This is a genomic window from Streptomyces sp. NPDC057428 (assembly GCF_042803195.1).
GTDB lineage: Bacteria > Actinomycetota > Actinomycetes > Streptomycetales > Streptomycetaceae > Streptomyces.
In genome coordinates this window covers 1-50,354 of the sequence record NZ_JBHVCT010000048.1, presented here as the reverse complement: position 1 = coordinate 50,354, position 50,354 = coordinate 1, and the positions used below count along the sequence as shown (strand labels likewise).

44 protein-coding genes and 2 tRNA genes are annotated in these 50,354 nt (G+C 67.5%); 25 read left to right on the top strand and 21 right to left on the bottom strand.

What is annotated here, in order from left to right; genetic code table 11:
- The 6 genes from istA to rpsF all read right to left on the bottom strand — a co-directional run.
- The coding region (istA, locus tag ACFU5K_RS19525; protein ID WP_384063093.1) for an IS21 family transposase at positions 1-1,433 on the bottom strand (1,433 nt) is incomplete at its 3' end.
- A 78-nt stretch (positions 1,434-1,511) separates the two neighbouring features.
- Positions 1,512-1,829: a hypothetical protein gene (locus tag ACFU5K_RS19520; protein WP_384063090.1), complete on the bottom strand. Its 318-nt coding sequence runs from the start codon at positions 1,827-1,829 to the stop codon at positions 1,512-1,514.
- 555 nt (positions 1,830-2,384) lie between these two features.
- On the bottom strand, positions 2,385-2,831 hold the full coding sequence (gene rplI, locus ACFU5K_RS19515) for a 50S ribosomal protein L9 (RefSeq protein WP_014155197.1): 447 nt from the start codon (positions 2,829-2,831) through the stop codon (positions 2,385-2,387).
- Between the two features lie 18 nt (positions 2,832-2,849).
- Positions 2,850-3,086, bottom strand: coding sequence for a 30S ribosomal protein S18 (gene rpsR, locus ACFU5K_RS19510; protein ID WP_003967857.1), 237 nt, complete (start codon positions 3,084-3,086; stop codon positions 2,850-2,852).
- Positions 3,087-3,129: 43 nt separating this feature from the next.
- Positions 3,130-3,756: a single-stranded DNA-binding protein gene (locus ACFU5K_RS19505; RefSeq protein ID WP_384063087.1), complete on the bottom strand. Its 627-nt coding sequence runs from the start codon at positions 3,754-3,756 to the stop codon at positions 3,130-3,132.
- 71 nt (positions 3,757-3,827) lie between these two features.
- A complete protein-coding gene (gene rpsF, locus ACFU5K_RS19500) occupies positions 3,828-4,118 on the bottom strand; it encodes a 30S ribosomal protein S6 (RefSeq protein WP_280887590.1) in 291 nt (96 codons plus the stop codon).
- A gap of 285 nt (positions 4,119-4,403) precedes the next feature.
- Between rpsF and ACFU5K_RS19495 the strand changes: the two genes are divergently transcribed.
- The 3 genes from ACFU5K_RS19495 (at position 4,404) to ACFU5K_RS19485 (ending at position 7,179) form a co-directional block, all read left to right on the top strand.
- Entirely contained in the window at positions 4,404-4,760 is a 357-nt protein-coding gene (locus ACFU5K_RS19495; protein ID WP_384063084.1) for a hypothetical protein, read from the top strand.
- Between the two features lie 186 nt (positions 4,761-4,946).
- Positions 4,947-6,065 carry a lipid II:glycine glycyltransferase FemX gene (locus ACFU5K_RS19490; protein ID WP_384063082.1) on the top strand — a complete coding sequence of 373 codons (1,119 nt, stop codon included), beginning with the start codon at positions 4,947-4,949 and terminating at the stop codon, positions 6,063-6,065.
- A gap of 82 nt (positions 6,066-6,147) precedes the next feature.
- Entirely contained in the window at positions 6,148-7,179 is a 1,032-nt protein-coding gene (locus ACFU5K_RS19485) for an alanine racemase (RefSeq protein ID WP_384063079.1), read from the top strand.
- A gap of 18 nt (positions 7,180-7,197) precedes the next feature.
- Here ACFU5K_RS19485 and ACFU5K_RS19480 read toward each other — a convergent pair whose 3' ends face one another.
- Both ACFU5K_RS19480 and ACFU5K_RS19475 read right to left on the bottom strand, forming a co-directional pair.
- Positions 7,198-8,715, bottom strand: a complete 1,518-nt coding sequence (locus tag ACFU5K_RS19480; RefSeq protein WP_384063104.1) for a glycosyltransferase family 87 protein — start codon at positions 8,713-8,715, stop codon at positions 7,198-7,200.
- A gap of 155 nt (positions 8,716-8,870) precedes the next feature.
- A complete protein-coding gene (locus ACFU5K_RS19475; protein ID WP_384063076.1) occupies positions 8,871-11,579 on the bottom strand; it encodes a transglycosylase domain-containing protein in 2,709 nt (902 codons plus the stop codon).
- A 387-nt stretch (positions 11,580-11,966) separates the two neighbouring features.
- Between ACFU5K_RS19475 and ACFU5K_RS19470 the strand changes: the two genes are divergently transcribed.
- The 3 genes from ACFU5K_RS19470 to ACFU5K_RS19460 all read left to right on the top strand — a co-directional run bounded on the left by ACFU5K_RS19470 (position 11,967) and on the right by ACFU5K_RS19460 (position 15,191).
- Positions 11,967-12,668: a helix-turn-helix transcriptional regulator gene (locus ACFU5K_RS19470; protein ID WP_384063073.1), complete on the top strand. Its 702-nt coding sequence runs from the start codon at positions 11,967-11,969 to the stop codon at positions 12,666-12,668.
- 61 nt (positions 12,669-12,729) lie between these two features.
- Entirely contained in the window at positions 12,730-13,812 is a 1,083-nt protein-coding gene (locus ACFU5K_RS19465) for an inositol-3-phosphate synthase (protein WP_384063070.1), read from the top strand.
- A gap of 86 nt (positions 13,813-13,898) precedes the next feature.
- Positions 13,899-15,191: an MFS transporter gene (locus ACFU5K_RS19460; protein ID WP_384063067.1), complete on the top strand. Its 1,293-nt coding sequence runs from the start codon at positions 13,899-13,901 to the stop codon at positions 15,189-15,191.
- A gap of 128 nt (positions 15,192-15,319) precedes the next feature.
- Here the strand turns inward: ACFU5K_RS19460 and ACFU5K_RS19455 are convergent, their stop codons facing one another.
- A complete protein-coding gene (locus ACFU5K_RS19455; RefSeq protein WP_384063064.1) occupies positions 15,320-16,762 on the bottom strand; it encodes a CCA tRNA nucleotidyltransferase in 1,443 nt (480 codons plus the stop codon).
- 177 nt (positions 16,763-16,939) lie between these two features.
- On the opposite strand from ACFU5K_RS19455, the gene ACFU5K_RS19450 reads away from it, so the two are divergent.
- The 7 genes from ACFU5K_RS19450 (at position 16,940) to trxA (ending at position 26,389) form a co-directional block, all read left to right on the top strand.
- Complete coding sequence (locus ACFU5K_RS19450) at positions 16,940-19,237, top strand: DUF6049 family protein (RefSeq protein WP_384063101.1); 2,298 nt, start codon at positions 16,940-16,942, stop codon at positions 19,235-19,237.
- A gap of 49 nt (positions 19,238-19,286) precedes the next feature.
- Positions 19,287-21,446 carry a murein biosynthesis integral membrane protein MurJ gene (murJ, locus tag ACFU5K_RS19445; RefSeq protein WP_384063061.1) on the top strand — a complete coding sequence of 720 codons (2,160 nt, stop codon included), beginning with the start codon at positions 19,287-19,289 and terminating at the stop codon, positions 21,444-21,446.
- 126 nt (positions 21,447-21,572) lie between these two features.
- The gene (locus ACFU5K_RS19440; protein ID WP_384063059.1) at positions 21,573-23,270 is read left to right on the top strand and encodes a protein kinase family protein; all 1,698 of its coding nucleotides are present in this window, start codon (positions 21,573-21,575) and stop codon (positions 23,268-23,270) included.
- 25 nt (positions 23,271-23,295) lie between these two features.
- The gene (gene sigM / locus ACFU5K_RS19435) at positions 23,296-23,997 is read left to right on the top strand and encodes an RNA polymerase sigma factor SigM (protein ID WP_384063056.1); all 702 of its coding nucleotides are present in this window, start codon (positions 23,296-23,298) and stop codon (positions 23,995-23,997) included.
- On the top strand, positions 23,994-24,914 hold the full coding sequence (locus ACFU5K_RS19430) for a hypothetical protein (RefSeq protein ID WP_384063053.1): 921 nt from the start codon (positions 23,994-23,996) through the stop codon (positions 24,912-24,914). Before sigM ends, ACFU5K_RS19430 begins: the two co-directional genes overlap by 4 nt.
- Positions 24,915-25,040: 126 nt before the next feature.
- Positions 25,041-26,012, top strand: a complete 972-nt coding sequence (gene trxB, locus ACFU5K_RS19425; protein ID WP_384063051.1) for a thioredoxin-disulfide reductase — start codon at positions 25,041-25,043, stop codon at positions 26,010-26,012.
- 44 nt (positions 26,013-26,056) lie between these two features.
- Complete coding sequence (gene trxA / locus ACFU5K_RS19420) at positions 26,057-26,389, top strand: thioredoxin (RefSeq protein WP_327116789.1); 333 nt, start codon at positions 26,057-26,059, stop codon at positions 26,387-26,389.
- 81 nt (positions 26,390-26,470) lie between these two features.
- Here the strand turns inward: trxA and ACFU5K_RS19415 are convergent, their stop codons facing one another.
- The 9 genes from ACFU5K_RS19415 to rpmH form a co-directional block, all read right to left on the bottom strand.
- Positions 26,471-27,088 (bottom strand): GNAT family N-acetyltransferase, encoded by a 618-nt coding sequence (locus ACFU5K_RS19415; RefSeq protein ID WP_384063049.1) that lies wholly within the window; start codon positions 27,086-27,088, stop codon positions 26,471-26,473.
- A gap of 304 nt (positions 27,089-27,392) precedes the next feature.
- Positions 27,393-28,481, bottom strand: coding sequence for a ParB/RepB/Spo0J family partition protein (locus ACFU5K_RS19410; RefSeq protein WP_384063048.1), 1,089 nt, complete (start codon positions 28,479-28,481; stop codon positions 27,393-27,395).
- Entirely contained in the window at positions 28,478-29,572 is a 1,095-nt protein-coding gene (locus ACFU5K_RS19405; protein ID WP_384063098.1) for a ParA family protein, read from the bottom strand. Before ACFU5K_RS19405 ends, ACFU5K_RS19410 begins: the two co-directional genes overlap by 4 nt.
- Before the next feature lie 303 nt (positions 29,573-29,875).
- The gene (gene rsmG / locus ACFU5K_RS19400; RefSeq protein ID WP_384063096.1) at positions 29,876-30,592 is read right to left on the bottom strand and encodes a 16S rRNA (guanine(527)-N(7))-methyltransferase RsmG; all 717 of its coding nucleotides are present in this window, start codon (positions 30,590-30,592) and stop codon (positions 29,876-29,878) included.
- A gap of 190 nt (positions 30,593-30,782) precedes the next feature.
- Positions 30,783-31,292, bottom strand: a complete 510-nt coding sequence (locus ACFU5K_RS19395; protein WP_384063045.1) for a protein jag — start codon at positions 31,290-31,292, stop codon at positions 30,783-30,785.
- 14 nt (positions 31,293-31,306) lie between these two features.
- On the bottom strand, positions 31,307-32,572 hold the full coding sequence (gene yidC / locus ACFU5K_RS19390) for a membrane protein insertase YidC (protein ID WP_384063042.1): 1,266 nt from the start codon (positions 32,570-32,572) through the stop codon (positions 31,307-31,309).
- A 3-nt stretch (positions 32,573-32,575) separates the two neighbouring features.
- The gene (gene yidD / locus ACFU5K_RS19385; RefSeq protein ID WP_384063039.1) at positions 32,576-32,935 is read right to left on the bottom strand and encodes a membrane protein insertion efficiency factor YidD; all 360 of its coding nucleotides are present in this window, start codon (positions 32,933-32,935) and stop codon (positions 32,576-32,578) included.
- Positions 32,932-33,303 (bottom strand): ribonuclease P protein component, encoded by a 372-nt coding sequence (gene rnpA, locus ACFU5K_RS19380; RefSeq protein ID WP_384063036.1) that lies wholly within the window; start codon positions 33,301-33,303, stop codon positions 32,932-32,934. The genes yidD and rnpA overlap by 4 nt, the downstream gene beginning before the upstream one ends.
- A gap of 19 nt (positions 33,304-33,322) precedes the next feature.
- Entirely contained in the window at positions 33,323-33,460 is a 138-nt protein-coding gene (gene rpmH / locus ACFU5K_RS19375; RefSeq protein ID WP_003967884.1) for a 50S ribosomal protein L34, read from the bottom strand.
- Between the two features lie 381 nt (positions 33,461-33,841).
- On the opposite strand from rpmH, the gene dnaA reads away from it, so the two are divergent.
- The 9 genes from dnaA to ACFU5K_RS19330 all read left to right on the top strand — a co-directional run bounded on the left by dnaA (position 33,842) and on the right by ACFU5K_RS19330 (position 46,510).
- Positions 33,842-35,617 carry a chromosomal replication initiator protein DnaA gene (gene dnaA, locus ACFU5K_RS19370; RefSeq protein WP_384063033.1) on the top strand — a complete coding sequence of 592 codons (1,776 nt, stop codon included), beginning with the start codon at positions 33,842-33,844 and terminating at the stop codon, positions 35,615-35,617.
- A gap of 990 nt (positions 35,618-36,607) precedes the next feature.
- Positions 36,608-37,738: a DNA polymerase III subunit beta gene (gene dnaN, locus ACFU5K_RS19365; protein WP_031090399.1), complete on the top strand. Its 1,131-nt coding sequence runs from the start codon at positions 36,608-36,610 to the stop codon at positions 37,736-37,738.
- A 145-nt stretch (positions 37,739-37,883) separates the two neighbouring features.
- On the top strand, positions 37,884-38,762 hold the full coding sequence (gnd, locus tag ACFU5K_RS19360) for a phosphogluconate dehydrogenase (NAD(+)-dependent, decarboxylating) (RefSeq protein ID WP_384063031.1): 879 nt from the start codon (positions 37,884-37,886) through the stop codon (positions 38,760-38,762).
- A gap of 64 nt (positions 38,763-38,826) precedes the next feature.
- Positions 38,827-39,957, top strand: a complete 1,131-nt coding sequence (gene recF, locus ACFU5K_RS19355) for a DNA replication/repair protein RecF (RefSeq protein ID WP_384063028.1) — start codon at positions 38,827-38,829, stop codon at positions 39,955-39,957.
- Complete coding sequence (locus ACFU5K_RS19350) at positions 39,954-40,514, top strand: DUF721 domain-containing protein (protein WP_384063027.1); 561 nt, start codon at positions 39,954-39,956, stop codon at positions 40,512-40,514. The genes recF and ACFU5K_RS19350 overlap by 4 nt, the downstream gene beginning before the upstream one ends.
- Before the next feature lie 414 nt (positions 40,515-40,928).
- On the top strand, positions 40,929-42,998 hold the full coding sequence (gyrB, locus tag ACFU5K_RS19345; RefSeq protein WP_384063024.1) for a DNA topoisomerase (ATP-hydrolyzing) subunit B: 2,070 nt from the start codon (positions 40,929-40,931) through the stop codon (positions 42,996-42,998).
- A 46-nt stretch (positions 42,999-43,044) separates the two neighbouring features.
- Positions 43,045-45,672: a DNA gyrase subunit A gene (gyrA, locus tag ACFU5K_RS19340; RefSeq protein ID WP_384063022.1), complete on the top strand. Its 2,628-nt coding sequence runs from the start codon at positions 43,045-43,047 to the stop codon at positions 45,670-45,672.
- Between the two features lie 93 nt (positions 45,673-45,765).
- Complete coding sequence (locus ACFU5K_RS19335) at positions 45,766-46,362, top strand: DUF3566 domain-containing protein (protein WP_384063019.1); 597 nt, start codon at positions 45,766-45,768, stop codon at positions 46,360-46,362.
- 71 nt (positions 46,363-46,433) lie between these two features.
- Positions 46,434-46,510, top strand: a tRNA-Ile gene (locus tag ACFU5K_RS19330).
- A gap of 355 nt (positions 46,511-46,865) precedes the next feature.
- Here the strand turns inward: ACFU5K_RS19330 and ACFU5K_RS19325 are convergent.
- Complete coding sequence (locus tag ACFU5K_RS19325; RefSeq protein WP_384063016.1) at positions 46,866-47,225, bottom strand: DUF6344 domain-containing protein; 360 nt, start codon at positions 47,223-47,225, stop codon at positions 46,866-46,868.
- A gap of 272 nt (positions 47,226-47,497) precedes the next feature.
- Between ACFU5K_RS19325 and ACFU5K_RS19320 the strand changes: the two genes are divergently transcribed.
- Complete coding sequence (locus tag ACFU5K_RS19320) at positions 47,498-47,632, top strand: DLW-39 family protein (protein WP_219818897.1); 135 nt, start codon at positions 47,498-47,500, stop codon at positions 47,630-47,632.
- A 211-nt stretch (positions 47,633-47,843) separates the two neighbouring features.
- On the top strand, positions 47,844-48,020 hold the full coding sequence (locus ACFU5K_RS19315; protein ID WP_384063013.1) for a hypothetical protein: 177 nt from the start codon (positions 47,844-47,846) through the stop codon (positions 48,018-48,020).
- Between the two features lie 32 nt (positions 48,021-48,052).
- Here the strand turns inward: ACFU5K_RS19315 and ACFU5K_RS19310 are convergent, their stop codons facing one another.
- Both ACFU5K_RS19310 and ACFU5K_RS19305 read right to left on the bottom strand, forming a co-directional pair.
- Positions 48,053-49,402, bottom strand: a complete 1,350-nt coding sequence (locus ACFU5K_RS19310; RefSeq protein ID WP_384063010.1) for a serine/threonine protein kinase — start codon at positions 49,400-49,402, stop codon at positions 48,053-48,055.
- Between the two features lie 116 nt (positions 49,403-49,518).
- Positions 49,519-50,067 carry a helix-turn-helix domain-containing protein gene (locus ACFU5K_RS19305; RefSeq protein ID WP_384063007.1) on the bottom strand — a complete coding sequence of 183 codons (549 nt, stop codon included), beginning with the start codon at positions 50,065-50,067 and terminating at the stop codon, positions 49,519-49,521.
- Between the two features lie 171 nt (positions 50,068-50,238).
- Between ACFU5K_RS19305 and ACFU5K_RS19300 the strand changes: the two genes are divergently transcribed.
- Positions 50,239-50,311 (top strand) — tRNA-Ala (locus ACFU5K_RS19300).
- Positions 50,312-50,354 lie beyond the last annotated feature (43 nt).

Genomic DNA, 50,354 nt, shown 5'->3' with positions numbered 1-50,354 from the left:
CTCGCCCGGGTCGGCTCGGCCGAGACGTGGGCGGCCTGGTAGTGGAGGATGGAAAGCAGATCCTTCTCCGCGAAGCGGCCGGTGACCGCCGCCGTGCCGAGCGCCCGGTCGACCTCAGCGGTGGAGTAGAGCTTGGCCAGAGCGACAGCCTCGGCCATCTTGGCCTTGACCCGGCGAGTGCCGGCCGCGGCGGCCTCGACGAGCCAGCTGGCCGCCCCGGGGCCCAGCATGAGGAAGGCGGCCTCGTCGGAGTTGGTGGCCTTGGGGGTGCGGTCGCCGTCCTTGTTCTCGCGCGGCGGATAGTGGGCATCGTCGATCACTGGGCTGCCCGGAGTGCCGCGCGGGTGGCGGGCGACCTCACGGGCCGTGCCGTCCGCGGCGACCGCAGTGACGATCAGCTCGTCGCCGTGGAAACGGGCCCAGACCCGAGTGTCGATCAGCTCGTGCGGGACGGAGTAACGCACGGACTCCACCGACACCGTCGAGTTCCACGTCACCCGCCGTGTCGTGCCGAACGCCGCGCTGAAGGGTTCCTTGGGCAACGGGTGCAGCCGGCTCGCTTCCTCGGCGAGCATCTCGACGGGCTTGCGCCGCGTCTCGCGGTGGACCCGGTTGTTGACCTCGTCACAGAACTCCCGGCAGGCCCGCTCCAATTGAGCGAAACTCCCGTAGGAATCCAGGAGGTTGACATCCTTGGGGACGAGGTCTGCCTTCGCGATGCGGACGGTCGACTCGCTGCCGCCCTTGGTCTCCGGGTCGGCCGGGACACAGGTGCGGATCGTCATGCCGTAGTGCCGACCAACCTCGACGATGTCGGGGTTACGGACCGCGATCCCCGCGATGTGGTCGGTGGTGACGGTCTTCTCGTTGTCGGTCAGCGCGAAGGAGGGAGCCCCGCCGATCCGCCGCAGCGTGGCGTCCAGACAGGCCACGACCGTCGGCAGCGTCTTGTCCAGCACCGGGATCACCACCCGGAAACGGGACCAGGCCAGCCAGACGCACCACAGCGTGGTCTGCCGTCCCGCGATTACCGGGCCGTCGCCCCAGTCCCACTGCAGCCAGAGCCCCGGCTCGGTGATCCACGGCCGGTAGATCCGCCGCTGTCCGGCCCGGTACTGGGCCTTCGCCTCGGCGACCGTGCGGCGGGTCGTGCGCTCACCGCCGTCGAAACCCATCGCGGTGAGCCGCCGGTGGACCACGTCCGCGCGGATCTTGCCGTGCGAGCGGACGACCAGTTCCTCGATCTTGGGCAGGTAGTCGTCGATCGCGCGGGCCCGGTGCCGGCGCTGGTCGGGGTGCTGCCCGGCGGCCCGCATCTTCACATATCGGGCCACCGTGTGGTGGTCGCACCCGGCCAGCTCGGCCGCCGCGCGGTAACTGCCCGTGAGGTCGTATGCCTCAAGGATTTCCATGATCTCCCTGCTCTTCTTCACCCGCTCGAGCATCGCCGAGCAGGACCTGTCGGGGCGAGCGGGGAGATATCTGGCCGTACGCGGGGAATCCCGAGGCCGTCACTGGGGCCGTAAATGGCCGCCTATGGGGAGCTTGCCATGGCCGCTGTCACGGACCGGCGCCAGCCGGTAGATGCCCGCGTCGAGTTCGGCCCGGACCTCGGGCCAGTGAACTGCGATCCACGGCCGCAACTCAGCCGTGGACATGCCGTCCACCCCGGGAGCACCCCGGTTCATTTCAACGCGGTTGAGCGCCGCGAGCAGGTTCTCCCTGGAGAGCATCCGCTCCCACAGCGAGGACTCCCGCTCCCGGTGAACGTCCTCCGTGGAGTGCGCCGACCGGCCACTACGCTCCGCCAGGACACTCCCGGAATGCACCGGTCCCTCCCCGGTCGGCACCGCCGAAGCGGACTTGCTGCGGTCCACGTGACCAGCACGAGCAACCACCACATCACCCGTTCCACTCGATGTTCGGCCCTTCCCAGCCGCCCTGCTCATCCCGGCTGGTACTACGACCTCTGCTGACTTCTGCCCGGTCAGAACCGACCTTCCAGCCCGCTCCGTCGGCGCGGCGACGTGTCCAGCACAACCGACACCCGGACAGATCTCCCCAGGTAAGAACGATCACTGTCCCTGGATCCCCGCCGCGTTTACGCACTGGCCTTCTTGGTGGAGACGGGCATCACCTTCCGTTGCAGGCTCACCCGACCAGCACGCCTCATACACGGTTCGTGTTCCTCGGTACCCAGGTCTCGCCTCGGGCTTCCTCCAGACCCCACCTCACGATGACGCCCTTGCCTCCGGCTCGGGGTTAGCACCACCTCTTCCCCCAGGGGACTTCCACCCCCAAGCAATCGCCCATGCTGGGCGCACAACGACGAAGGGCCGCACCCAAGGGTGCGGCCCTTCACCTAGCTCTACTGAGCTGTGCCCTTAGGCAGCAACGACCTCGATGCCGAGCTTCGCGGCAACCTCGGGGTGCAGCCGGACGGACACCTGGTGCCCGCCGAGCGTCTTGATCGGCGAGCCGAGCTCGACGCGACGCTTGTCGACGTCCGGGCCACCGGCAGACTTGATCGCCGAAGCGATGTCAGCCGGGGTGACGGAGCCGAAGAGGCGGCCGGCGTCGCCGGAGCGAACAGCCAGCCGGACCTTGACGGCTTCGAGCTTGGCCTTGATCTCGTTGGCCTGCTCGATCGTCGCGATCTCGTGGATCTTGCGGGCGCGGCGGATCTGCGCCACGTCCTTCTCGCCACCCTTGGTCCAGCGAATGGCAAAGCCACGCGGAACCAGGTAGTTACGGGCGTACCCGTCCTTGACGTCCACGACGTCACCTGCGGCGCCGAGGCCAGTGACCTCGTGAGTGAGGATGATCTTCATTATTCGGTCACCCTTCCCTTATCGCGCGGTGGACGTGTAGGGCAGCAGCGCCATCTCACGGCTGTTCTTGACTGCCGTGGCGACGTCACGCTGGTGCTGCGTGCAGTTGCCGGTGACGCGGCGGGCACGGATCTTGCCACGGTCGGAAATGAACTTCCGCAGCATGTTCGTGTCCTTGTAGTCCACGTACTGGGTCTTGTCCTTGCAGAACGCGCAGACCTTCTTCTTAGGCTTGCGCACAGGCGGCTTCGCCATTGTGTCTCTCCTGTGTGATCAAGAAGTGGGGGTACGAGCAGCCCTAGAAGGGAGGCTCGTCCGAGTAGCCGCCGCCAGAACCACCAGATCCGCCGGAACCGCCGGAGCTTCCGCCCCAACCGCCTCCGCCGCCCTGCTGTGCCCCGCCTTGCTGACCGCCGGCCGGCGCGCTGGTGGCCCACGGGTCGTCGGCGGGAGCACCGCCGCCGCCCTGCTGGCCGCCACCACCGGGACCGCCGCCCCAGTTGCCGCCGCCCTGCTGGCCACCGCCGTATCCACCCTGGCCGCCGCCCTGGCCACCGCGACCCGTGGTCTTGGTGACCTTGGCCGTGGCGCTCTTCAGGCTGGGACCGACTTCCTCGACGTCCAGTTCGTAGACCGTGCGCTTGACGCCCTCACGGTCCTCGTAGGACCGCTGCTTCAACCGGCCCTGCACGACGACGCGCATGCCTCGCTGAAGCGACTCCGCGACGTTCTCCGCCGCCTGACGCCAGACCGAGCAGGTGAGGAACAGGCCTTCGCCGTCCTTCCACTCATTGGTCTGCCGGTCGAAGATGCGGGGAGTGGACGCGACACGGAACTTCGCGACCGCCGCACCGGACGGGGTGAAGCGCAGCTCGGGGTCGTCGACGAGATTGCCGACGACCGTGATGACGGTCTCGCCTGCCATGGGTGAACCTCTCGGCGGGGATTGCTTCTGGCTGCTTGCTACTCGAACCCGAAAACCGCTGAGCTAGATGCTCAGTGGGTCTCGGGACGGAGGACCTTGGTCCGGAGGACCGACTCGTTCAGGTTCATCTGTCGGTCGAGCTCCTTGACGACCGCAGGCTCGGCCTGCAGGTCGATGACCGAGTAGATGCCCTCAGGCTTCTTCTTGATCTCGTAAGAGAGACGACGACGGCCCCAGGTGTCGACCTTCTCGACCTTTCCGCTGCCCTCACGGACGACGGAGAGGAAGTTCTCGATCAGCGGGGAGACAGCTCGCTCCTCGAGATCGGGGTCGAGGATGACCATCACTTCGTAGTGACGCATGTGGAACCCACCTCCTTTGGACTCAGCGGCCACGGTCGTTCCGTGGCAGGAGGGTCGTGATGCGTAAGCAACAGTGTCTCCGAGTAAAACAGCCGCCACTGACAGCGCCCGTCTTCGATGATCGAGGGGAGCTGCTGTGCTGGCTCAGGGCAGACACGGGTGCAGACCGTACAGAGTACCCGCAGACGGGCTTCCGGTTGAAATCCGGTGTTCAGGGCGCACAATCGAAACAGTCACGGTGTGATCGGCACAACATCGCACCGCTCTTCTGCCAGGAGGTGCTCCATGGCGCAGACAATGCGGTCGCCCGGTGGCCGAACCGCTCCCAGCCACGTGGCCAACGCCCGCCCCGCCAACGGTTCGCTGTTCGCCACGGACGGCAGGCCCCACCCGCTCCAGGAAGCGCTGATGGCGGTCACAGGGGTGCTGGGCGTCCTCGCCTTCGTGGCGGCGCAGTTCCACAGCCTGCACCTGCTCAGTTCGTGGGCGGGCCTGATCGGCCTGCTCGTGGGCGCCTACGGGCAGTACCACTCCAGGACCACCTGGCAGCGATTCGGCTTCATCATGGGCATGGGCTCCTCCGCCGTCGGTTTCTACCTCGGGATGGCGCACGGAGGCCTCTTCGGCGGCGTCATCACCTGACCGGCAGAACCTCGGCCGACTCCGGTCGGCCACCCCTCGCAGCGCTCCAGCAGGCCATGCGGCGAGGCGGCAGCCCGGTTCGGTCCCGACGGGGCCGGGCCGGGTGCCCGTCGGCCACAGTAGGCTTCGGCGCGAGAGCCGGAGCCCCTGACCGATGGGGACACACCTGCCGAGGAGCGCCCCAGCATGAGCCTGACCCTGAGGACCATCAGCCGAGAACAGCATCTGGCCTACATCCAGAGCCTCCCCTCGGCCAGTCACTGCCAGGTCCCGGCGTGGGCTGATGTGAAGACCGAGTGGCGTTCGGAGAACCTCGGATGGTTCGACAAGAGCGGCGAGATGGTCGGCGCCGGCCTGGTGCTCTACCGTCAGCTGCCCAAGATCAAGCGCTATCTGGCCTACCTTCCCGAGGGCCCGGTCATCAACTGGTACGCCCCGAACCTGGACGAGTGGCTCCAGCCGATGCTCGCCCACCTGAAGCAGCAGGGCGCCTTCTCGGTGAAGATGGGTCCGCCCGTGGTCATCCGGCGCTGGGACTCTGCCGCCATCAAGTCGGGCATCCAGGATCCCGACGTGAAGCGCCTCCGTGACGTCGAGGCGAGCCACATCGAGCCCCGCGCCTTCGAGGTCTCCGACCGGCTGCGGAAAATGGGCTGGCAGCAGGGCGAGGACGGCGGTGCCGGGTTCGGTGACGTGCAGCCCCGATACGTCTTCCAGGTGCCGCTGGCCAACCGCTCCCTCGAGGACGTGCTGAAGGGCTTCAACCAGCTCTGGCGACGCAACATCAAGAAGGCCGACAAGGCCGGCGTCGAGGTCGTCCAAGCCGGCTACGAAGACCTCGCCGAGTGGCAGCGGCTGTACGAGATCACCGCCGTGCGCGACCACTTCAGGCCGCGCCCGCTCTCGTACTTCCAGCAGATGTGGACGGTGCTCAACTCCGAGGACCCCAACCGCATGCGGCTGTACTTCGCCCGGCACAACGGAGTGAACCTGTCGGCCGCCACCATGCTCGTCGTCGGTGGGCACGTCTGGTACTCCTACGGCGCCTCCGACAACATCGGGCGCGAAGTCCGCCCCTCCAACGCCATGCAGTGGCGGATGCTCCGCGACTCGTATGCCATGGGCGCGACCGTCTACGACCTGCGCGGCATCAGCGACTCGCTGGACGAGACCGACCACCTCTTCGGACTGATCCAGTTCAAGGTGGGCACCGGCGGCGAAGCCGTCGAGTACATCGGCGAATGGGACTTCCCCCTCAACAAGCTGCTGCACAAGGCGCTCGATATGTACATGTCGCGCCGCTAGGCACACCCCGCTCACGATCACCACCAGCTCCTCTCCCTCATCTCACTTACACCGCAGCCACCAGAAAGGTTCCGGGCCGGCCATGGCGCTCTCCCTCTACGTCGACACCGCGCGCTGGCGGGCGCACCAGAAGTCCGTGCTGGACCAGTTCCAGGGGCTCGTCCCCGTCTGCAAGGGCAACGGGTACGGCTTCGGACACGAGCGGCTCGCCGACGAGGCGATCCGCTTCGGGTCCGACACCCTGGCCGTCGGCACCACGTACGAGGCCGCCCGCATCAAGGACTGGTTCAGCGGCGATCTGCTGGTGCTCACCCCCTTCCGCAGGGGTGAGGAGCCGGTGCCGCTGCCCGACCGTGCCATCCGCTCCGTCTCCTCCGTGGACGGCGTACACGCCCTGGTGGGTGCGCGGGTGGTCATCGAGTGCATGAGTTCGATGAAGCGCCACGGGGTGAAGGAGGAGGAGCTCGGCCAGCTGCACGCGGCGATCGAGGACGTGCGTCTGGAGGGTTTCGCCCTGCACCTCCCGCTCGACCGCACGGACGGCTCGGACGCGGTCGAGGAGGTCATCACCTGGATGGACCGCCTCCGCGCCGCCCGGCTGCCCCTGCACACGATGTTCGTCAGCCACCTGCGCGCCGAGGAGCTGGCCCGCCTGCAGCAGCAGTTCCCGCAGACCCGCTTCCGCGCGCGCATAGGCACGCGGCTGTGGCTCGGCGACCACGAGGCGACCGAGTACCGCGGCGCCGTGCTCGACGTCACGCGCGTCGTGAAGGGCGACCGGTTCGGCTACCGCCAGCAGAAGGCCGCTTCCGACGGGTGGCTCGTCGTCGTCGCCGGCGGAACTTCCCACGGCGTCGGCCTGGAGGCGCCGAAGGCCCTGCACGGCGTGATGCCGCGCGCCAAGGGCGTCGCACGTGCGGGGCTGGCCACCGTCAACCGCAACCTGTCGCCCTTCGTCTGGGCGGGTAAGCAGCGCTGGTTCGCCGAGCCGCCGCACATGCAGGTGTCGATCCTCTTCGTGCCCTCGGACGCTCAGGAGCCGAGGGTCGGCGACGAACTGGTGGCCCATCTGCGCCACACGACCACCCAGTTCGACCGCCTCGTGGACCGGTAGACCGGCAGCAGGTCTCCCTCAGTCGGAGGCCGCCCTGCCCGCAGTGCCCCACTCCACCCGCGGTCCCTCGACCGCGGGTGCGGTGTTTCCGGCCGGACGGCTGTCCGCCGGACCCGCGAGGGCGACCTTGTCGGGTGCGCCGTCGAGCACACCGCCCGACGGGTCGTCGGCCCCGTCGCGCCGCACAGGGTCCCTCTCCGGCCTCAGGACGTCCCTGACCACCAGGGCGCACAGGTAGAGCGTTCCCACCAGGTGCAGGAGGATCGCGACCTGGTAACCCTCCTGCGGCAGCCCTTGGTGCTTGTCCCCGCTCGTCGTGTACGCGAGGTAGAACCAGATGCCCAGGAAGTACGCGACCTCGCAGGCCTGCCAGACGAGGAAGTCGCGCCAGCGTGGCCTCGCCAGTGCGGCCAGCGGGATCAGCCAGAGGACGTACTGCGGCGAGTAGACCTTGTTCGTCAGGATGAACGCGGCCACCACGAGGAACGCGAGCTGCGCGAACCGCGGCCTGCGCCGGGCTCCCAGTGCCAGCCCGGCGATCCCCGCACACAGCACGATCATCAACGCCACGGAGGCGGTGTTGACCGTGTCCACGTCGATGGGCCGGCCGGTGCGCTGGGTGATGATCAGCCAGAAGGAGCCGTAGTCGATCTGCCGCTCCTGGCTGAAGGTGTAGAACTTCTTCCAGCCCTCGGGGGCGTACAGCATGACCGGCAGGTTCACCACGAGCCAGGCCGCGGCCGCCCCGAAGAACGCCGCACCGCACTCCCGCCACTTCCCGGCCCGCCAGCACAGCACCAGCAGAGGCCCCAGGAGCAGCACCGGATACAGCTTGGCGGCGGTCGCAAGGCCGATCAGGACGCCGAACGCGAGGGGCCTGCCACGGGACCACATGAGCATCGCCGCGGCAGTCAGGGCGACGGCGAGCAGGTCCCAGTTGATGGTCGCGGTGAGCGCGAGGGCCGGAGCGAGGGCGACGAGCAGACCGTCCCATGGGCGGCGCCTGTGCGTACGGGCGACACACACCGCGATGATCACGGCGCAGATCATCAGCATGCCCGCGTTGACCATCCAGTAGATCTGCTCGCGCTGCTGGATCGGGTCGGAGGACGGCGTCAGCGTCAGCCAGGACGCGATCTGCATGAACAGGCCGGTCAGGACCGGGTACTCGAGGTACGCCATGTCACCGCTGAGCCGGTCGAAGTACGGCACGAGGCCGTCGGCGAAACCGCGCCCGAGGTACAGGTGCGGGATGTCCGAGTAGCACGCGTGCGTGTACTGCGAGCTGGTGCCGCGGAACCACGCCCAGTCGTAGCACGGGATCTTCTGCACCATGCCGAGCGCGAACATCCCGATCGCCAGGAGCGCGATGACGCGCACCGGGGTGAGCGCCCCCGACCCGAACCGCGCCCAGCGGCCCGCGGGCCCGCCGATCAGTTCGCTCCCCGCGGCGGCGATCTCGTCCTGTCGCGTGGGCGGTACGACGGACGGCTCCTGGTCCACGCTCGTGGCTTCTGCGCTTGGCATGCCCCACATCCTGCCGTACGACGCTGTGCGCGGGCGTGGGATGCCCGCCGGACGCACGAGGGCCGCCGGCACCTGGCAGGTGCGGCGGCCCTCCTCATGCGCGTCGGGCGGGCCCTGAAGGGCTTCCCGGAGGGCGGTGGTGGTGTCCACCGCCCTCGGCGGCGCTATCCACCGCCTCCGAAGAGCCCGCCGTTGCTGTTCGAGCCGTTGGTCGTGCCTTGGGTCGTGCCTTGGGTCGTGCCTTGCGTCGTACCTTGGGTCGTGCCATCGGTCGTACCGGTGTTGGTACCGCCGTTCGTGGTCCCGGCGTCGGTCCCTGCGTTCGTCGTACCGCTGGTGGTGCCGCCGTTGTTCTGGCCCGCAGTCGCTCCGCCGTTGTTCTTGCAGTCCCAGTCGAGCGGCGCACACGTGTCGCTCGGACTGGGGGACGGAGTGGTCGGGGTGGGCGACGGCGTCTCGGGCGCCTTCGTGGACTCCGAGGGCGAAGGCGTCGGGCTCGGCGTCGGGCTGGGACTGGCGCCGCCGCCGTACAGAGTCTCACCCCACGGCTCGGGCTTCGGGAAGTTGACGACCTTCATGCCCTGCATGGCCTCGGCCATGTAGTCGTGCCAGATCTGTGCCGGGAACGAGGCACCGTGGATCGACTTCTCGCCGCCGGTGCCGTACATCTCCAGGAACTTGCGGTCCTTCTTCGTCTCGTCGTCGTCCAGCCGGAACATGCTGACGGCGGTGGACAACTGCGTGGTGTAGCCGACGAACCAGGCCGACTTGTTGCCGTCGGTGGTACCCGTCTTGCCCGCGACGTCGCGTCCCGGCAGCTTGGCGGGGGTGCCCGTCCCGTGCTCGACGACGTTCTTCAGCACGTCGGTGACGTTGTCCGCGATGGCGCTCTTGAACGCGGTCTTGGTCACCGTGTCGTGCTGGTAGATGACCTCGCCCCTGTGCTTCACCTCGGTGACCGAGAAGGGCTCCCGCCGCTTGCCGCTCGTGGCGAAGGTGGCGTAGGCGCCGGCCATCCGGATGGCGCTCGGCGAGGACGTGCCGATGGAGAACGAGGGAACGATCGAGCTCGCCATGAACTCATCATCACGCAGCCCCGCGTCCATGGCCGCCTGCTTGACCTTGTCGGTGCCGACATCCATGCCGAGCTGGACGTACGGGGAGTTGGCGGACCTCTGCATGGCCTCACGCAAGGTGATGGGGCCGAAGCTTTCGTCCCCATCGTTCGTCTGGAGCCACTGCTCGCCGTCCTCGTTCTGCCAGACGTTGCCGTTGTAATCCTTGATCTTCAGCTTGTTGTCGCCGTTGTAGATGCTCTTCTGCGACACGAGCTCGCGGTCCGAAAGGCCCTGGTCGGCCGGAAGCTTCGGATTGCGCTTTCCGTACTCCATCGCGGCTGCCAGCACGAACGGCTTCCACGTCGAGCCGACCTGGGCACCGGTCGCGTCCGCGTTGTTGGTGTAGTGCTTCGTCGCGTCCTGGCCGCCGTACGTGGCGACGATCGCGCCCGTCTCAGTGTCCACCGAAGCGCCGCCGAACTCGACGTGCGTGTCCTTGTCCGGACGCTTCTTCGGGTCGATCTTGGCCTTGTACACCTTGTTGATCGACTTCTCGAGCTGCTCGACCTTCTTCTTCTCGAAGGTCGTGTGGATCTCGTAGCCGCCCAGGGCGAGTTCCTTGCCGGTGACGTTCTTCTTGTTGTGCGCAAGGAAGTACTTCGTGGCGAGGTCGACGAGGTAACCGGTCTGGCCGCCCAGCTTGGCGTCCTTCTTCGGCTCGTCTGGCATGGGGAAGGTCGTGTACTTGGCACGCTCGGCCGCCGGCATCCGGCCGTCCTTGACCTCCTCGTCGAGGATCCACTTCCAGCGGTCCTTGGCCCGCCGGGTGTTCTCCTTCCTCGTGGCCTTCACCGGGTCGACCTCAGGGGCGCCTGCGGGGTCGAAGTAGCTCGCGCCCTTGAGCAGCGTCGCCAGGAAGGCGCACTGACTGGGGTTCAGGTCCTGGGCGTCAATGTTGTAGTACGCACGGGCCGCCGCCTGAAGTCCTGAGGCACCGCGTCCGTAGTAGGAGACGTTGAGGTACCCCTTCATGACCTTCTCTTTGGTCTGCGTCTTGCCGACCTTGAGCGTGATGAAGAGTTCCTTGAACTTCCGGCTCAGGGTCTGGTCCTGGGTGAGCATGGAGTTCTTCACGTACTGCTGGGTGATCGTCGAACCGCCCTGTGTGTCACCTCCCTTCGCCATGTTGTAGAAGGCGCGGGCGATGCCCATGGGGTCGATGCCCCTGTCCGTTTCGAACGACTTGTTCTCGGCGGAGATGACGGCGTTCCGCATCGCCTCCGGAATCTGGGCGTACTCGATCTCCTGGCGGTTGACGGAACCGCCCGTGGCGACCATAGGCGTGTCGTCGGCCCAGTAGTAGACGTTGTTCTGGGCGGTGGCGAGTTCCTTGGGCTCCGGTGGCACCACCAGGGCGTAGGCGATGCCGGCGGCGCCCATCATGACGCCGAGGAAGCCCAGGGTCAGGCCGGAGGACAGCTTCCACGACGGCACCCAGCGGCGTGCGCCGTACTTGCCGGCCCGCGGGTAGTCGATCAGGCGCTTCTTGCCGGAGTCGGCGCGCCCTCTGCCGCGGCCTTCCTGACCGCTGTTGTCGCCACCTCCCCGTCGCCTGCTCCCGCCCCGCTGGGCGGCACGGCGCGCCTCGGCGCGGCCGCCGTGCGGCGACTCCTCACCGTAGGCGTCGGAGGGTGACTCTGAAGTTGCTCTGCGTGACGCATCGGTGCGACGTCCAGCAGGCTGTTGGGCGGCTCGTCTGGCCGCTGCGCGCCCGCCACCTTGCGGTTGCGACGCTTTGCGACGGTGCTCGCTCATCGAACGACTACTCCTCGGGCAGGCAAGAGTGCCTGGAAGCGGCAGTTGAGATCCGGTCCCCCCGAACTACGGACAAGCCCTGCGGAAGGCTCACCCGCGATACATCCGGCAGTCCGCGATAACGGACGCGCCGGGCCCTCTCGCGGTTCCCGGTGGTCTGCATGCCGCACAGACTACGCACGGTCAAAAACCTCCGGAGACCGAACTTCACCCCAAATTACGCAAGTCGCTCGCTATGAATCCCTGATGTGACGCCGCTCACGAACCGCGCTCTTGTCGAACATCGCAGACCGATCTATCGTGCTGATGTATCGAGTCGATACATCAGCACGGCATAAGGTGGGCCCACGGGCCGCGCGGACGCAGGGCGAAGAAGGGACGGCGAGGGTGAGCAGACGCTCAGGCATCCTCGAATTCGCCGTACTCGGCCTGCTCCGCGAGTCGCCGATGCACGGGTACGAGCTGCGGAAACGCCTCAACACGTCGCTGGGAATCTTCCGCGCCTTCAGTTACGGCACCCTCTACCCCTGCCTCAAGACGCTGGTCGCTAGCGGCTGGTTGATCGAGGAGCCGGTGAGCGTCCCGGCGTTGCCGCCCGCCACGGGCCGCGGGGTCGCTCCCGCGTCCTCACTGGCGGGTCGTCGCGCCAAGATCGTCTACCGGTTGACGGCGGAAGGTAAGGAGCACTTCGAGGAGTTGCTCTCGCACACCGGCCCGGACGCCTGGGAGGACGAGCACTTCGCCGCTCGTTTCGCCTTCTTCGGGCAGACGGAGCGCGACGTGCGGATGCGCGTGCTCGAAGGCCGCCGCAGCAGGCTGGAGGAGCGTCTCGAGAAGATGCGCGCCTCCCTGGCCCGCACCCGGGAACGACTCGACGACTACACGCTTGAGCTGCAGCGACACGGCATGGAGTCCGTGGAGCGCGAGGTGCGCTGGCTGAACGAGCTCATCGAGAGCGAGCGGTCGGGAAAGGATCAGCGACGATCCTCGCCCGAGGGCTCCACTCATCACGAAACATCAGGAGAGACGGGCGGCCTGCCCCGGCACGGGGAAATCTCCCGGCCGGATCCGTCCGGCGACACCAAGTGAAATCCCCGCAGATCCGCGTGCGGCACCGGGGTACACCGAGAACACACAGGGAGCAATCGGCATGGGTTCGGTTCGCGTAGCCATCGTCGGCGTGGGCAACTGCGCCGCCTCACTGGTGCAGGGCGTCGAGTTCTACAAGGACGCCGATCCGGCCGGCAAGGTGCCCGGCCTGATGCACGTCCAGTTCGGCGACTACCACGTGAGCGACGTCGAGTTCGTCGCCGCCTTCGACGTCGACGCGAAGAAGGTCGGCCTCGACCTCGCGGACGCCATCGGCGCCAGCGAGAACAACACGATCAAGATCGCCGACGTGCCCAACACCGGCGTGACCGTTCAGCGCGGCCACACCCACGACGGGCTGGGCAAGTACTACCGCGAGACGATCGAGGAGTCCACCGAGGCCCCCGTCGACGTCGTCCAGATCCTCAAGGACAAGCAGGTCGACGTCCTCGTCTGCTACCTGCCCGTCGGTTCCGAGGTCGCTGCGAAGTTCTACGCGCAGTGCGCCATCGACGCCAAGGTCGCGTTCGTCAACGCCCTGCCGGTGTTCATCGCCGGTACCAAGGAGTGGGCGGACAAGTTCACCGAGGCCGGTGTCCCGATCGTCGGCGACGACATCAAGTCCCAGGTCGGCGCCACCATCACGCACCGCGTGATGGCGAAGCTCTTCGAGGACCGGGGCGTCATCCTGGACCGCACGATGCAGCTGAACGTCGGCGGCAACATGGACTTCAAGAACATGCTCGAGCGTGAGCGCCTGGAGTCCAAGAAGATCTCGAAGACGCAGGCCGTCACCTCGCAGATCCGTGACCGTGAACTCGGCGCCGACAACGTCCACATCGGTCCCTCGGACTACGTGGCCTGGCTGGACGACCGCAAGTGGGCGTACGTGCGCCTCGAGGGCCGCGCCTTCGGTGACGTCCCGCTGAACCTGGAGTACAAGCTCGAGGTCTGGGACTCCCCGAACTCCGCCGGTGTCATCATCGACGCGGTGCGCGCCGCGAAGATCGCCAAGGACCGTGGCATCGGTGGCCCGATCCTCTCGGCCTCCTCGTACTTCATGAAGTCCCCGCCGGTCCAGTACTTCGACGACGAGGCCCGCGAGAACGTCGAGAAGTTCATCAGCGGCGACGTCGAGCGCTGATCGACCCAGCGACGCTTGTTCCGCTTCTGTGAGGGGTCCCCGGGCAATCCGCCCGGGGACCCCTCATGTGTGTGACCCTTGCGCACATGCCTGTCGTGCGTGATCTTCGCGTGCTCCTGCGCCTGAGGAACTTCCGTCGTCTGCTGGCCGTACGGCTTCTCTCACAGTCGGCCGACGGCGTCTACCAGGTCGCGCTCGCCACCTACGTCGTCTTCTCGCCGGAGAACCAGACGACGCCCGGGGCCATCGCGTCCGCCATGGCCGTGCTGTTGCTCCCGTACTCGCTGATCGGCCCCTTCGCCGGGGTTCTGCTCGACCGCTGGCCACGGCGTCAGGTCTTCCTCTACGGCAATCTCCTGCGGGCCGCCCTCGCCTGCTGCACAGCTCTGCTGCTCCTGAACTCGGTGCCGGACTGGCTCTTCTACGCTTCCGCCCTCTGCGTCACCGCGGTCAATCGCTTCGTCCTGGCCGGCCTCTCGGCCGCCCTGCCCCGCGTGGTGGACAGCGACCGGCTCGTCCTCGCGAACTCGATCTCTCCGACCGCCGGAACGCTGGCCGCCACGGCCGGCGGAGGTCTCGCCCTGGCAATCCGGCTGCTGACCGACGGGTCCGACGCAACAGTGGTCCTTCTGGGCGCCCTCCTCTATCTCCTGTCGGCCGTGGCCTCCCTGTCGCTGCCTCGTACCCTCCTCGGGCCGGATCGGGCCCTGCACCCCGTACGACTGCGTGAGGCGCTCAGCACCACGCTGCTGGGCCTCCTGGCCGGGTTGCGCCATCTGGCGGAACGCAAGGACGCTGCGCGGGCCCTGACCGCCATGACCGTGCTGCGTTTCTGCTACGGGGCGCTGACCGTGATGCTGCTGATGCTCTGCCGGTACGCCTGGTCCGACAGCGAGTCCGACGGGCTGACCCTGCTCGGCCTGGCGCTCGGCGCATCAGCTGCGGGATTCTTCGTGGCCGCCCTGATCACGCCGTGGGCTGTCGGCCGATTCGGCAGATTCGGCTGGATGGGAGGGTGCGCCGGGGCGGCCGCCCTGCTGGAACCGGCACTGGGGCTGTCGTTCGCCCCCGTCCCGATGGTGGCAGCGGCCTTCGTGCTCGGGCTCATCACTCAGGGAGCGAAGATCACGACGGATACACAGGTGCAGACATCCGTGGACGACGCCTACCGCGGCCGGATCTTCTCCCTCTACGACGTTCTGTTCAACGTCGCCTTCGTCGCGGCCGCCGGCCTGTCCGCACTCGCGCTACCCCCGGACGGGCGGTCGGTGGTCGTGGTCGTGACGGTAGCGGTCCTCTACGCCATCGTCTCCGCGGCCCTACTGCGCCGACGACGCCAAGCGAACATCACTCCGACGCCAGCTCACACCAAGGAGTGAGGGTCGCTGTTTCACGTGAAACAGCGACCCTCCACTGGTTGGTGCCCTGGTTCACAGGTCATGTTTCACGTGAAACATGACCTGTCTCTGCACCCTCGGCCACGCACGCGCGCAAGCTCAGGTACTTGTCAGTCCTGAGCGGCCCACCACTCCTTCAGTGCGGCGACCGCGACCTCACGTTCCATCGGCCCGTTCTCCAGCCGCAGCTCCAGCAAGAAGGCGTACGCCTTGCCGATGGAGGGACCAGGCCCCACGCCCAGGATCTGCATGATCTCGTTGCCGTCCAGGTCCGGCCGGATCGCATCCAGCTGCTCCTGGTCCTGCAACTGCGTAATGCGCTCCTCGAGCCCGTCATAGGTGCGCGACAGAGCGCTCGCCTTGCGCTTGTTCCGCGTCGTGCAGTCCGACCGCGTCAGCTTGTGCAGCCGGTCCAGCAAGGGCCCGGCGTCCCGTACGTACCTGCGCACAGCGGAGTCGGTCCACTCGCCGTCGCCGTACCCGTGGAAACGCAGATGCAGCTCCACCAGCTTCGAGACATCCCTGACAAGGTCGTTGGAGTACTTGAGCTCCGTCATCCGCTTCTTGGCCATCTTGGCTCCGACCACCTCGTGGTGGTGGAACGAGACACGGCCGTCCTTCTCGAAGCGCCGCGTCCTCGGCTTCCCGATGTCATGCATCAGGGCCGCCAGCCGCAGCACGAGGTCGGGCCCGTCCTCTTCAAGATCAATCGCCTGCTCCAGGACCGTCAGGGAGTGCTCATAGACGTCCTTGTGGCGGTGATGCTCATCACTTTCCAGGCGCAGCGCGGGCAGCTCGGGCAGCACCCGGTCGGCCAGCCCGGAGTCCACCAGAAGCCCCAGCCCCTTACGGGGATGCCCGGAGAGGAGCAGCTTGTTGAGCTCCTCACGGATTCGCTCGGCCGAGACGATCTCGATGCGGTCCGCCATGTCGGACATCGCCTTGACGACATCAGGGGCGACCTCGAAGTCCAGCTGGGCGGCGAACCGGGCCGCACGCAGCATGCGCAGCGGATCATCGGAGAACGAGGCTTCAGGTGTACCCGGAGTGCGCAGTACGCGCTGCTCCAGGTCATCGAGCCCACCGTGCGGATCGATGAACTCCTTCTCCGGGAGGGCGACAGCCATGGCGTTGACCGTGAAGTCCCGGCGCACGAGATCTTCCTCGATCGAGTCGCCGTAGGAGACCTCGGGCTTGCGGGAGGTCCTGTCGTACGCCTCCGACCTGTAGGTGGTGACCTCGATCTGATAGCCGTCCTTCTGCGAGCCGACGGTACCGAAGGCGATTCCGACCTCCCAGACCGAGTCGGCCCAGGGCCGGACGATCTTGAGTACGTCCTCCGGGCGCGCGTCGGTCGTGAAGTCCAGATCGTTTCCGAGCCGACCGAGCAACGCGTCGCGGACGGAGCCCCCGACCAGAGCGAGACCGAATCCGGCTTCCTGGAATCGACGGGCGAGGTCGTCGGCGACGGGGGACACCCGCAGCAGTTCGCTGACTGCGCGGTGCTGCACCTGACTCAGGGCACGGGGGCTGTCTTCGTTGGCGTTCGGCACAACAGAAAAGGGTACGTGCCCGGACCGGCCCGGGCGTCATCGTTTCCAGCGGCCTGCGAGACTCTCCCGATCATGTGGCATGGTCCCCGGCACTCAGCCCGCGGGCTCATCGTTACCATGCGTGGACGCAGAGACCGGCAGGACCGGCATCCAACCGACGACGAGGGACGGGTACGCGTGGCCGAGGCGGCAGACTTTCAGGGGATGAAACCCTCCCCTGCCCGCCGGTGGCTCCGGCGCACAGCCTCCTTGATCGTCGGGGCGCCACTGATCGCCGGCCTCCTGGCCGGCCCCGAGGCGCCTTCGGCTCACGCCGGGGAAGTCGCCAAGGTCCCCACCGGATCACGCACCGTCGATGTGTCTCTGGACACGCTCTCCCCCAGCGCACCGGTCGAAGGCGACACCCTCAGCATTTCCGGAACCTTGACCAACAGGGGCAAGAGGGCGGTCACCGATGCCGAGGTCGACCTGCGGGTGGGGCCGACCCTGTCCGGCAGGGGCGCGATCGACGAGGCGGCCAAGCGCACCGGTTACCTGCCCGGCAGCGACCCGGCCAAGCTGGGTGGCAAGTACTCGGTGAAGGTCTCCGAGCTCGCCCCCGGGGTCAGTCAGGACTTCACCCTCGCGGTTCCGGTGAACAAGCTGGACCTGGACGGCGAAGGCGTCTACCAGCTGGGGGTCTCCCTCACCGGCAAGACCTCCGACTACGCCTACGACCAGGTGCTCGGCATTCAGCGCACCTTCCTCCCCTGGCAGCCCGAGGACAGCGAGAGCAAGACCAAGCTGACCTTCCTCTGGCCGCTGATCGCGTCGGCGCACGTCACGGCCGAGACGGGCTCGGACGAACAGCAGACGCCCGTTTTCTCCAACGACGACCTGGCCCTCGAACTCGCTCCGGGCGGTCGGCTGGAACAGCTGGTGTCGCTGGGCAGCCCGCTTCCCGTGACCTGGGTGATCGATCCGGACCTGCTGGCCTCGGTCGACGCGATGACGAAGAACTACCGCGTCAGGGTCGGTGACAAGACCGTCGCGGGGACCAACCAGGCCATCGCCAAGGAGTGGCTCAACGACCTGGAAGGGGCCGTCAAGGACGGCAAGGTGGTGGCTCTGCCGTTCGCCGACCCGGATCTCGCTTCCATCGCACACCGCGGCAAGAACGTCTCGGGCACCCTCAGTCATCTGCAGACTGCGACCGAGGTGGCCGGCAAAACCGTGGAGACGGTTCTGCACGTGAAGCCGTCGACCGACTTCGCCTGGCCTGTGGACGGCGCCATCGACCCGTCCGTCGTGGACGTCGCCACGTCCGCGGGCGCGCACAAGGTGATCGCCCGCAGCGACAGCATCGCCGAGACGGGCGGGCTGCCCTACACGCCGACGTCGGCCCGGCCGATCGGCGGTGGCACCACCGCCGTCGTCGCGGACCACCGGCTGTCCACCGCCTTCACGGGGGACATGGCCAAGGCCGGCGCCTCGACACTCGCCGTCCAGAAATTCCTGGCGCAGACGCTGGCGCTGACGGAGCAGGCGCCCGACGACGAACGAAGCATCGTCGTCGCTCCCCAGCGCACTCCCACCGCCGCACAGGCCCAGACCATGGCGCGTGCGCTGCAGGCCCTCACCGCAGAACGCTGGACACAACCTCTCGATCTGGCGGCGGCCTCCGAGGAGAAGCCTGACGCCCAGGCCACCACCAAGGTGCCCCGGGCCTCCCAGTACCCGAAGAAGCTGCGCAGCCAGGAACTGCCCACACAGGCGTTCCAGGACATCAGGACGACGCAGGAGTCCCTGAACAGCTTCCAGGTGATCCTCACCCAGTCCGACAGGGTGGTGACCCCCTTCGGAAACGCGATCAACCGCTCCGTCTCGACATCGTGGCGCGGGAGGCCACTGGAGGCGCAGCGGTACCGCGATTCGGTCCGTACCTACCTACAGAGCCTCACCGATGAGGTGCAGCTGATCGCGAAGACGGACGTGACGCTGTCCGGGCGCAGTGCGACGATCCCCGTAACCGTGCAGAACAAGCTGGTCCAGGGTGTCGACCACCTGGTGCTCCGTCTGACCTCGGACAACGCCACACGGCTGAAGCTCAACGACGGCGGAGCCGTGGCCGAACAGCCGATCAAGATCGCCGGCGGGCACAGTCAGTCCGTGAAGTTCGACGCCGCGGCCAACGCCAACGGGGAGCCACGTGTCACGGCACGGCTTTTCACCACGGACAATGTGCCGTACGGCGAGGCGATGACGTTCACCGTGAAGGTCTCGGAAGTCACACCCACCGTGCTGCTCGTCATCGCCGGCGGGCTGCTCCTGCTGGTCCTGGCGGGCATCAGGATGTATACCCACCGCAAGCGCACCGCAGCCGACGGCGCGGTGGACGGCGGCGGCGGTGAACCCGAGCAGCCGAGTGACCCGCGGCCGGACACCGGTCCGGAAAGCGGGAACCCGTCCGGGCCGGGTGAGAAAGTGGACCGTTGAGCGACGTCTGTCGGGGCCGGTCGGCCGCGGACAATGAGGTGGGGTTTCGATGAACGCGCCGTACGACGGTGACCGCGGCCAAGGCGCGGGCGGAGCTGGGTCTTCCAGTGGTCCGCCGGTGCCACCCGGCTCCGGCCAGGACGGGGAGAACCCCGACCCTTACCTGCAGCACGCGTACGAACACGATCCGTACCGTGCCCAGGACCTCGCCGCGCAGGACCCGGTGGCCGAGGCGCTGTACGACCGCGCCTCACACCCACCCCCGCCCCCCGGGACGTACCAGGAGCCGCAGGCGCTCTACCAGCAGCCTCCTGCGGCCCAGTACGCGCCCGACCCCCGGATCTGGGCTCAGACCCCGCCACCGGAGCCTGCAGGCCCATCCCGGCACCTTCCCTACGGGGACAACGCCGCGACCACCCAGTACGTGGGGGTGGACGACCTGGTCACGCAGGCCTCCGACGACCGTGACGACCAGGACGCCTTCGCCCACCTCTTCCGCGACCAGGAGGGATCCGGCCGCCCTCCTGGCACTCCCGCCGAACCGGAAGCCGCACCGGCACCTGTGCCATCGAAGTCCGGGGGCCGGGGCGCCGGAATACTGAAGTCGAGTGCCCTCATGGCAGCGGGCACCATGGTGTCCCGGCTCACCGGCTTCGTGCGCAGCCTCGTCATCACAGCCGCGCTGGGTGCCGCTCTGCTCGGTGACAGCTTCATCATCGCGTACACCCTGCCCACGATGATCTACATCCTGACCGTGGGCGGCGGGCTCAACTCCGTGTTCGTCCCGCAGCTCGTCCGGTCCATGAAGGACGACGCCGATGGCGGCGAGGCCTACGCGAACCGGCTGCTGACGCTGGTGATGGTCGCGCTCGGTGCCATCGTCGCCGCGGCCGTGTTCGGCGCTCCGTGGCTCATCCACCTGCTGTCCCCGACCATCGCGAGCGATGCAGCGGCCAACAGCGTGGCTGTCACTTTCGCCCGCTACTGCCTGCCCACCATCTTCTTCATGGGCGTCCATGTCGTCATGGGCCAGATCCTCAACGCCCGCGGCAAGTTCGGCGCGATGATGTGGACCCCGGTCCTCAACAACATCGTCATGATCTTCACGTTCGGCCTTTTCATCTGGGTCTACGGCAGCTCCGCCGAATCCCGGATGGGTGTCGAGACGATCCCTCCGGACGGTGTCCGGCTCCTCGGGATCGGAACTCTTCTCGGCCTGGTCGTCCAGGCGCTGGCCATGATTCCGTACCTGCGCGAGGCAGGGTTCCGCTTCCGGCCCCGTTTCGACTGGAAGGGCCACGGGCTCGGAAAGACGATCAAGCTCGCGAAATGGACGGTCCTCTTCGTTCTCGCCAACCAGGCCGGCGTCATCGTCGTCACGCAGTTGGCAACCGCGGCAGGTGCTCACTCGGGCAAGGACGGAACGGGCTTCCTCGGCTACTCCAACGCCCAGCTGATCTGGGGCATGCCGCAGGCCATCATCACCGTGTCGGTCATGGCCGCTCTGTTGCCCCGTATCTCCCGCGCCGCCCACGACAACGACCCCGGGGCCGTCCGTGACGACATCTCGCAGGGCCTGCGCAACTCGGCCGTGGCCATCGTCCCGGTCGCCTTCACGTTCCTCGCGCTCGGTCTGCCGATGTGCACCCTGCTGTACGCCTCAAGCGGCACCGAGGCAGCACGGTCCATGGGCTTCATCCTCATGGCCTTCGGTCTGGGCCTGATCCCGTACTCCGTGCAGTACGTCGTGCTGCGTGGCTTCTACGCGTACGAGGACACCCGCACCCCCTTCTACAACACGGTCATCGTGGCTGCGGTCAACGCCGCGGCGTCCGCACTCTGCTACGTGGTTCTTCCGGCGCAGTGGGCAGTCGTGGGTATGGCGGCCTCGTACGGGCTGGCCTACGCGGTGGGCGTCGGCATCGCCTGGCGCCGACTGGGCAACCGGCTCGGCGGCGGGCTCGACGGCGCCCGCGTAGTGCGCACCTACGCCCGTCTCTGCCTGGCGGCTCTTCCCGCGGCCGTCGTCGGCGGTGCAGTGGGCTTCGCACTTCTCACGGCCCTCGGCGACGGGGCCGGCGGTTCGGTGGTGGCGCTGGTCTGCGGCGGCGTCATCCTGCTCGGGATCTTCTTCGTCGCTGCCAAGAAGATGCGTATCGAGGAGCTCAACGGCATGGTCGGCATGGTCCGGGGACGTCTCGGACGCTGATAGCACACAGGGCCGCACAACCATCGCTGGACACCGCGTGTCGTGCATAGCGCCGGAGTGTGGGCACAATTGGCGTGATGCCGAGCGGGCAGGCATCGCGCAACGGATGGGGAGGCAGGAACGACGGTGGCGGAACGTAGCACGGCCGCTGTCGACGTGGCCGACAACAGCGGCGACGAGCCGCTGACCGCCAAGGCGGACGCGGCCACGACCGACGGGACGGCACACACCCAGGACTCAGAGGGCGCGGGCCTGGAGAGCGACGGGCGCGAGGCATCAGCCGGCGTCCCGGCGACGCCTGACCTGCACAGTGGTCACAAGCTGGCCGGGCGCTACCGGCTCGAAGAGTGCGTCACCCGGCTGGACGGATTCAGCAGCTGGCGCGCCGTCGACGAGAAGCTTCGACGCGCTGTCGGCGTTCATCTGCTGCCCGCCGATCATCCGCGCGCCCGCTCGGTGCTGGCCGCGGCCCGTTCATCCGCCCTGCTAGGTGACCCCCGCTTCGTCCAGGTACTGGATGCCGTGGAGGAGGACGACCTCGTCTACGTCGTCCATGAATGGCTCCCGGATGCCACCGAACTCACCGCCCTGCTGGCCGCGGGGCCGCTGGAGGCGCACGACGCCTACCAGCTGGTGAGCCAGATCTCCCAGGCCATGGCGGCGGCCCACCGAGAAGGCCTGTCGCACCTGCGGCTCACCCCCGGAGCCGTACTGCGCAGCTCGACCGGGCAGTACCGCATCCGTGGACTGGCCGTGAACGCCGCTCTTCGCGGCATCAGCGCCGAGAAGCCCCTGCGCACGGACACCGAGGCCATCGGAGCGCTTCTCTACGCGGCCCTGACCCGTCGCTGGCCCTACGAGAGCGACGCGTACGGTCTCGCCGGTCTCCCCAAGGACCTCGGCCTCATCCCCCCGGACCAGGTCCGAGCCGGTGTGCACCGCGGGCTGTCCGAGATCGCGATGCGCGCACTGGCCAACGACGGTGCCACCGCCTCGCGCCAGGAACAGCCCTGCACCACCCCGGACGAACTGGCCAAGGCCGTCGCCGCCATGCCGCGGATCCTCCCGCCGGAGTCAGCTTTCACCGCGCCGCCCGAGTACCAGCGCACGACCTACCAGCAGGGCACGTACGGGCGCCCGTCGGCTCGGCCCACGGCCGCCACGCAGCCGGTCATCGCGGTGCCTCCGCCCCCTCTGCAGAGCCGTACCGGCAAGGCTCTCAAGTGGGCTGTCTCCGCGCTGCTGCTCGCCGCTCTGGGACTCGGCAGCTGGCAGCTGGCAGAAACCGTGCTCGACCGGAACAAGGACTCCGGCGATCCGACCCCCACACAGACCGACACGAACGACTCGGGCGACGACAAGAGCGCCGTCGAGCCCAGCAAGCCCGTCAAGATCGTGGGTGCGCAGGACTACGACCCGCTCGGTGGGGACGGCTCAGAGAAGCCGGCCTCGATAAAGAACGTCTACGACGGGGACACCAGCTCCTACTGGAACACGGACGGCTACTTCAGCGCCGACTTCGGCAGGCTCAAGGAAGGCGTCGGTGTCGTCCTCGACCTCGGTGAGGTCCAGCAGGTCGGCAACGTCGACGTTTCCTTCCTGGGCGGCGACACGTCCGTCGAGCTGAGGACGACCGACGGTACGTCCGTTCCTCAGATGCCGGACGGATTCAACAAGGCAGCCAAGGGGTCCGGGACGAAGGTGTCCCTGAAGCCAGACAAGCCGGTGAAGGCGCGGTACCTTCTGGTCTGGCTGACCAAACTTCCTCCGAGTGACGGCGGGAACTACCGGGGCAAGATCTCGGATATCAAGGTCACCAGCTGATGGCATAGGGGGAGGGGGCTCACCGTTGGACGACGCCGGTTTCGCCGACACGAGTGACCAGGATCTACTGGCCAAGCATGTCGCAGGCGACCCTGACGCCTTCGGTGAGCTCGTACGCCGACACCGCGACCGCCTCTGGGCCGTGGCACTCCGCACGCTGGGCGATCGTGAGGAGGCCGCCGACGCGGTCCAGGACGCGCTCGTGTCCGCCTTCCGGGCCGCGCACACCTTCCGTGGTCAGGCCGCCGTCACCACGTGGCTCCACCGGATCACGGTCAACGCATGCCTCGACCGCGCCCGCAAGGCGGCTTCCCGGAAGACGGCGCCGGTCGACGACGCGGAACGGCTCGACCAGCTGATGGAGCCGCACGAGTCCGCTGAGGCTCCTGCGGAACGGCAGGACCTTCACCGCGAGCTTCTGGCGGCTCTGGCCACTCTCCCGGCGGAACAACGCTCAGCCCTCATCCTGGTGGACATGCAGGCGTACCCCGTCGCCGAGGCCGCCCGCATCCTCGATGTGCCGACCGGTACCGTGAAAAGCCGCTGTGCCCGGGGCCGAGCAAGACTGCTGCCGCTGCTCACCCACCTGCGAGCCGGCAGAGCGGACAGCGAGGACGGCGCCCTGGGAAGGAACCGGACGCCGGGGGCATCCGTCCCATCGCCATCAGGACCAAGAGATGCCGGCGACAGTAGTGCTGCGGCTGTGAAGGGAGGCGGGCTCGCATGACATCCACGGCCGACACGGCTCAGCACCCGGACGTCTCGGAGATCTCTGATCTCACAGAAGGACTCCTTCCGGCGTCCCGCGAAACGACCCTCCGCCACCACCTCGCCTGTTGCGGCGAATGCGCCGAGATCCACGCCTCTCTGGAGGAGATCCGGGCGCTCCTCGGGACCCTGTCGCTCCATGAGCCGATGCCGGAAGATGTCGCCGAACGCATCGACGCCGCCCTAGCGGCGGAGGCGGCCACTCCTGCCGAGGCCCCGACCGCAGAAACGGCTGTTTCACGTGAAACACAGGACCAGCTGACGGAGGCTGCGGCCGCTCCCCGGCCCGCGGGGCGCCTCAAGGGGGCCACTGGTCCCGGCAGGACCCCTGCTCGGCGACGTCGCCGGCGCACAGTGATCCTGGGCGCCGCCTTCGGCGCGGCGGCCGTGGGCATGAGCATCTTCCTGTTGCAGTCGGCCCACCAGTACACAGAGGGTTCGGCCAACAAGATGGCCGACTCGGGAGTCAGCGCCGCAAAGACAGAAGGAGACTTCTCCGACGGCACGCTTGGGGGACAAGTCCGTACGCTCCTGAGCGAGGCGGCAGCGTCTCCCGACGGCGAGGCGGACGCGCCGTCCGTGGACACCAAGTCCTCCCCGGAGAACGCGACCCCCGAATCAGCTTCCCCCCGTACCCCTCTGCGCGCAGCGATCGTAAAGGTCCCGCCCTGTGTCCAGAGGGGCACAGGACGCGATGCTCCTGCCCTGGCAGTGGACGAAGGCAGCTACGAGGGCAACGCGGCCTTCCTCGTCGTCCTGCCCCACGCGACTGACCCCAACCGCGTCGAGGCTTATGTCGTCGACGCCGCGTGCGTGGGTTCCGCCCCGGCATCAAAGGGACACCTGCTGCTCACGCAGTCCTACGCACGCCCCTGAGGGCCGTGTCTCCGTCCTGGCGGGAACTCCGGGAATGCACGCGCCGTAGGATCCGTTGGGTGGGGTGAGAGTCGAGGAACCGACCCCAGTAGGCAGTAGGCAGTTCGCAGAGACGAGGAAAAACCCGTGAGCGACGTCCGTAATGTGATCATCATCGGCTCCGGGCCGGCTGGTTACACCGCCGCCCTGTACACCGCTCGCGCCTCGCTGAAGCCGCTGGTGTTCGAGGGTGCCGTCACGGCTGGCGGTGCACTCATGAACACCACCGACGTGGAGAACTTCCCGGGCTTCCAGGACGGCATCATGGGCCCGGACCTCATGGACAACATGCGCGCCCAGGCTGAGCGCTTCGGTGCCGAGCTCATCCCCGACGATGTGGTCTCCGTCGACCTTTCCGGTGACATCAAAACGGTCACCGACACCGCCGGCACGGTGCACCACGCCAAGGCAGTCATCGTCACCACGGGCTCCCAGCACCGCAAGCTCGGCCTCCCCAACGAGGACGCGCTCTCCGGTCGGGGTGTCTCCTGGTGTGCCACCTGTGACGGCTTCTTCTTCAAGGACCAGGACATCGCCGTGGTCGGCGGCGGCGACACCGCCATGGAGGAGGCGACCTTCCTCTCCCGGTTCGCCAAGTCCGTGACGATCGTCCACCGCCGCGACTCGCTGCGCGCCTCGAAGGCCATGCAGGAGCGCGCGTTCGCCGACCCGAAGATCAAGTTCGCGTGGGACAGCGAGGTCGCCACGGTCCACGGCGACCAGAAGCTCTCCAGCCTCACCCTGCGCAACACCACGACAGGTGAGACCTCCGAACTCCCGGTGACGGGCCTTTTCATCGCCGTCGGCCACGATCCCCGCACAGAGCTCTTCAAGGGCCAGCTCGACCTCGACGACGAGGGCTACCTCAAGGTTCAGGCCCCCTCGACGCGCACCAACCTCAAGGGCGTATTCGGAGCAGGTGACGTCGTGGACCACACCTACCGCCAGGCCATCACCGCCGCGGGAACCGGCTGCTCCGCAGCTCTCGACGCTGAGCGCTACCTCGCTGCGCTCTCCGACGAGCAGCTCGCCGAGCCGGAGAAGACCCCGGCAGTCTGACTTTTCCCCCAACCCCACACCCCCGCAAATTCAAGGAGGCAGCCGTGGCCGGCGCCCTGAAGAACGTAACCGACGACTCCTTTGACGAGGACGTCCTGAAGAGCGACAAGCCCGTACTCGTGGACTTCTGGGCCGCCTGGTGCGGACCGTGCCGCCAGATCGCCCCGTCGCTCGAGGCCATCGCCGCAGAGCACGGCGACCAGATCGAGATCGTCAAGCTCAACATCGACGAGAACCCGGCCACCGCGGCCAAGTACGGCGTCATGTCGATCCCCACGCTCAACGTCTACCAGGGCGGCGAGGTGGCCAAGACCATCGTCGGCGCCAAGCCCAAGGCCGCGATTCTCCGCGACCTCGAGCCCTTCATCAGCGAGTAGCAGCACGCGCTGTTTCACGTGAAACGGGCCCACCCGCCGGGTGGGCCCGTTCTGCTTTCCCCACGCCGCTCTGCGGGCCGCTCAGAGCGGGCGAAGCGCGGGTTCCTTCTGCACTGCGCCCAGCAATCTGTCCAGTGCCAACTCGACGTCCTCCTTCCAGGAAAGCGTCGTGCGAAGCTCAAGCCGCAGCCTCGGGTAGGCGGGGTGCGGACGCACGGTCTTGAACCCCACAGCAAGCAAATGGTCTGCCGGAAGTACGCAGGCCGGCTCTTTCCATCGCGCGTCACCGAACGCTTCGATCGCCTTGAATCCGCGTCGCAGAAGATCTTTGGCCATCGTCTGCACCATCACGCGCCCCAAGCCCTGACCCTGGAACCCCGGCACGATCAGGGCGGTCATCAGCTGCACGGCATCAGGGGAGACGGGACTGGTCGGAAAGGCGGTCGACCGTGGGACGTACGCGGGTGGAGCGTAAAGGACGTACCCCACAGCCACGTCGTCCACGTAGACGACTCTGCCGCACGAACCCCACTCCAGCAGGACGGCGGAGATCCAAGCTTCCTTCTCGAGCTCGGCCCTGCCGGCCTCTATCGCGGCTTGCCCGCTGACCGGATCAAGTTCCCAGAAGACGCACGAGCGGCAACGCTTGGGGAGGTCCGGAAGGTTGTCCAGTGTGAGCGGTACAAACCGACGCCCCATGTAGGCGGTTCCTCGCTTCCTTCGCCCGCCGCATCACGTGCGGCTGCGAGCACACTGCGTTCTCGGAGCAGGCTGCCCACGAACCCCCCGACAGCACCAAGCCCCAAGCCGGCTGACACCAGGTGGCTGCGATTCAGTGATCGCACGGCCCATGCCTCCTCTGAGGTGGAATCACGGTGATGGATACGCCATACCAGATCGCATCGTATCCACCCAGAGGTGGTGGAGATACCGAGGAACGGCAAAGGGCGGGCCGGATTCCGGAAAGTTCCGGAACCTGGCCCGCCCTTTACCTGAAGCCGGCTCAACCCTCGTCGGCCACGTCCTGCTCCGACTCGGCACTCCGCTCCAGGACACGCCCTTCACCGGGAGCAAGGCTGCCGAGAATGCGGTCCAGATCCTCCATCGAAGCGAACTCGACGACGATCTTCCCCTTCTTCTGCCCCAGGTCGACCTTCACCCGTGTCTCGAACCGGTCCGAAAGGCGCGACGCAAGATCGGTCAGAGCCGGAGAGACCCGCCCGCCCGCGCGGGGGCCCCTCGCCTTGGCCGAACTCGTGGGCTCGGATCCGAGAAGGTTCACGATCTCTTCGACCGCACGCACCGACAGGCCCTCGGCAACGATGCGGTGAGCCAGCCGGTCCTGCTCCTCGGAATCGTCGACCGACAGCAGGGCCCGCGCATGGCCTGCGGAGAGAACGCCCGCCGCGACCCTTCGCTGCACTGACGGAGAGAGCCTGAGCAGCCGCAGTGTGTTGGACACCTGTGGACGGGACCGGCCGATGCGATCGGCCAGCTGGTCATGGGTGCACTTGAAGTCCTTGAGCAGCTGGTCGTACGCAGCCGCCTCCTCCAAGGGGTTCAGCTGAGCCCGGTGCAGGTTCTCCAGAAGCGCGTCCAGGAGCAGCTTCTCGTCGTCCGTCGCACGAACGATGGCCGGGATGCCCCCCAGCCCCGCCTCACCGCAAGCCCTCCAGCGTCGCTCACCCATGATGAGCTCGTAGCGGTCCTCGGCGACCTTACGTACGACGACAGGCTGGAGAAGGCCGACCTCTTTGATGGAGGTGACCAGCTCGGCCAGAGCATCCTCGTCGAAGACCTCGCGAGGCTGTTTGGGGTTCGGGACGATCGAGGCGAGAGGGATCTCGGCGAAGTACGCACCCGCGACGTTCGCCTGTTCCGGGACGGACTCCAGCTCGCCAACGGGTGAACTCGGCTCGGGGACCTTGGCTCCCGCGGGCAACGCCGTCACCTTCGCAGCGGCCACTCCACGCTCGGCTGTCAGCAAGGACGACACGGCCGAGGCGTCGGAACCCACCACCTGCTTCTCTTGTGGAGCCGCGGGGATCAGCGCACCGAGCCCACGCCCCAACCCTCTACGACGCTCGCTCACTGCATGCCCTCCGAGTTGCTCTGCTGATTGTTCGACACGCCCGTGCGGGCGTGCTCGGCCGAAGAGGCGTGCTGAGCCTCGTAATGCACCCCGACGCCCCTCAGGGCGATCTCGCGGGCTGCCTCCAGGTACGACAGGGAGCCACTGGAGCCGGGATCGTACGTCAGAACGGTCTGGCCGTAACTCGGCGCCTCCGAGATACGCACGGACCGCGGAATGCTCGTCCTCAGCACTTCCTTGCCGAAGTGCGTACGAACTTCTTCCGCAACCTGCGAGGCGAGCCTGGTCCTTCCGTCGTACATGGTCAGCAGGATCGTGGACACATGCAGATCAGGGTTCAGGTGCCCTCGGACCAAGTCGACGTTCCGCAGCAACTGTCCCAGCCCTTCAAGCGCGTAGTACTCGCACTGGATCGGGATGAGCACCTCGGCTCCGGCGACAAGCGCGTTGACTGTGAGCAGACCGAGCGAGGGCGGACAGTCGATGAGGATGTAGTCCAGCGGCTGCTCGTAGGCCTGGATCGCCCGCTGCAGTCGACTTTCCCGCGCCACCAGAGACACGAGCTCGATCTCCGCACCGGCGAGATCGATGGTCGCTGGCGCACAGAAGAGACCTTCGACGTCCGGAACCGGCTGAACCACCTCGGAGAGCGGCATGCTGTCCACCAGGACGTCATAGATGGAGGGAACCTCCGCGTGGTGGTCGATCCCCAGAGCTGTGGAGGCGTTCCCTTGCGGGTCGAGGTCCACCACCAGAACACGGGCGCCGTGAAGCGCGAGCGAAGCGGCGAGATTGACCGTCGAGGTCGTCTTGCCCACTCCGCCCTTCTGGTTGGCCACCACCATGACGCGCGTCCGGTCTGGCCTGGGCAGCCCCTCACCGGCACGGCCGAGGGCCTCGACCGCCAACTGGGCAGCACGACCGATAGGGGTGTCGTCCATCGGAGGTGGTGTTTCACGTGAAACACCGTCCCCAAGGGACTCGGTACGGGGACCGGGGACCGGATCGGTCATCGGTCCCGCGATGTTGGCGTCGGACCGCAAGGATTCACTCTCCTCGACTTCAGGCTCGCAATGAACAGAGCCTGCCATGCTTTCGGGGTCGTGAACCAGCGAGGCCGACTGTTCTGTGGATGAATCCGGTTCTGTGGACAACTTGGCGACCCGTACGGGGGTGCGGTCGCGTGGCGTGGCAGCCGCACGACCGCGGCCGATGATCCCCTGCAGCAGAGAGCGACGTTTCACGTGAAACACGATGCCTGCGCAGCCCAGCGGTACCACCCCGACACTCCGCAGCCATCACATATCACTGCTTGCATGGAGCATCGACACAAAGCAATCCATAAAGCCACAAAAGGGCGCACGGTGTGGCGTCACATGCCTGCCGGAATCTCCTCAGCGGCGTCGTCGCGTGCGGCTGACCCGGGCAGCCTTGGCTCGCTTTGCGGCGAACCTCACACCTCCCGGGCTCTCCCCGACCACCACGCGCACCACTGTGGACGTCGGATCGACCAGCCCCTCGCCGACGTGCAGCACCTCGGTCTCTACTACACCGAGCTTGCTCAGAGCTGCGCGAGCCCCCTGGATCTCCTCCTCGGCGGCTCCACCCTTGAGCGCCAGCATCTCTCCGTACGGGCGGAGCAGTGGGACACCCCAACCCGCCAGCCGGTCGAGAGGAGCCACCGCGCGGGCCGTCACCACGTGAACCGGCTGCAGCGTCCCCAGTACCTCTTCGGCGCGCCCACGCACGACCGTCACGTGATCCAGCCCGAGCAGCTCCACAACCTCCTGAAGGAAGTTCGTGCGACGCAGCAACGGCTCAAGCAGCGTGATCTTCAGATCCGGGCGCACCAGAGCCAGCGGAATGCCGGGAAGGCCGGCCCCCGATCCCACATCACAGACCGTGACGCCTTCGGGCACCACCTCGGAGAGGACCGCACAGTTCAAAATGTGCCGTTCCCACAGGCGAGGAACCTCACGAGGGCCGATCAGGCCGCGCTTGACTCCCGCGTCAGCGAGAAGCTCCGCATACCTGACAGCCTCTGGGAAGAACTCTCCGAATACCGCCTGCGCCTCCTTGGGCGCCTGAGGGAGCTCTGCTTCCTCTGTCACGGGGACCGTCCTTCCGTACCGCACTCAAAGGGCCTCGCTCAGATCATCCCAAGCTGCTTGTCCAACCGGGCGCGCGCATGTGCGACCGGATCCGAACGAAGTCCCCGCCCCACTGTGGGTGGCTGACTATCGGGCTGACAAAGATCGGCCCCGCCTGCGAACAGACGGGGCCGACACTACAAGGATCCGGTCAGGCCGGAAGAACGACGACGAAGCGCTGCGGCTCCTCGCCCTCTGACTGGCTCCGCAGACCCGCCGCCGCGATCGCGTCGTGCACGACCTTGCGCTCGAAGGGCGTCATGGGATCGAGCTTCACCGGCTCGCCGGAGCTCTTGACCTCGTCCGCGGCTTTGGCGCCCAGCGCGGCGAGAACCTCACGCTTCTGGGCCCGGAAGCCCGCGATGTCCAGCATCAGACGACTGCGGTCACCGGTCTCACGGTGAACAGCCAGGCGCGTCAGCTCCTGAAGCGCCTCCAGCACCTCACCGTCGCGGCCCACAAGCTTCTGCAGGTCACGTGCGGAGTCGCTGATGATCGAGACCGCGGCCCGGTCCGCCTCCACGTCCATGTCGATGTCGCCGTCGAGGTCAGCGATGTCGAGAAGGCCTTCGAGATAGTCGGCCGCGATCTCGCCCTCCTGCTCGAGGCGGGTCAGAGTGTCGCTGCCCTCAGCGGCCGTGGTGGTGGTGCCTTCCGTCACGGATGGACTCCTTCTTACTTCTTGGACGGGTGCTTGGGCCGCTGCGGGCCCTTGCGCTGTCCGGACTTGGCTTGGCGTGAGGAGCCGGAGGCGGGCTTGCCCGCCGGCTTCGGCTTGTCTTCCTGCGGTGCGTCCTGCTTCTCCAGCGAGGTCTTGGGTTCCGAACCGCTGGAGTCGGAGTCCTTCGCCGCGCCAGGATGCGTGGCCGCAGTGTGGCGCTGCGCCTTGGTCTGACGCTTGGGCTGCTGCCGCTTGGCCGCGGTACCGCCCTCGGCCTCGATCACCGCGGCTTCGCTCTTCGCCACCGTCCCGTCCTCCTGGGCCGCGAGACCCAGCTTCCCGAGGCCGGTGATGAACTTGCGCTCGATGTCGTTGCGATCGGGTCCCTTGGCAACGATGGCCTTGACGGTGTTGCGCCTCGTCCTGCCCCGTACATCGCCGTGCGACGTCACACTCTTGAGCACCCGGCCCAGGTAAGCGTCCTGCGCCTTGCTGCCCGGAGTGGGGTTCCGGTTGATCACGTACATCTGCTGGCCCATGGTCCAGACGTTCGTGGTCAGCCAGTACACGAGGACACCCACGGGGAAGTTGATGCCGGTCACGGCGAAGATCACCGGGAAGATGTACATCAGCATCTTCTGCTGCTGCATGTACGGCGTCTTCACCGTGAGGTCGACGTTCTTCGTCATCAGCTGGCGCTGCGTGTAGAACTGCGACGCGGACATCATCACGATCATGATCGCGGTGACGACACGGACATCCAGCAGGGTGGCGCCGAGCGCGTGCACCTTCGCTTCGGAGTCCGTGAACTTGGCGGCCAACGGGGCACCGATGATGTGGGCCTTACGCGCGCTGTCCAGCAGTGGCTGGTCGATGACACCGATCGTCTTGCCCGAGGCGATGGCCGAGAGCACGTGGTACAGGGCGAAGAAGAACGGGGACTGCGCCAGGATGGGAAGGCACGAGGAGAGCGGGTTGGTACCCGTCTCCTTGTACAGCTTCATCATCTCTTCGGACTGACGCTGTTTGTCGTTCTTGTAGCGCTCCTGGATCGCCTTCATCTTCGGCTGGAGCACCTGCATGTTCCGGGTCGACTTGATCTGCTTGACGAAAAGCGGGATCAGGCAGATCCGGATCAGGATCACGAGGGACACGATGGACAGGCCCCAGGCCCACCCCGTGTCGTCCCCGAAGATCGCTCCGTACAGCTTGTGGAACTGGACGATGACCCACGAAACAGGTGTGGTGATAAAGCTGAACAGACTGGCAATCGTGTCCACTAATCAGGCTCCTTGAGCTTTGGACGAGGTCTCTTTGGCCGGGCTCGGGGGTTCGGAGACCGACCCCCCGGAAGGCACATCGGCGGCTGAGTCCCCGCCCTTGCCGCCGCGCAAAGAGCTGCGCAGCAGTTCGTGCCACCGCGGACGTTTGCGTGGCGGTACGTAATCCACGCCACCGGGTGACCACGGATTGCAACGCAGGATGCGCCAGGCGGTCAGCGCAGTGCCCTTGATCGCTCCGTGCCGGTCGATCGCCGTATATCCATAGTGGGAACACGACGGGTAGTACCGGCAGACGGGCCCGAGGAGCGGGCTGATCGTCCACTGGTACAGCTTGATGAGAGCCAGCAGCGGGTACTTCATCGCGCGCCCCCTCCCAGCAACCGCCGAAGGGCGGCGTCCAGGTCTCGGGCCAGCTGTGCATGATCGGCGTCACCCGATCCGGGCAACGCTCGTACGACAACAAGGCTACCGGGGGGCAGCTGAGCCAGCCGATCGCGTACCAGATGGCGAAGCTTCCGCTTCACCGCGGTGCGAACGACGGCTCCCCCCACTGCTTTGCTGACAACGAAACCCGCACGCGGCGGAGGAGTACTCTCCCCAGTCACGTGCGGGTCCGTTACACCGCTGCTTAGATGGACGACGAGGAGAGGGCGTCCTGCCCTACGCCCTCGTCGTACCGCGGTCGCGAAGTCCTCGCGCCGCCTCAGCCGATTCTCGGAAGGCAGCACGTCATGGACCTGTAAGCGATCAGGCGGACAGGCTGCTGCGGCCCTTGCCACGGCGGTTCGCGAGAATCGCGCGGCCGGCACGGGTGCGCATACGCAGCCGGAAGCCGTGGGTCTTGGCGCGACGACGATTGTTCGGCTGGAAGGTGCGCTTGCTCACTCGGGGGCTCCAGAAATGATTCGTGTGTTGGCGGGACATCGCCTGGCTGTCACCGTGCGCCCACGAGGAACTCGCGTAAACGCCTTAGTGCACCGCTTCACAATCACAGATCGTGATCTTTGCCCATCGGAGGCAGGCGGCAGCAGCCATCGACAACTCGACCTGGTCACGGTACGCGCGGCTGCGCCATTCGGTCAAACCGGCTCTGCGGCACCCCATGCTGTACACAGCCTGTGGACAACAACTTGAACCGTGCGGGCCGCCCTGACTACCGTGGCTGAACTCCGGTTCCTTTCCTTCCCCCCTGCCGGGCCTCACCCGACCCGACCCATCCCGTCCCGAGAAGCACACATTCGTGGGACATGCGAGAGAGCGTGCCTTGTGGCTGACGTACCTGCCGATCTTGCCGCAGTGTGGCCACGAGTGCTGGAACAACTCCTCGGAGAGGGCCAGCAGGCCATCGAGCCCAAGGACAAACAGTGGATCGAGCGCTGCCAGCCCCTGGCGCTCGTAGCCGACACCGCGCTGCTCGCGGTACCCAACGAGTGGGGCAAGCGCGTCCTGGAGGGCAGGCTCGCCCCACTGATCAGCGAGGCACTGACCCGAGAGTGTGGGCGGCCGATCCGCATCGCGATCACCGTCGACGACTCCGCCGGCGAACCCCCGGCGCCGCCCGCACCACCCATGCACGGGTCACACCAGCCCCACCGCTACCAGGGGCCCCCGCGCGACGAGCCCTCGCACAACGACGGGTACGACAGCTACGGCTCCAGGCCCTCGGACGACGGGATGCCGACGGCCCGTCCCGCGTATCCGGACTACCAGCAGCACCGGCCCGAGCCCGGCGCCTGGCCCCGCGGCCAGGAGGACCTCTCCTGGCAGCCCCGGCACGGTGGCTACCAGGAACGCGACCCCTACGCGAGCCCCCGCCCGCAGCAGCCTCAGCACGACTACCGTCCGCAGCCGTCCGAGCACCAGGGCTACGACCAGCAGCGGGACGGCCGCGACCGCCGTGATCTGCAGGAGCAGCAGCCTCAGCACCGCCAGGGCGGACCGGGCACGGGCCGGGCCGGCGGCGGGCCGATGGGCACACAGTCCGCGCCGCCTCCCGGCACGAACGAGCCGCACGCGAGGCTGAACCCGAAGTACCTCTTCGACACCTTCGTCATCGGCGCCTCCAACCGCTTCGCCCACGCCGCGGCCGTCGCCGTGGCCGAGGCGCCCGCGAAGGCGTACAACCCCCTGTTCATCTACGGGGAGTCGGGGCTCGGGAAGACGCATCTGCTGCATGCCATCGGGCACTACGCGCGCAGCCTCTACCCGGGCACCCGGGTGCGGTACGTGAGCTCGGAGGAGTTCACCAACGAGTTCATCAACTCGATCCGCGACGGGAAGGGCGACACCTTCCGCAAGCGCTACCGGGACGTGGACATCCTTCTGGTCGACGACATCCAGTTCCTCGCGAGCAAGGAGTCGACACAGGAGGAGTTCTTCCACACCTTCAACACGCTCCACAACGCCAACAAGCAGATCGTGCTGTCCTCCGACCGGCCGCCCAAGCAGCTGGTGACCCTGGAGGACCGCCTGCGCAACCGGTTCGAGTGGGGTCTGACCACCGATGTGCAGCCGCCCGAGCTGGAGACTCGTATCGCGATCCTCCGCAAGAAGGCGGTGCAGGAGCAGCTCAACGCCCCGCCGGAGGTGCTCGAGTTCATCGCGTCCCGCATCTCGCGCAACATCCGTGAACTCGAGGGCGCGCTCATCCGCGTGACGGCCTTCGCGAGCCTCAACAGGCAGCCGGTGGATCTCGGTCTGACCGAGATCGTGCTCAAGGACCTGATCCCGGGCGGCGAGGACTCGGCCCCCGAGATCACCGCGCCGGCCATCATGGCCGCGACCGCGGACTACTTCGGGCTGACGGTAGAGGATTTGTGTGGATCCTCGCGCAGCCGTGTGCTGGTGACGGCACGCCAGATCGCCATGTACCTGTGCCGTGAGCTGACGGATCTCTCCTTGCCCAAGATCGGAGCCCAGTTCGGCGGGCGTGACCACACCACGGTCATGCACGCCGACCGGAAGATCCGAGCTCTCATGGCCGAGAGGCGTTCCATCTACAACCAGGTCACGGAGCTCACCAACCGCATCAAGAACGGCTGAAGCCACAGGCGGAGACAGAGGCGAGGCACAGCCCCCCGCACAGCGCGCCCGGAGGCGCCCCACGAGAGGACCGAGAGGTCTTTCGTGGGGCGCCTTTCTTCGTCAGGAGCCGATGAGACGGTGCCAGCAACCGCCCGACGGCACGGTGAGAGAGGCCGCTGAGCCCGCCTGGAAGGCTCGTTGGCAGCCTTCTCGCCGTCGTCAGAGCGGGCGGCTTCGGCGCGGAGTGTTCGAATACGGGCCTCGGAAGGGCGCTTCTCCACAGATGACCTGGGTTTTTGGTGTCCACAGCCTGGGGACTGCGAAGTTGTCCAGATTGCGTCCACAGGGTTCGCTACCGATACTCCATCAGGCCAGGTCAAGTGCCTGGGGATTTGTGGTCAACGACGATCCACAGCCTGTGGACAGAATTTTCGTCCACAGGGGCCCAAGCCCGTTGTCCACCGGCGGCCCACAGGTCAGGCCCTCTTGTCCCCAGCTTCTCCACACGCCTGTCCACTGTTCGGCAACCCGACACCCGCCTTCACCGCCAAGAGTGAAAGGCGTCACACCAGGGGTCTTGGTTCAGCTGTGGGGAACGGGGGTAAACCTGGGGACAGCCCTGGGGAGAAGTCACCCTGCCCTGTGCATCGGGTGTGCAGAACTTTCCTGTGTCCACAGAAGTGCCCGGTTGTCCACCGGTGTCACCCACAGGGTCGGTGGACAAAAAACCGAGTGTGACCTGCGGAAACAACGTTATCCACGGTTTCCACAGGGCCTACTACTACTACCACTCAGAGTTAGCCAGGAATCAGCTTCGAAGTGGGGCCTGTGCACAACTCGAGCGACGAGCTCGGCGAACCTCTTGGTGCGACTTGACCCCGAGCAGCAACGGCTGTCGGCGCCGTACGTCAGACTGGACCCCGGCGGCCTCCCCAGCCCATCGGCAGGGAGCCCCGGTCAGACGACGAGGCCAGCAGGGCGAGCGAGCAACAGCAGGAGGCGGTTCCGGTGAAGATCCGGGTGGAGCGCGACGTACTCGCGGAGGCAGTGGCCTGGGTGGCCCGCAGCCTCCCGGCCCGGCCGCCGGCGCCCGTTCTCGCGGGCCTTCTGCTGAAGGCTGAGGACGGCGCCCTCAGCTTCTCGAGCTTCGACTACGAGGTCTCGGCCAAGGTCTCCGTGGACGCGGAGATCGAGGAGGACGGCACGGTGCTCGTCTCCGGCCGGCTGCTCGCCGACATCTGCCGCGCCCTTCCTAACCGCCCCGTGGAGATTTCCACCGACGGCGTGCGGGCGACCGTGGTCTGCGGCTCCTCGCGTTTCACCCTCCACACACTGCCTGTGGAGGAGTACCCGGCGCTTCCGCAGATGCCGACCGCCACGGGTACCGTCCCCGGTGAGGTCTTCGCCTCGGCTGCGGCCCAGGTCGCCATCGCGGCCGGGCGCGACGACACCCTGCCCGTCCTGACCGGTGTCCGCATCGAGATCGAGGGCGACACCGTGACCCTCGCGTCGACCGACCGCTACCGCTTCGCCGTGCGTGAGTTCCTCTGGAAGCCGGAGAACCCGGACGCCTCCGCAGTGGCCCTGGTGCCCGCCAAAACCCTCCTGGACACCGCCAAGGCGCTGACCAGCGGCGACACGGTGACCCTGGCGCTGTCGGGGTCGGGTGCCGGCGAGGGACTCATCGGTTTCGAGGGCGCGGGACGTCGTACGACCACCCGGCTGCTCGAGGGCGACCTGCCGAAGTACCGGACGCTCTTTCCCACCGAGTTCAACTCGGTGGCGGTCATCGAGACCGCGCCGTTCGTCGAGGCCGTCAAGCGCGTGGCCCTCGTCGCCGAGCGGAACACCCCGGTGCGCCTCAGCTTCGAGCAGGGCGTCCTGATCCTGGAGGCCGGCTCCAGCGACGACGCACAGGCTGTGGAGCGCGTGGACGCGGTGCTCGAGGGCGACGACATCTCGATCGCCTTCAACCCGACCTTCCTGCTGGACGGGCTCAGCGCCATCGACTCCCCGGTGGCTCAGCTCTCCTTCACGACGTCGACCAAGCCCGCCCTGCTCAGCGGCCGCCCGGCCGTCGACGCCGAGGCCGACGACGCCTACAAGTACCTGATCATGCCGGTGCGCCTCTCCGGCTGATCCGGGCATCGTTCCCTCATCCCGGCTTCCGGTGGGCAGGCTCAGCGCCGAGCGTGCCCACCTGCGCCGCCCCCCGCCGTGCCGTCCTGGGCGGGCGTAGGCTCGGACCCGGGTACGAATCGGCACAACGCTTAAGGAATCTCTGATGGAGCTCGGTCTCGTCGGCCTCGGCAAGATGGGCGGCAACATGCGTGAGCGCATCCGCCGCGCAGGCCACACCGTCATCGGTTACGACCGCAACGCGGACATCGCCGATGTGCACAGCCTCGAAGAACTTGTGGGCAAGCTCAAGGGCCCGCGCGTCGTCTGGGTCATGGTCCCGGCAGGTGCGGCGACCCAGTCCACGGTCGATGAGCTGGCCGAGCTGCTCTCCCCTGGTGACATCGTCGTGGACGGCGGGAACTCCCGCTGGACCGACGACGAGAAGCACGCCGTCGAACTCGGCATCAAGGGCATCGGCTTCGTCGACTGCGGTGTCTCCGGCGGCGTCTGGGGCCTTGAGAACGGCTACGCGCTGATGTACGGCGGCGACGCCGCCCACGTCGAGAAGGTCCAGCCGATCTTCGACGCCCTCAAGCCGGAGGGTCAGTTCGGTTCCGTCCACGCGGGCAAGGTCGGCGCCGGCCACTTCGCCAAGATGGTCCACAACGGCATCGAGTACGCCATGATGCAGGCGTACGCCGAGGGCTGGGAGCTCCTGGAGAAGGTCGACTCCGTCACGGACGTGCGCGAGGTCTTCCGCTCCTGGCAGGAGGGCACGGTCATCCGTTCCTGGCTGCTCGACCTGGCGGTCAACGCGCTGGACGACGACGAGCACCTGGACCAGCTGCGCGGCTTCGCGGCCGACTCCGGCGAGGGCCGGTGGACGGTCGAGGCGGCCATCGACAACGCGGTGCCGCTGCCCGCGATCACGGCGTCCCTGTTCGCGCGCTTCGCCTCGCGGCAGGACGACTCCCCGCAGATGAAGATGATCGCCGCGCTGCGCAACCAGTTCGGCGGACACGCGGTCGAGAACAAGAAGTAGCCGCCGGAGCAAGCGGCAGGCGGTACAGCAGCACACGGAAGAGCAGTCGGAAAGGTCGGCGACCATGCACGTCACGCATCTCTCGCTGGCCGACTTCCGCTCGTACGCCCGGGTCGAGGTGCCTCTCGATCCGGGCGTCACCGTGTTCGTGGGGGCCAACGGCCAGGGCAAGACCAATCTGGTCGAAGCTGTCGGCTATCTCGCGACGCTGGGCAGCCACCGGGTTTCCTCGGACGCTCCCCTGGTCCGGATGGGCGCCGAGCGCGCCGTGGTGCGCGCCGCGGTCACCCGGGGCGAGCGTTCGCAGCTGATCGAGCTGGAGCTCAATCCCGGCCGCGCCAATCGGGCGCGAATCAACAGGTCGTCGCAGGTCAGACCGCGTGACGTCCTGGGGATCGTGAGGACGGTGCTGTTCGCACCCGAGGATCTCGCCCTGGTGAAGGGCGACCCCGGTGAGCGGCGCCGCTTCCTGGACGAACTGATCACGGCGCGTTCCCCGCGCATGGCCGGCGTCCGCTCCGACTACGAGCGTGTGCTGAAGCAGCGGAACACCCTTCTGAAGTCCGCCGCCATGGCCCGCAGGCACGGCGGCCGGTCGATGGACATGTCCACCCTGGACGTGTGGGACCAGCATCTGGCGCAGGTGGGAGCCGAACTCCTCGCGCAGCGGCTGGACCTGATCGCGACCCTGCAGCCGCTTGCGGACAAGGCGTACGCGGACGTGGCTCCCGGCGGCGGTCCCGTGTCGCTGGAGTACCGAAGCTCGATCGGTGCCGATGTGGAGCCCGCACGCACCCGCGAGGAGCTGTACGAGCAGGTGACGGCCGCGCTGGCGCAGGCGCGGAAGCAGGAGATCGAACGTGGCGTGACCCTGGTCGGGCCGCACCGGGACGACCTGGTCCTGAGCCTGCGCGGAATGCCGGCCAAGGGGTACGCGAGCCACGGTGAGTCGTGGTCGTACGCCCTGGCGTTGCGGCTGGCCTCGTACGATCTGCTGCGCACCGAGGGGAACGAGCCGGTGCTCGTGCTCGACGACGTCTTCGCCGAGCTGGACGCGCGCCGCCGCGAGCGGCTGGCCGAGCTGGTCGCGGGGGGCGAGCAGGTGCTGGTGACGGCCGCGGTGGACGACGACGTCCCCGGAGTCCTGGCGGGAGCGCGGTACGCGGTGTCGGCGGGTGCGGTGGAGCGGCGGTGAGCGGAGCGGACGAGACGGGCGCACCCACTCCGGGCCCCGCGAAGCAGCCCGAGGCGTCGGGCGTCGACCTGGCACGGGTGGCCCTGCGCGCGGCAAAGGAGCAGGCACGGGCGCGGGGCGCCGCCGCACAGCAGAAGAAACAGGCCAGGCGTGGCGGCGGGCTGCGGTCGGGAGCACGCTCCGACGGCCGTGATCCGCTGGCCCTTGGTTCGGCGATCAACCGGCTGATCACCGAGCGGGGCTGGGAGACGCCCGCCGCGGTGGGCGGTGTGATGGGCCGCTGGCCGCAGATCGTCGGTGACGATCTGGCCAATCACTGCGTGCCCCTGCGGTACGACGAGGACCCGGCTGAGCGGGTTCTGACCGTCCAGTGCGACTCGACGGCGTGGGCGACGCAGCTGCGGCTGCTGGCGCCGCAGCTGGTGGCCCGGCTGAACGCGGATCTCGGGCAGGGCACGGTGCGGTTGATCAAGGTGCTGGGACCCCAGGGTTCGCAGCGCAGGTTCGGTCCTCTGCGGGCTCCGGGAAGCAAGGGCCCCGGCGACACCTACGGCTGAGCAGGGCTTTTTCCGTTTCCCGGGCAGTGCCCGGACGGGTGGCACCGGACCGCTCCGGGGAACGCCTGATGGCCGGTGACCAGCCTTCTGCCCCGGTTTGCCATGAACACGGCGCATCCGGTTTGTGCTGATATGTGCCCTCTTGGTTCGTCCGGGAAGCGTGAGGCGTCCCTCACCGTAGCGGGAGGTTGACAGCCCGAAGCGCGCAATGCCCTCGTGAGCCTCTCGGGGCCCCTTCCTGAATATGGGGAGTCGTCAGCCGCCGGTTCAGGGCGGCACATGCGTACTCAGGCACCGGCAAACCCCCATTCATGTCGGAGCTACCGGTAGACTGGTGGACAATCCCGCTTCCTCGCGGGAGTCGTCGATACACGCCGAACGACGCAGCCGCTCCCGCGAGCCGGAGAACGGCCTGTGCTGTGCCAGAAAGGGCGCTTCGTGGCCGATTCCGGCAACCCCAACGAGAACATCCCGTCCACCACCGGTGCGCCCGGGGAGGTCACCGCCTCTTACGACGCCAGCGCGATCACCGTGCTCGAGGGCCTGGACGCGGTCCGCAAGCGACCTGGCATGTACATCGGCTCGACCGGTGAGCGCGGCCTGCACCACCTCGTGCAGGAAGTCGTCGACAACTCGGTCGACGAGGCGATGGCCGGCCACGCGGACACCATCGACGTCACGATCCTCGCCGACGGCGGGGTGCGCGTGGTGGACAACGGCCGAGGCATCCCGGTCGGCATCGTGCCGTCCGAGGGAAAGCCGGCCGTCGAGGTCGTGCTGACCGTCCTGCACGCGGGCGGCAAGTTCGGCGGCGGCGGTTACGCCGTCTCCGGCGGTCTGCACGGTGTGGGTGTCTCCGTCGTCAACGCCCTGTCCACGCGGGTCTCCGTCGAGGTCAAGACGGACGGATACCGCTGGACCCAGGACTACAAGCTCGGTGTTCCGACCGCTCCGCTGGCCAAGCACGAGGCCACCGAGGAGTCCGGCACGTCGGTCACCTTCTGGGCCGACGGCGACGTCTTCGAGACCACCGAGTACAGCTTCGAGACGCTTTCGCGCCGCTTCCAGGAGATGGCGTTCCTCAACAAGGGGCTCACCCTCAAGCTCACCGACGAGCGGGAGTCGGCGAAGGCCACGGCAGGTGCCGACAGCGCCGAGGCGGTCGACGTCCCCGACGACGAGTCGACCCGTACGGTCACGTACCACTACGAGAACGGCATCGTCGACTTCGTCAAGTACCTCAACTCCCGCAAGGGCGACCTCATTCACCAGTCGGTGATCGACATCGAGGCCGAGGACAAGGACCGGCTGCTCTCCGCCGAGATCGCCATGCAGTGGAACACGCAGTACACCGAGGGCGTCTACTCCTTCGCCAACGCGATCCACACGCATGAGGGCGGCACGCACGAGGAGGGCTTCCGTGCGGCGCTGACCTCGCTGGTCAACCGTTACGCGCGCGACAAGAAGCTGCTGCGCGAGAAGGACGACAACCTCACCGGTGAGGACGTCCGCGAGGGTCTGACGGCGATCATCTCGGTGAAGCTGGGTGAGCCGCAGTTCGAGGGCCAGACGAAGACCAAGCTGGGCAACACCGAGGCGAAGACCTTCGTCCAGAAGGTCGTCCACGAGCAGCTCACGGACTGGTTCGACCGGAACCCCAACGAGGCCGCCGACATCATCCGCAAGGGCATCGCCGCCTCCACGGCGCGTGTCGCGGCCCGTAAGGCGCGTGACCTGACCCGGCGCAAGGGGCTCCTGGAGAGCGCCTCGCTGCCCGGAAAGCTGAGCGACTGCCAGTCGAACGACCCGACGAAGTGCGAGATCTTCATCGTCGAGGGTGACTCCGCCGGTGGTTCGGCGAAGTCCGGCCGAAACCCGATGTACCAGGCCATCCTGCCGATCCGAGGCAAGATCCTGAACGTCGAGAAGGCCCGTATCGACAAGATCCTGCAGAACACCGAGGTCCAGGCGCTGATCTCGGCCTTCGGTACCGGGGTCCATGAGGACTTCGACATCGAGAAGCTGCGCTATCACAAGATCATTCTGATGGCTGACGCCGACGTCGACGGCCAGCACATCAACACCCTGCTGCTGACCTTCCTGTTCCGCTTCATGCGGCCGCTGGTGGAGTCCGGGCACGTGTACCTCTCGCGTCCGCCGCTCTACAAGATCAAGTGGGGCCGCGACGACTTCGAGTACGCGTACTCGGACCGCGAGCGCGACGCTCTGGTGGCGCTCGGCAAGCAGAACGGCAAGCGGATCAAGGAAGACTCGATCCAGCGCTTCAAGGGTCTCGGCGAGATGAACGCCGAGGAACTGCGCATCACCACGATGGACGTCGACCACCGCGTGCTCGGCCAGGTCACGCTCGACGACGCGGCGCAGGCCGACGACCTGTTCTCCGTGCTGATGGGCGAGGACGTCGAGGCGCGGCGCTCGTTCATCCAGCGCAACGCCAAGGACGTCCGTTTCCTCGACATCTGAGTCGGCCGTACAAGCAAGCCGCAGCGCGAAAGGACTTTGACCAGCAATGGCCGACGAGAACACCCCTGTGACACCTGAAGAGGAGCCCGCAGTAGCGGGTGTGGGCATGCGTGTCGAGCCCGTGGGGCTCGAGACGGAGATGCAGCGCTCCTACCTCGACTACGCGATGTCCGTCATCGTGTCGCGTGCGCTCCCCGACGTGCGGGACGGCCTGAAGCCCGTTCACCGCCGGGTGCTCTACGCGATGTACGACGGTGGCTACCGGCCCGAGAAGGGCTTCTACAAGTGCGCCCGCGTCGTCGGTGACGTCATGGGTACGTACCACCCGCACGGCGACTCCTCGATCTACGACGCGCTCGTGCGACTGGCGCAGCACTGGTCGATGCGCATGCCGCTCGTGGACTCCAACGGCAACTTCGGTTCCCCGGGCAACGACCCGGCCGCGGCGATGCGGTACACCGAGTGCAAGATGATGCCGCTGTCCATGGAGATGGTCCGGGACATCGACGAGGAGACCGTCGATTTCAAGGACAACTACGACGGCCGCAACCAGGAGCCGGTGGTCCTGCCGGCGCGCTTCCCGAACCTGCTGATCAACGGTTCGGCGGGCATCGCGGTCGGTATGGCGACCAACATCCCGCCGCACAACCTGCGCGAGGTCGCGGCCGGTGCGCAGTGGTACCTGGAGCACCCGGAGGCCTCGCACGAGGAGCTCCTGGACGCGCTGCTCGAACGGATCAAGGGCCCGGACTTCCCGACGGGCGCGCTGGTCGTCGGCCGCAAGGGCATCGAGGAGGCGTACCGCACGGGGCGCGGCTCCATCACGATGCGCGCCGTCGTGGCGGTCGAGGAGATCCAGGGCCGTCAGTGCCTGGTGGTCACGGAACTCCCGTACCAGACCAACCCCGACAACCTCGCGCAGAAGATCGCCGACCTGGTGAAGGACGGCAAGGTCGGCGGGATCGCGGACGTTCGCGACGAGACGTCCTCGCGCACGGGCCAGCGCCTGGTCGTCGTGCTGAAGCGGGACGCGGTCGCCAAGGTCGTGCTGAACAACCTCTACAAGCACACCGATCTGCAGACGAACTTCGGCGCGAACATGCTGGCGCTCGTCGACGGGGTGCCGCGCACACTGTCGATCGACGCGTTCATCCGGCACTGGGTGACCCACCAGATCGAGGTCATCGTCCGGCGCACCAGGTTCCGGCTGCGCAAGGCCGAGGAGCGTGCGCACATCCTGCGCGGCCTGCTCAAGGCCCTGGACGCGATCGACGAGGTCATCGCACTCATCCGGCGCAGCAACACCGTGGAGATCGCGCGCGAGGGCCTCATGGGCCTGCTGGAGATCGACGAGCTCCAGGCGAACGCGATCCTGGAGATGCAGCTGCGACGGCTGGCCGCACTGGAGCACCAGAAGATCACCGCCGAGCACGACGAGTTGCAGGCGAAGATCAACGAGTACAACGCGATCCTGGCGTCGCCCGAACTGCAGCGGAACATCGTCAGCGAGGAACTCGCGGCGATCGTCGACAAGTTCGGCGACGACCGGCGTTCGAAGCTCGTGCCCTTCGACGGCGACATGTCCATCGAGGACCTGATCGCCGAGGAGGACATCGTCGTCACGATCTCCCGCGGCGGCTATGTGAAGCGCACGAAGACGGACGACTACCGCTCGCAGAAGCGCGGCGGCAAGGGCGTGCGGGGCACGAAGCTGAGGGAAGACGACATCGTCGACCACTTCTTCGTGTCGACGACGCACCACTGGCTGCTGTTCTTCACGAACAAGGGCCGGGTGTACCGGGCCAAGGCCTACGAACTGCCGGACGCCGGCCGCGACGCGCGCGGTCAGCACGTCGCGAACCTGCTGGCCTTCCAGCCGGACGAGCAGATCGCGCAGATCCTGGCGATCCGTGACTACGAGGCGGCGCCGTATCTGATCCTCGCCACCAAGGGCGGCTTGGTGAAGAAGACCTCGCTGAAGGACTACGACTCGCCGCGTTCGGGCGGCGTCATCGCGATCAACCTCCGGGAGACGGAGAGCGGCGCCGACGACGAACTGATCGGTGCCGAACTCGTGTCGGCCGAGGACGACCTGCTTCTCGTCAGCAGGAAGGCCCAGTCGATCAGGTTCACCGCTACGGACGATGCGCTGCGCCCCATGGGCCGTGCCACCTCGGGCGTCAAGGGCATGAGTTTCCGCGAGGGAGACGAACTGCTCTCGATGAATGTTGTCCGGCCCGGTACGTTCGTGTTCACTGCCACCGACGGCGGTTACGCGAAGCGGACCGCTGTCGACGAGTACCGCGTCCAGGGTCGCGGCGGTCTCGGCATCAAGGCCGCCAAGATCGTGGAGGACCGTGGTTCCCTCGTCGGCGCGCTGGTGGTCGAGGAGGCGGACGAGATCCTCGCCATCACGCTCGGCGGTGGTGTAATCCGTACGCGGGTCAATGAAGTCAGGGAGACGGGCCGTGACACCATGGGCGTCCAACTGATCAATCTGGGCAAGCGTGATGCCGTCGTCGGCATCGCGCGCAACGCCGAGGCAGGTCGTGAGGCCGAAGAGGTCGACGGGACCGATGAGGCCGAAGGCGCCACGGTCGAGGCCGATGCCGCGATCGTGGGCGAGGGCACAGTCGAAGGCACGGCGCCTTCGGCCGGGGAGCACGAGGAGTAGAGCGTGAGTGGAGCCACGGGCGATGGTTCGGCCGCTTCCGGAGCAGGTGCGAACGGCGCCCGTGGCCCTGCCACGGACTCCCAAGGGGGCACTGTGACGGACACTCGGGGACCTCAACCGCAGTACGAGGGGTACGCGACCGGGCCGTTGCCCGGCGAGCGGGAGCCCGCACCGGGCCAGGCGGGGCCCTATCACCCGCCGCAGGCGTACCCGTCCCCCGCGGGCGGTACGCAGGGTGGCGGCACAGAGGGCGGAGCGCAGGGCGTGGGCGGCGTACAGGCGATGCGTAAGCCCCGGACGGGGGCGCGGACGACTCCGCGTATCCGGAAGGCCCGTCTGCGGGTGGCGAAGGCCGATCCGTGGTCGGTGATGAAGGTGAGCTTCCTGCTCTCCATCGCCCTCGGTATCTGCACCGTGGTCGCGGCCGCGGTCCTGTGGATGGTGATGGACGCCATGGGTGTCTTCTCCACCGTGGGCGGCACGATCAGTGAGGCCACCGGCTCGAACGAGAGCAACGGCTTCGATCTTCAGTCGTTCCTGTCGCTGCCGCGGGTCCTCATCTTCACGTCGGTCATCGCTGTGGTCGACGTGGTGCTGGCCACCGCGCTGGCGACGCTGGGCGCCTTCATCTACAACTTGTCGGCCGGCTTCGTGGGTGGTGTCGAGCTCACTCTCGCCGAGGACGAGTAGGGCGCCGGGTATCGATTTTGGGACTGGCCCCGACGTGCGCTAATCTTCAGAAGTCAGCGCAGCAGCGCGGCGGGGCTATAGCTCAGTTGGTTAGAGCGCATCCCTGATAAGGATGAGGCCACAGGTTCAAATCCTGTTAGCCCCACCAGCCAGAAGACCACCTACTCAAATGAGTAGGTGGTCTTTTGCGTCTACGTCTGACATCAGCCGAGGGGCAGTTGCTCCGGCGGTCCAGGGGCGGCCGACTCCGGGAGTCGGGGCCGGTTCACGCCTTTCCCGGTTCCACAGTGCTCCGCCTGGTGACGGTCGGTCGGACGGTGCCGGGACCTGGGCCCGTGGCGGCCCGGCCGGGTATCCGGTACGCGGGAGCCGCCGAGCCGCCCCGGAACGATGGAGCGGCCTTGCTTCTCTCCCGCGCGTCGGCGGACAGGCGCACCGGGCACACAGGAAGGCCCCTGCCGGTGTGGACCGGACCAGGGGCCTGGGTGGTGTCAGTGACGCTCTCAGGGTGGCAGCGGGGTGGAGTCCCCGGCGGGAGCCGCGCCACGGGCGGAGCGTGTACTGCCGGTCGCGTGTGCGGCCTCCGTGTTGTCCGCCGCCGACTGCCGGGTGGCCGGTGACGAGCCGTGCGCCTCGGCGCGGATGCGCTGCTTCATGGTGGGTGGCAGCGCCCTGTCACGCGGAAGGGTCCATCGCACCGACGGTGTGTTCGCGGTTGCCGTAGCCGCACCCGTGTGCTCCTGGCTCGTGGTCGCCGGCTCCGCGGCTGCGGTCTGGGCGGTGGCGAGGCCCAGCGAGGCGAGAAGTGCGAAGAAGGCGGTGATGAAGGCGGTCCAGATGCTCTTGACCCTGAAGGTGCTCATGGCCCCTCGCTTTCAGGTGGTCCGGTTTGCTTACCTTTCCGATGATGTGGATGTGGGCCCCGGATTCCGGGAGCGACGCCCCGGGTGCGCCGATCTTCCGATGAACACCACTCTTATGGTTCAACCGGCTCCGATGTCTTGCTTTCGAGGTGCCTGGAGGCCCGTAAAGGGCCGCCTGCGGGGTTGCGGGCAGGTCACCGATCGGTATCGGCCGGTGTGTATAGTCGGGCGGCAGAAGGCCCCCTTACGCCAAGGAAAGACGAGGTCGCGCGGTGAAGAAGCTTCTCCTGGTCGCACTGGCCGCCATCGGCGGGCTCCTCGTGTACCGCCAGATCCAGGCGGATCGCGCCGAGCAGGATCTGTGGACGGAGGCGACCGACTCCGTGCCCGCAGGTCCGGGTGTGTGAGACGGAACAGTCTGCTAAGAGCCCCGGCCGCCGAGCGGCCGGGGCTTTGTGCTGTCCGGACCCGCTGTCCGGGCGCCGTAGTGGCGGGATTCGCGTAAGCGAATCTTTTGGTTGCGTATGCAATGCGGTCTGGGCTGTGCGGGCTTCAGGGAGGGGCCGCTACGTGCTCGGACAAGGGCGGGAGCCGGCTACGGCACCGTGGAGGTGCCACATGCGGAGGCCGTTCCCATCGTCGGCGGACGTCAGCGCCATGCGTTTCGCCGGCAGGCACTACCTCTCGGTGACGTTCTCCCCGAAGGTCGCGGAACACGGCGGCGACGACGCGATCGGGCTGACGCTGAAGGTCAAGGTCGTCAACGACGTCGAGCCGAAAGGAGCGGCACCATGAAGACGGTGGGCAGGCCGGAGCCTGGGAGCCGGTCAGGTCTGGGTCAGCGCCCAGATGCCCACCGCGAAGCAGAGCAGGGCCACCAGCAGTACCGGCACGGCCACTTTCGGAGGAGGCCCCGGCCGCCTCGCGGGGGCGGGTGGTGGGGCGGGCGCGTGCGGGGCGACGTCCTGGGGAGCCTGGAGGTGCTGGGCCGTGTAGGCGCGGGTGGGCGCCGCTCCGTAGGGCACGGCGTCCGTGGCCGCCTGGGACGGGTCCGGCGCGGAGCCAGTCGCGTAGGGCCCGTACGGTGCGGCCGGGGCCGGCTGCGGGACAGGTGCCCGCTGCGGGGGAGGTGCGAGGTGGAAGCTGCCCGTCTCCGACATGGAGGACGGCTGGGGGGAGGGCGACTGGCGCTGGCGCCCGTCGGCCGGCGCGGGCGTGTACGACCGCGGTGAGGGCTGCGGTGGCGTTGCCGGTCGTCCGGCCGACTGCGGGGGTGTGCGCGCTCCCTCGGCGGGGGGTTCCGGTCCGTCGGGGCCGAATCCCGCCGGCAGGGGACCGATCTGGTCGAACACCTCCACCGGCTCGTCGTCCCCACCGGCTTCCGCCAGCATCTCCACCGCTGCGGTCAGCGCCTTGCGCGCTCCCGTGGCCGTGCGGAAGCGGGCGTGCGGATCGGGCTGGAGCAGGCCGGCGAGTACCTGCCACAGGGGCTCAGGGACGCCCTGAGGGGCGCCAGGGGTGCCATGGGCGGCGAAGTACTCGATCAGTGCCTGGGCGTCGGGCTTCTGTCCCTGCAACAGGTAGAGCGCGACCAGGCCGACGGCGAACAGGTCCGCCGGGAAGTCGGGCTCCGCGCCCATCAGCTGTTCGGGCGCGAAGTAACCCGGGGTACCGACCACGTAGTTGGTCTCGGTCAGCCGTGGCTCGCCCTTGCGCATCGAGATGCCGAAGTCGGACAGGCGCAGATGCGGTCTGCCCGTTCCGGTGGCCTCCATGAGGATGTTGGCCGGTTTGATGTCCCGGTGCACGACCCCCTCGGCATGCACCGTGGACAGTCCGGACAGCAGCTGGTCCAGGAGCAGGCAGACGAAGCGCGGAGGCAACGGGCCGTAGTCGCCTATGACGTGGGCCAGGGATCCACCACTGACCAGATCCATCGTGAAGAGGACCTTGTCGTCGTCGGCGGCCCAGCTGGCCGGCGCGAGTACGTGCGGATGCTCGATGCGCAGTGCCTGCTCGCGGACGAAACGCAGCAGCGTGTGCGCGTCGCTCTGCTGCAGGACCTTGGCCGCCACGTAGCGGTGGCGCCTGTGGTCCCACGCGCGCCAGACGGCGCCGACCCCGCCACGTCCGATCGGATCGACGAGCTCGTACCGACCGGCGAAGACCTCACCCATTGCGCTGTGCCCGCTCCCGTTCCGTATCGGTTCCTGCCCCGGCTGTCGGGATACTGCCACGGGCTCCGCTTCCCCGTGGCAGTTCCGGGCTCTGGGCCTGTTCCTCCCGAAGGGCCCTAGTTCTGGTGGCCTTCGTAGTGCGCGACCGCGTCGGCGGTGCGCCCCGCTCCGTACACCCTGAGGAACTCTGCCAGTTCCGGGTGCGCGGGGGTGAGGGAGTCGGCCGCATTGATGATGTCACCGGCCGCGGCGACCGACCGCAGCAGTGACTGGATCTCGCGGACCACACGTCGCACGGTGGGCGCTCCGCCTGTGCTGGAGGCCTGACCGGTGTTGGTGAGTACCGAGCCACCCTGCGACTTCTTGATCTCTTCCATGCGCTCCGTCGCCTCACCCGCGCTGATGCTGCCGTCCGCCACCTGGCCGGCGAGCTCCTGAAGTGCCTGCACCCGCTGGACGACAGCAGGGTTGCCGATCTTGGCGCGCTGGCCGCTCATCAACTGGGAGAGCATCGGGGCGGACAGCCCGAGCACCGCGGCGAGCCGGGCCTGATTCAGGCCCAGGTCGTCTATCAGCCTGCGGAAGAGCGCCCCCAGCGGCTCCCCGTACCAGCTGCGCTGAAGCTCCCTGGCTCTAGCCGTGGCCTCTTGCTGAGCTGCGTCCATTGCGTCTCCCCTTCGCTGCGGCTTCGCTGCTGCGAACCTCGTCGTGCATCTTACGGAGAGCGGTTCCAGACCGGGAGTCCCAACTCCTTTTGCAAGATTCAGGGGGTCACCCGGTACTCTGTTCTGCGACGGACCTCGCGACGTGGCTGTGCGCCGTGATGTCCTTTTTTCGGGGCCTTAGCTCAGTTGGTAGAGCGCTGCCTTTGCAAGGCAGATGTCAGGAGTTCGAATCTCCTAGGCTCCACATTCAAAAGAGCCCGTCCGACCTGCGGAAACGCAGGTCGGAC

Coding starts and splice junctions, on each gene's coding strand:
- rplI (WP_014155197.1), bottom strand. CDS start 2,831: ATGAAGATCATCCTCACTCACGAGGTCACTGGCCTCGGCGCCGCAGGT.
- rpsR (WP_003967857.1), bottom strand. CDS start 3,086: ATGGCGAAGCCGCCTGTGCGCAAGCCTAAGAAGAAGGTCTGCGCGTTC.
- ACFU5K_RS19505 (WP_384063087.1), bottom strand. CDS start 3,756: ATGGCAGGCGAGACCGTCATCACGGTCGTCGGCAATCTCGTCGACGAC.
- rpsF (WP_280887590.1), bottom strand. CDS start 4,118: ATGCGTCACTACGAAGTGATGGTCATCCTCGACCCCGATCTCGAGGAG.
- ACFU5K_RS19495 (WP_384063084.1), top strand. CDS start 4,404: ATGGCGCAGACAATGCGGTCGCCCGGTGGCCGAACCGCTCCCAGCCAC.
- ACFU5K_RS19490 (WP_384063082.1), top strand. CDS start 4,947: ATGAGCCTGACCCTGAGGACCATCAGCCGAGAACAGCATCTGGCCTAC.
- ACFU5K_RS19485 (WP_384063079.1), top strand. CDS start 6,148: ATGGCGCTCTCCCTCTACGTCGACACCGCGCGCTGGCGGGCGCACCAG.
- ACFU5K_RS19480 (WP_384063104.1), bottom strand. CDS start 8,715: ATGTGGGGCATGCCAAGCGCAGAAGCCACGAGCGTGGACCAGGAGCCG.
- ACFU5K_RS19475 (WP_384063076.1), bottom strand. CDS start 11,579: ATGAGCGAGCACCGTCGCAAAGCGTCGCAACCGCAAGGTGGCGGGCGC.
- ACFU5K_RS19465 (WP_384063070.1), top strand. CDS start 12,730: ATGGGTTCGGTTCGCGTAGCCATCGTCGGCGTGGGCAACTGCGCCGCC.
- ACFU5K_RS19460 (WP_384063067.1), top strand. CDS start 13,899: ATGCCTGTCGTGCGTGATCTTCGCGTGCTCCTGCGCCTGAGGAACTTC.
- murJ (WP_384063061.1), top strand. CDS start 19,287: ATGAACGCGCCGTACGACGGTGACCGCGGCCAAGGCGCGGGCGGAGCT.
- ACFU5K_RS19430 (WP_384063053.1), top strand. CDS start 23,994: ATGACATCCACGGCCGACACGGCTCAGCACCCGGACGTCTCGGAGATC.
- ACFU5K_RS19415 (WP_384063049.1), bottom strand. CDS start 27,088: ATGGGGCGTCGGTTTGTACCGCTCACACTGGACAACCTTCCGGACCTC.
- ACFU5K_RS19405 (WP_384063098.1), bottom strand. CDS start 29,572: ATGGCAGGCTCTGTTCATTGCGAGCCTGAAGTCGAGGAGAGTGAATCC.
- yidD (WP_384063039.1), bottom strand. CDS start 32,935: ATGAAGTACCCGCTGCTGGCTCTCATCAAGCTGTACCAGTGGACGATC.
- gnd (WP_384063031.1), top strand. CDS start 37,884: ATGGAGCTCGGTCTCGTCGGCCTCGGCAAGATGGGCGGCAACATGCGT.
- recF (WP_384063028.1), top strand. CDS start 38,827: ATGCACGTCACGCATCTCTCGCTGGCCGACTTCCGCTCGTACGCCCGG.
- gyrA (WP_384063022.1), top strand. CDS start 43,045: ATGGCCGACGAGAACACCCCTGTGACACCTGAAGAGGAGCCCGCAGTA.
- ACFU5K_RS19325 (WP_384063016.1), bottom strand. CDS start 47,225: ATGAGCACCTTCAGGGTCAAGAGCATCTGGACCGCCTTCATCACCGCC.
- ACFU5K_RS19315 (WP_384063013.1), top strand. CDS start 47,844: ATGCGGAGGCCGTTCCCATCGTCGGCGGACGTCAGCGCCATGCGTTTC.
- ACFU5K_RS19310 (WP_384063010.1), bottom strand. CDS start 49,402: ATGGGTGAGGTCTTCGCCGGTCGGTACGAGCTCGTCGATCCGATCGGA.
- ACFU5K_RS19305 (WP_384063007.1), bottom strand. CDS start 50,067: ATGGACGCAGCTCAGCAAGAGGCCACGGCTAGAGCCAGGGAGCTTCAG.